The sequence below is a fragment of the Specibacter sp. AOP5-B1-6 genome (assembly GCF_052376555.1).
GTDB lineage: Bacteria > Actinomycetota > Actinomycetes > Actinomycetales > Micrococcaceae > Specibacter.
The window spans coordinates 57672-114313 of the sequence record NZ_JBQSVT010000013.1 but is presented as its reverse complement, the minus strand read 5'-3'; the positions used below and the strand labels follow the sequence as shown (position 1 = coordinate 114313).

Sequence of the window (56642 nt, the reverse complement as noted above, 5' to 3'; positions counted from 1 at the left end):
GGAGGAGGGTGGGCGCTATCCTCCGAGGGGGCGTGCGCCAGCGACGGTGCATTTGAACACCGGTACGTCGTGGCCTTATGGCGTGATGATGCCTGTGCCCAGCAGGATGTAGAGCAGCAGGCCCAGCCCGATGCGGTACCAAACGAAGGGGCGGAAACTGTTGGTGGAGATGAATTTAAGAAACCAGCCAATGATGAGATAACCCACAACAAAGGCGATGACCGTGGCCAACGCAGTTTGGCCGATGCCGAAGGGTCCGTCGGCGCTCTCGTGTCCCGACACAATTTTGTAGAGCTCGTAGAAGCCACTGCCAAATACAGCCGGAATGGCCAGCAGAAATGAATACCTGGCAGCTGATTCGCGGGTGTATCCCATCAGCAGACCGGCGGTGATGGTTCCGCCTGAACGCGAGACGCCAGGTATCAACGCCAGGGCCTGAGCGAACCCGTAGATGATGCCGTGTTTGTAGCTGAGGTCTTTGAGTTCCCGCTTTTGCGAAGCCACCGTGTCTGCCACGGCAAGGATGAGCCCGAAGACAACCAGCGTTGTCGCCACGAGCCAGAGGTTGCGCAGTGTGGATTCAATGTGGCTTTGAAACACCACACCCAGCAGCGCGATGGGCACACTGCCCATGATGACCAGCCAGCCCATGCGCACATCCGGGTCGGTTCGCGGCACCCTCCCCCGCAACGAACCCCACCACGCCTTGATGATGCGGACGATGTCGCGCCAGAAGAAGACCAGAACGGCCGTCTCGGTGCCAAGCTGGCTGACGGCAGTAAAAGCCGCGCCAGGGTCAGCCCCCGAGGGCAGGAACTTGCCGACGACAAAAAGATGGGCGCTTGAAGAAATCGGGAGGAATTCTGTCAGGCCCTGGATTAGGCCTAGGAAGGCTGCTTCAAACCAGTTCACGCATTTCAGCCTAAAGCATGTGCGGGCGCATCGGGTTCAACGGCGCCGTGGGTGCGCATTATCCGCCCAAAGTTCACCGTAAGCTAGCACTATGGAACAACGATTCATGGGCACCAGCGGGTTGCGCGTCTCGGCGCTGACTTTGGGCACAATGACCTGGGGCAATGAAACCGACGCTGAGACTGCCGGCGGGCAGCTGCGTGACTTTGTGGATGCGGGCGGCACCACCGTCGACACGGCAGTGAGCCATGTCGAGGGGCGCAGCGAGGCCATTCTTGGCGAACTGCTCGGTGACGTGGTTCCGCGCAGTGATGTTGTCCTCGTGTCCAAGGCAGGTGTCAGCCATCGCAATGGAAGGCGCATGGTCGACACCTCACGCCGCGCCATGCTCGCAGGCCTGGACGCTTCCCTTGCCAGGCTGGGCACCGACCATCTCGATTTGTGGCTGGCCCACATTTGGGATGACAACGTGCCGTTGGAAGAGACGCTGGGTGCCCTTGAGCATGCCGTCAGCAGCGGGCGTGTCCGCTACGCCGGGGTGTCCAATTACAACGGATGGCAGTTGGCCCGTGCCGCAACCCTGTCGGATGCCCCGCTCGTGGCCAACCAGGTTGAGTACTCCCTGCTTGCACGCACCGCGGAGCAGGAAGTCATCCCCGCTGCCGAACATGTCGGCGCCGGCTTGTTGTGTTGGGCACCGCTGGGCCGGGGCGTCCTCACGGGCAAATACCGCGGCCAGATCCCCGCTGATTCACGTGGCGCCAGCGCCACCATGTGCAGCTATGTGGAGAAATATTTGGAGGGCCGCCCGGCCAGGATCACCGAGGCACTGGTAACGGCTGCAAAGGGGCTTGGGCGCTCTCCCCTGGATGTGGCCCTGAGCTGGTTGCTGGAACACCAAGGCGTGTCGGCGGCCGTTGTCGGACCCCGGACCCGGGAACAGCTTAAGGAAATCCTCAGTTCGTCGCTGGCTCCCCTGCCGGAACAAATTGTGACAGTCCTCAGCGAAGTCTCACGCCACCAGCGGTAGGTGGCAGGGAAAGCGGGGCAGAGCGCACTGAAGGCCCTCCTGGGAGGGCCTTCAGTTTCACAACAGGGGGCAGATCACGCCCGTGTGGGCGAGTCTGACGGAATCAGTCCGTGAGCGGCTCCAAGGCGTCCTCGGAGTCCTCGTTCTCGTGGTCGTTCTCGTCATCATCGTCGTCGAAATCGTCATCGCCGTCTTCCCCGTAGATGACCAGCGGTGTCACCTCGTCAAAGGCGTCAAAGAGTGCTTCCTCGTAGGCTTCAAAGGCATCGATAATGCCCAGAAAGGTGGCCTCAACAATCGGGTCCTCTTCCCCCCGGCGCGCTGAGGCGGCCACCAAATGTTCTTCCAATGCTGTGGTCAAGGCGCTCAGTGCTGCGCGGGGATCAATGCTCATGCGATTGACGGTACCAGTGTGCCCGCGAACTTGAAAGTCCTTTTCCGCGATGGCTTACACCTGGGGCGGCAGGGGGTAGCTTGGTTAGTGAACGCAGTGTTCATGGACCGTGAACGGATGAGCAAGGGCAAAAGCGCGACGGCGGAAAGGACTGTTCATGAGGGAATCGATCAAACCGGCATTCACCGGCCGCGGGGCGCCCCTGCGCCAATACGAGTACCTTGTCATCACGGTCGGATCCGGCGAGCCGGTTCCCATTGCCTACCAGCGACTTCGTGAGCATGCCGAATACGGGAAATGGGAGCTGGAGCGCAGCACCTTGTACCTGGGAGGACAACGGAAGTACCTCATGCGCAGGAAAGTTCTGCGGGTGGAGCGGACCTTGACCGTCTATTAGTCCGCACCTCAGGGCTCAATCGGCCCCAACCAGGCGTTGGCAATGGTCGAGTGGGCTGATTCGTCGTCCGAGGGGTGGAACATCCCCGCCAGCACATCGCGGTACAGCCGGCCAAGCTCATTGCCGGCAAAGTACGTCCCGCCACCGCTGACCCGGATTATCAGGTCCACGACCGTACGCGCCGTTTCGGTGGCACGAACCTTCAAACCCACCAGCTTCGGGAACCACTGGCCGCCATGGTCCGCAAGGTTGTCCACGTCCCGGGCCACCGACTCCAACTGGGGATACAGCCCATCCATCGCCAGGGCGGCGTCGGCAATGCGCCAGCGGATGTCAGGATCATGTGCGTAACTCTTCCCCGACTTCTTTGACCGGCGTTTCTGGACCGTGGCAACGCCGATGTCCAGCGCCCGCTCCCCCAGCCCCGTGTAAACGGCAGCCAGCAGCGTCTCGAAGCAGGCAAAGATGGCAAAAATCAGCGGATCCGCGTTCGGGCCCACCGGAAGCTTCCGGAACACGCGCTCGGCAGGCGCCACCACGCCGTCGAGCACTGTGGTGTTCGACTGGCTGGCGCGCATGCCCAAGGTGTTCCAGTCGTCCTTGATCGCGTAGCCGGGGGTGTCCCGGGTGATGAACGCGTGCACCAGCACCGGCTCCTCCCCCGTCGCATCCTTGCCAAATATGCCCAGCCGGGTCCACGCAGGCGACAGCGACGTGAAGATCTTCGTGCCCGTGAAGGCATATCCGCCGTCGGCCATTGGTGCCGCCACGGTGTTGGAGTCAAAAAGCACGGAGTCGTTGCCCGCCTCCGAATTGCCGAAGGCAAACACCTCCCCCGCCACAGCCTCCTGCAGGACATAGTGCAGGGAGTCATCCCCGCGCCGGGACAGGAGATGGGCGACGCCGGTCCACACCAAATGCATGTTCACCGCCAATGCTGTGGCCGGGGCCGCCGTCGCCAACCTGCGTTGCGCGGCCGCCGCCCGCTCCAAACCAAAGCCGAGTCCGCCGTCGTCCTCGGCAGCAAACATGCGCAGGTAACCCTGGGCCTTCAGCTCGGCCAGGTCTTCGTGAAAGAACTCGTTGCGTTCGTCGTAGCCTTTGGCGCGGTCGCGAAAACGCTCCAGCAGCTCGTCGGGCAGAAGTTCGTTCAGCTCAATGCTCATGGCGGGATTCCTTAGTGCTTACTGGGAGATTGCCGTCGTCTGTGTCCGGACCGGGTCAGTAGGTGCTCAGCAGGCGGTCGAGGACCCGGGCGCCGAATTTGAGCGAGTCGACGGGGACGCGTTCGTCCACGCCGTGGAACATGCCCGTGAAATCCAGTTCGGGCGGCAGCTGCAGCGGTGCGAAGCCGTAGCCGGTGATGCCCAGGCGGCTCAGTGATTTGTTGTCGGTGCCGCCGGAGAGCGTGTAGGGCAGGACGGTGGAGCCCGGGTCCTCGGCATGCAGGGAATCGATCATGGCGTCCACGAGGTTTCCGGCGAAGGGCGTTTCGAGTGAGACGTCGTTGTGGATGGTGGAGATGTCGACACCCTCACCCGCCAGCTCGCGGACGATTTCGAGAACCTGTTCGTGCTGGCCGGGCAGGGTGCGGATGTCGATCATGGCCTCGGCAGTGCCCGGAATAACGTTCGCCTTGTAGCCACTCTTGAGATAAGTCGGGTTGGACGTGTTTTGCAACGTGGCCCCCACGAATCGGGACACCGTGCCGAGCTGGCTGAGCAGCGTGTCGGGGTTCGACTCGTCAAATTCGATGCCTGTCAGTTCGGAGACACCCTCAAGGAAGGCACGTGTGGTGTCGGTGTACTCGATGGGCCATTGGTGCTCGCCAATGCGGGTGACTGCCCGGGCCAGGCGCGTCACTGCATTGTCTGTGTTGATGTGGGAGCCGTGGCCGGCCCTGCCGTGGGCCGTCAGGCGCAGCCAGGCGAGCCCCTTTTCCGCTGTTTGCAACAGGTAGGCACGTTTGCCGTTGATGTCGGTGGAGAAGCCGCCGACTTCGGAGATGGCCTCGGTGGCCCCCTCGAAGAGGTCGGGCCTGTTGTCAACCGACCAGCGCGCACCATAGGTTCCGCCGGCCTCTTCGTCGGCAAAGAAGGCAAACACGATGTCACGCTTGGGTTTGCGGCCTTCCCTGCCCATGGAACGCATCACGGACAGGATCATGGCATCCATGTCCTTCATGTCCACAGCGCCGCGGCCCCAAATCAAGCCGTCCCTTTCCTCGCCCGAGAACGGGTCAACCGTCCAGTCCTGCGCCTGGGCCGGGACAACGTCAAGGTGGCCGTGCACCACCAGTGCCGGCAGTGACGAATCGGTTCCTTCGATGCGGCTGACGACGTTTGCCCGTCCCGGTGAGGATTCGTACAGCTCGGCAGAAAGTCCGGCGTCGGTGATCAAGGCGGCGGTGTGCTCGGCAATGGCCCGTTCGCCGGGGCCTTCATTGTCGGCAAAGTTGCTGGTGTCGAAACGGATGAGGTCGGCGCAGATGCCGGCCACTTCATCCTCAGGCCTGACGGTGTTCACGGAAAAACTCCTTTGTGCGATGGCGTGGAACCAAGCCTACCTTTCGGGTCCGGGCCGCCGCTTGAGCGGTCCGCAAACCGGCCCCGGGGCCTCGATTATTGGTTCTCGCAAAAGTCGTGCTATTGTTTTCATCGCTGCTGCGGGAGACAACGATTCATCCGAAGGGAAGAATCAGGATCCCGTGATCACCTGCGCGGGTGGCGGAATGGCAGACGCGCTAGCTTGAGGTGCTAGTCCTGGAAACGGGGTGAGGGTTCAAGTCCCTTTCCGCGCACTGACAGACTCCCTGGGAACTTTGGTTCCCAGGGAGTCTTTTTGTTTGCCCGCCAGGAATGTCAGAGCCCCCGGCTACAGTCTTAATCACCGCAGGCATGATCCTCGTGTCGTGTCGTGGTGCGTGGTAAGGCAATCCTGCGGGTGATTGCGAAGTGCTTGATTACGCAGTGCGACTTTCAAAGGAGCCGAAAGATGTTGGAGAACGCCAGCGAAGCAACCGACAAGGCAGAAAGAACGCTCAAGCTCATCACCAAGCTGTTGGCCAAGGCCGAGAGCACACCCTTTCCCGCGGAAGCGCAGACCTTTCAGGAGCACGCTGAACGGCTGATGGTTCGCTACGGGATTGAACAGGCCAGCATTGACGCGGAGGCAGGGAAAGCCGGGAGACCGCAGGAGCTCATGGTCGAGGAGCGCTTTGAGCTGAGCGGCCAGTACCGGGTCGGCCAGGCGAGGGGTTTGACGGCAATTGCACTGGCTTTCGATACGGTGCGGGTGCTGCAGGCAAACACCAGCAGCAAGAAGCTGCTCTATTTGATTGGCGCCGAGTCGGACGTCTCCCAGATCCTGCGTCTTTTTGTCTCACTCGGGCTGCAGTTGGAAACCGCCATGCAGTCCTGGTGGCTGGACTATCCGTACAAGCCGTTCCTGTCGGCCCATGAGAAAACCCTCGAGCGCAGACAGTTCCAACTGGGGTTCCTCACCACTGTGGCCCACCGCATCGCTGCCATCCACAAGGATGAAGTGGCCGCGGGCGGGCCGGGAAACGAGCTCGTCCTGGCGAGCCGACTTGACCGTGCCGATGAGCACGTCCAATCTCTCCACCCCACCCTCCGCTCGGCTCGCAGCCAGGCCATGTCCTTTGGTTCCGCCAACGCGCACGCAGCAGGCAGCTTTGCGGGCACGATGGCGACCGTGAACGGGCAGGTCAACGTGGCAGACAGGCAGGCCCTGGGGGCTTCAAGCGGCTAGGCTGGACGATAGGCTGGGGGCTTCACTCCTGCGCGACAACAGAGGCCCATGCCCATGCACGACCACCGTTCAACCACAGCTGTTGCCCTCGTTGCCGGCACTGCCGGCACCCTCGCGGTGGCATTGGCGCTCACCCCGTCATTTGTCCCCCGCCCGGCCCTTTTCCAAGGCTTTCTGGCTGGCCTGAGTTTTGGCGCGGCATATGTGGCGGCGGCCTGGCTTGCCCGGACCGCCATCAGGCAACTGGCACGACGTCGGCCACCCGCCCTCCTCGGCAAGCGCACCTTGCCGCCGTGGGCCTGGTTGGCGGCGGGAACTGCAGGGGTGCTGTATGTGGCACTGTTGGGCGCCGTGGCAGTTCGCTGGCAAAACGATGTGCGCGACAAGGTGGAGATGCCGCCCATTGACGGCCTGGACCTCCTGACGTTCTTCGCCGTCGCCCTTGTCATCGTTGCAGCCGTGTTTGGGGCCCGTCGGGGCCTGCACAAAATGGCAACTCTGGGGCGACAGTGGGCCCGGCGGGCAACGCCGCAACCGACAATTGTCGCGGCGGGCGGCCTCCTCGCGAGCACCCTTGCCGCCCTGCTGGCACTGACACTGCTCGTCACGGCAGCCCTGATTGGCACCGACAGCATCTACTCGGCCCGCAACAACACAACTCCCGATGGCATCAACGAACCTGTTTCCACGTTTCGGTCAGCAGGCCGGGAATCGTCCGTGGAGTGGGAAAAGTTGGGAATGCAGGGACGCGCGTTCGTTGGTGGCGGCCCCACAGCTGCCGCAATTGCGGCGGTGACGCGGCACCCAGCCAAGGAACCTGTGCGTGTCTACGTTGGAGCGGACCAAGATGAATCCATGGAAGCCCGCGCCAAGTTGGCGGTGGCCGAGCTCAAGCGCACGGGCGGCTTTGACCGCAGCATGCTCGTGATTGCGACGCCCACGGGGTCGGGTTGGCTGGAGCGTCAAGCGATGGATTCCGTGGAATACCTGCACGGAGGTGACACGGCAATAGTTTCAATGCAGTATTCCTACCAGCCCAGCTGGGTGTCGTTTCTTTTTCATCAGGATCTTCCCCGTGATTCGAGCCAGGCGCTTTACCGGGCTGTCAGGTCGGAATGGCAAGCGCTGCCGGCGGAGGACAGGCCGGAACTCTATGTGTATGGGTTGAGCCTTGGCGCTTCTGGCATGCAGTCGGCCTTTTCGGGCGTCGAGGAGCTGACGAGCAGCATTGACGGAGCTGTCTTCGCGGGCGCACCCAACAATTCCCAGCCATGGGGCACGCTTCAAGCGATACGCGACGCAGACACACCGCCGTGGCAGCCGGTGTACGACGGAGGCCGAAATGTCCGCTGGTTGTCCAACAACGGAGATTTCGATAAATTCCCGGGAACTTGGGAGCCGTCGCGGGTGGCCTTCCTGCAGCACGGCACCGACGCTGTGACGTGGTTGACGCCGCGGCTGATCTGGCAAAAGCCTGATTGGCTTTCCGGCACTGCAGCCAGTGGCGGCCGTGCCCCGGACGTCAGCGATTCCATGGTGTGGATCCCGCTTGTCACCTATTTGCAGGTGGCCTTTGACATGTTCATGGGCGAGTCCGTTCCTGCCAGCCATGGCCACAATTTCGGTGACGTGGCAGTGGAGGCCTGGAACGGCGTGGCTCCCAGTGGGCTCGAGCAGGACGCGGTCGTAAACATTAAGACGTTGATAGCGGCGTATGCCCACGAAGACTCCATGGCCAACTGAACTGGCCCCGGCAGTCGCCGCCGGCGCGTCGCCCGGCCAACCGCCCGCCTCTCAACGGGCAGTCGCCCGATGAGAGGCGGCTGCAACGGCCGATCCCGGGCGTCTCCGCGAGGCGGACCGCCCGGGATGGCAGCAACTCAGGGGCAGCCTGCCGAAACCGTGCCGTGAAAGTATTGCCTGGCACTGCGCGCATTCCAGGCGGTGAACGCCGAACTCAGCCAGGCGCCGTCGTCGGTCCTGTGGTCCACGACCTCCAGGGACACGTTGGCCGGCAAAAACACCGGCGAATCGAAGGAGATGTCCCAACTGAAGGAGTCCGGCTTCGCCAGCGGGACCGTGGCCAGAACGCGCGCAGCAGCGTACATTCCGTGGGCGATCGAACGACGCAACCCCAGCGCCTTGGCCGTCAGGACGCTCAGGTGGATCGGGTTGAAGTCGCCCGAAACCGATGCGTAGGCGCGTCCCGTGTCCACTCCCAGGCGCCACTGTGCGGTGGGTGTGGGGGGTATAAAGTCGATCCTCCCGGCCGCCGCTGTTGGTTGGTCCAGTCCCGGCAGGAAAACGCCCTTGGCCAGGTAGGTGGAGGTGCCGCGCCACAGCAGCTTGGTGCCGTTGGCATTGTGGATTTCAGCCACCAGCTGCACTTGCGTGCCGCTCCTGTGTCCCGTCAGATCCCGGGCCCAGGCCCGCACGGACAGCTCGTCCGTAAAGAGCACGGGCGCAAAGTGCTCCACCTGGTTGCGCAGGTGGATCATGCCCAACAGCGGAAGCGGAAAATCGTCCTGGACCATGACGCTCATCGCCACCGGAAAGACGAGGGCGTGCAGGTAGCCGGAGGGCAACACATCACGGGCCGGCTGCCCCATGAGGTGGGCGAACTCGGTGACCTTGACCAGATCGGCACGCACGCCGCGAACTTCCACGGCCCGTGAAGGCAGGGCCACGACCGGTTCGGCGCGGATGAGCCGGCTCTTGGCCGCGGTGGCTGCAGCGTTGACATAGAGCTTGGACAGGGACGGCATTTCAGTCAACAACGTCTCGGCTGTCATTGCCCCACCAGGTTCTGTCCGCAGACGCGCAGGATGTTTGCGGTCACACCTGCTGCCGCCGGTTGGGCAAAGTAGGCGATGGCCTCGGCCACGTCGCTTGGTTTGCCGCCCTGCTGGAGGCTGTTCAGGCGCCTGGCAACTTCGCGGGTGGCAAAGGGAATCTTGGCTGTCATGTCGGTTTCAATGAATCCGGGGGCGACGGCGTTCACGGTCCCCCCGTTTTCGGCCAGCAGGGGTGCGGTTGCCCGCACCAGGCCCATGACGCCGGCCTTGGAAGCGGCGTAGTTGGTCTGGCCGCGGTTGCCTGCAATGCCGCTGGTGGACGCGACGCTGATGATGCGGGAATTTTTCGCAAAGTCTTTACTGGCCAGAAAGGCCTCGTTCATGCGCAGCTGTGCGGCGATGTTCACGGCGATGACGGAATCCCAGCGTGCGGCATCCATGTTGGCCAGCAGTTTGTCACGGGTGATGCCCGCGTTATGGACAACAATGTCGAGTCTGCCGAAGCGTCCCAAAGCGTGGTCGAGAATGCGTTGCCCTGCGTCGGTGTTGGTGATGTCCAGCTGCAGTGCGGTGCCATGGATCTCATTGGCGACGGCGGCCAGGTGGTCGCCCGCGGAGGGAACATCCACCGCAATGACTGTGGCGCCGTCCCGGGCAAGGGTGCGGGCGATGGCCGCACCTATCCCCCTGGCCGCGCCCGTCACCACGGCGACGTTTCCCTTCAACGGCTTCTCCCAGCCGGCCTGCTCTTTTGTGCCCTCGGTGGAGGCCGTCAGGAACTGGCCGTCGACGAAGGCCGAACGGCCGGAGAGGAAGAAGCGCAGGGCTGACATGGCACTGGGTGATGCCGGGGCGACGCCGTTGGCGAGCAAAACACCGTTGGCCGTGGCGCCGGCACGGAGTTCCTTGGCCAGCGAACGGATGATGCCGTCGATGCCGTTGCGGGCGGCAGCCACGGCCGGGGCGTCGCCGGTCGCAGCCGGGCGGGAGATGCTGACGACGCGGGCGTTCTTGTTGAGGTCCCGCAGCGCCGAACCCACCGCGAGCATGGGTTCAGACAATTCGCCGGGGTGGCCAAGCTCATCCAGGACCACCACGATGGCACCGAGCTTTTCCTTCGGTGTTGCATGCCTGCGCACGTCCTGGTGCCAGTCAAGCAGGACATTCGCCACGGCGTCGGACCCTGCACCCTTGCCAACCACGAGAATGGGGCCTTCAACGAGTGGGGCGCCGGGGCTGTAGCGGCGCAGGATCGCCGGCTGGGGCAGGCCCAGGCGCTTGGCCAGGTCCTTGCCGAAGCCGCCACTGACGAATTCTGTGTACTTGTCGGCCTTTTCGCGCAGTCCGGCGGCTGTTCTTTGCGTGCTCATGTGGTTACCGTGCTTCCAGGATTGCGACGACGCCTTGGCCGCCGGCGGCGCAGACGGAAATCAAGCCGCGGGCGGGACGGCCGTTGACCTCACCGCGTTCATGCAGCATTTTGGCCAGGGTTGCCACGAGGCGTCCGCCGGTTGCGGCAAAGGGGTGGCCGGCCGCCAGGGATGAGCCGTTGACGTTGAGCTTTGCCCTGTCAACGGATCCGAAGGCGCCTTCGAGCCCGAGCCTCTTGATGCCGAATTCCTCGTCTTCCCAGGCGGCAAGGGTGCTGAGCACCGTTCCAGCGAAGGCTTCGTGGATTTCAAAGTAGTCGATGTCATCAAGCGACAGGCCGTTGCGGGCCAGCAGCCGGGGAACGGCGAAGGCCGGAGCCATCAGCAGTCCGTCTTTGCCATGGACAAAGTCAACCGCGCCTGCTTCGCCGTCCACAACGCTGGCAAGGATGGGCAGCTCGCGTGCGGTGGCCCATTCTTCGGAGGCAAGCAGGACGGCGGAGGCGCCGTCGGTCAGCGGGGTGGAGTTGCCTGCCGTCATCGTTGCGGCATCGCCGAGAGACTTGCCAAAGGCAGGCTTGAGCTTGCCCAGCTTCTCCAGGCTCGAGTCGGCGCGCAGGTTCGAGTCGCGGGTCAGCCCGCGGAACGGGGTGATGAGGTCATCGAAGAAATGCCTGTCGTAGGCGGCGGCCAGGTTCTTGTGGCTGGCCAGGGCCAGTTTGTCTTGGGCTTCACGGCTGATCTTCCACTGGGCGGTGGTCAGTGCCTGGTGCTCCCCCATCGACAGGCCCGTGCGTGGTTCGCCGGTGGAGGGTGCATCGGGTGAGAGGTCCTTGGGCCTGATGCGGCTGAGGATTTTTACCTTCTGGCCGGTTGTCTTGGCACGGTTGAGGTCCAGCAGAATTCCGCGCAGGCCCTCGCTGACGGCAATCGGGGCATCCGAGGCGGAATCGACGCCGCCGGCAATGGCCGAGTCGATCTGGCCCAGCTTGATCTTGTTCGACAGCCCGATGACTGCTTCCATGCCGGTGGCGCAGGCCTGCTGGAGGTCGTACGCGGGAGTTGTGGCGGCCAGGGCCGAACCGAGAACTGCCTCACGGGTGAGGTTGAAGTCCCTGGAATGCTTGAGCACCGCGCCGGCGGCAACTTCGCCAATTTCTTCATCAGCCAAGCCAAAGCGGGCAATCAATCCGTCCAGGGCTGCCGTGAGCATGTCCTGGTTCGAGGAGTGCGCGTAGGCCCCGCCGGAGCGTGCAAAGGGGATGCGGTTTCCGCCAACAATGACAGCCTTGCGCGTCACGGGGAGCGCTGGTGTCTTTGCTGAAGTGGAGCCCGCGGGGCTTGTCGAGGTGCCGGAAGGCACGGCAGTGGTTGGGGTGCCTGGTGTTGTGGGGGTGTTCATGAAGCTCTCTCCTTTGGGAACGCCTTTTGTTACTGATACCCAGCGTACCTGATACGCTGGGTATCGTGAACATCTTGCAGCAGGACCCGGCCCCGCCGGTTTCTTCCCCAGCACCCGACCAAGGCGGCGGTCCCGCCACCTCGGCAGCGTTTGGTGCCGACAGTGGCAGCGAGCCGGTAGTTCCGGCGACTGTTGACGGACGCTCGGCGAGGTGGGAAGCGCACCGTGAGGAACGCCGTCGTACCTTGATCAAGGCAACCAGACGGGCCATCCACCGTTTGGGTCCGGACGCATCCATGGAGGACATTGCCACCAAGGCGGGGACGTCAAAGTCGGTGTTTTACCGCTATTTTGGTGACAAGTCCGGGCTCCGGCAGGCAGTTGGCTCGGTGGTGATCAGGCAGATGCAGGACACCATTGCGGCTGCACGGCAGGGGGCCACCGAGCCGCGTCAAGGCGTGACCGCCATGGTCCAGGCCTACCTGCACATGGCGCAAACCTCCCCGAACGTGTATTTCTTCGTCACCATCCCCACCGACGGTGATCTGAGCCCGTCCGGTGAGCTGAGCGGATTCTTTGACTCCGTGACGGCAATGATCACCGAACCGATGCGGGACCTCATGGGCGATCCGGATTCGCCGCTGTTGGGCTATTGGCCCACGGCTGCCATCGGCCTCGTGCGGACGACCGGCGAATTGTGGCTTCAGACCCCGGATGTTCCCGGCAAACCAGATTCAAACGCCATGGCTGAGCAGATCTCAACGTGGCTATTCGACGGCGTGGGGCAGCTTGTCTCCCCCGTGTCCCCTCCCCGTTCAGCAACCGCAGCAGAAGGAAGATCATGAGCAATGTAATGACCCCAGTTTCTCCCGCAGCAAACCACGACAACGCCGGCGTTGACGTGGCAGAGCTCGGCGAAGTTCTCCTGGGCCGGTGGGCGCAGGTTAGGTTGGCCGCCCGAGAGCTTGCCGGCAAGCCGGAATTGCACAAGGTTGAGGGCCTGACCCACACCGAACACCGCAAACTGGTGTTTAAGCAGCTGGGCATCCTGGTGCAGCAAAACGGTGTTCACCGTGCCTTCCCGAAACGCCTGGGCGGCAGCGATGATCACGGCGGCAATGTTGCCGGCTTTGAGGAACTCGTCATTGCGGACCCGTCGCTGCAGATCAAGGGCGGTGTGCAGTGGGGCTTGTTCGGCTCCGCAGTGCTTCACCTGGGCAATGCAGAGCACCAGGACAAATGGCTGCCAGGCATTATGAACCTGGACATTCCGGGCTGCTTTGCGATGACTGAAATTGGCCACGGCTCCGACGTGGCATCAATCGCCACGACTGCCGCTTACGACGAAGCCACTGAAGAGTTTGTCATCCACACCCCGTTCCGGGCTGCGTGGAAGGAATTCATTGGCAATGCAGCGGTGGACGGTTTGGCTGCCGTCGTGTTTGCCCAGCTGATCACCAAGGGCGTCAACCACGGAGTGCACGCGTTTTACGTCGAACTGCGTGACCCGGCGAGCAAGGAATTCCTGCCCGGCATCCAGGGCCTTGACGACAACATCAAGGGCGGGCTGAACGGCATTGACAATGGCCGCCTTGCCTTCGATCATGTGCGGATCCCGCGCACAAACCTGCTGAACCGCTACGGCGACGTCGCCGTTGACGGCAGCTACAGTTCCTCGATCGCCAGTCCCGGACGGCGCTTCTTTACGATGTTGGGCACTCTTGTCCAGGGCCGCGTATCCCTGAACGGTGCCGCTGTTGCAGCGTCCAAGGTCGCCTTGAAGATTGCCATTCAGTACGCCACCGAACGCCGGCAGTTCAACGCCGCCTCGGACACCGAGGAAGTCGTGCTACTTGACTACCAGCGCCACCAGCGCCGGTTGCTTCCTTTGCTGGCGACCACGTATGCGGCCGCCTTTGCGCACGAGGAATTGCTCGTGAAGTTCGACGACGTGTTCTCCGGCGCCCATGACACCGACGAGGACCGTCAGGACCTGGAAACACTGGCAGCTGCGTTGAAGTCCCTGACGACATGGCACGCCCTGGACACACTGCAGGAATGCCGGGAAGCTTGCGGCGGTGCGGGCTTCATGATCGAGAACCGGTTCACGTCACTGCGCGCCGACCTCGACGTGTACGCCACCTTTGAGGGCGACAACACAGTCCTGCTGCAGCTGGTGGCCAAACGACTGTTGGCGGACTACAGCAAGGACTTCCGCAACCTTGACTTCGGCGTGTTGGCACGGTTCGTTGTGGGCCAGGCCGCCGACCTGACCTTGAACAAGACAGGCTTGCGGCAGGTGGCACAATTCGTCGCTGACTCCGGCTCGGCCCAGAAGTCCGCCAAAGCCCTGAAAGACGAGGCCACACAGCGCCAGCTGCTTGCCGACCGGGTGCAGACCATGGTCGCCGATGTTGCGGGTGCCTTGAAGGAAGCAGCGAAGCTTCCCAAGGAGAAGGGTGCGGAGGTCTTCAATGAGAACCAAAACGCCTTGATTGAAGCAGCACGGGCACATGCCGAGCTGCTGCAGTGGGAGGCTTTCACGGCTGCCTTGGGCCGGGTCAACGACGCCGGAACCAAGCGGGTGCTGACCCGTCTGCGCGATTTGTTGGGGCTTACGTTGATCGAAAAGCACCTCGACTGGTACCTGATGAACGGCCGCATCTCCATGCAGCGTGCCCGCACCCTCGCGCCCTACATCAACCGCACCCTCGCCAAATTGCGTCCCCACGCGGTGGATCTGGTGGACGCGTTCGGTTACGGCCCCGAGCACCTCCGGGCCACGATCTCGACGGGCATTGAGCGTGAGCGCCAGGACGAGGCGCGCGACTACTTCCGTAAACTGCGGGCCAGCTCGGAAGCTCCGATTGATGAAAAGGTGCTGATCCAGAAAGCCAAGGCTTCAGCGAAAAAATAGCACTGTCTTATAGGGACAGAACTTCTTGAAGTTCGACGGCGGCACCCGCGCGGGGTGCCGCCGTCGAACGTTTAAGGGTGGTGGGGACTGCGGACCACTGATTAGCAGCCGACTCCTTGCGGGTTTTGGAAGCAGTTGTCGGCGTAGAGGTTTGTCTCGGCCCGCCAAACCGTCAGGCCCAATGTCGGCGATGCGATATTTCCCTGACCCGGAATGGGAAGGCTGGGACCGCCATTGACCGTGTAGCTGCCATCGAAGTGGGTGGTCAGATTGATGCTCAGTCTGCCTGTCTCCGTATAAATGTGGCTGGTCTGAGTTTGCTCGCCAATTCGTTCCTTGTGCAGCGGCGCGCCGTGGACCGGTGTGGGACCCCAGACCGTGCCGTCGCCGTAGTCCCACGTGTACGCCACGGGTGTGGCGGTGATTGTCACTTGCTGGCCGAGCAGGGTGATGTTGAACGTCTGAGTGGACGCTTCGGCGTAGACGTTGGTTTCCTTGCCCCGGAGGGTGTGTGGACCTGGCTGACTCCCGATGGTTGCTCCGGCGACTGGCGTGCGCTGGAATTCACTGGCGATCTGTGCTGCAATTTCTGCCAAGAGAGCACGGGGCTTTTCACCGTAGACACACTCGGGGCCGGAATAGTAGTACCAAACCGCTGGCGATTTTCCCCTCTCGGATCGATACCAGTAGACCGCAGTGCCGGGGTTCCCGTCTGCGTCGCCATCGCCGGCGGAACAGGCTGGCATAACGGCGGCGCATGCCGGGAAAATCGTGCTATCTCCATCGGTGCAGGCTAATCGCGCTTCGTAGTCGAAGTGATCCCCCGTTCCGGTGGCCGGCGACTGTCCATATCGATTGTCGGTTCCCGGTATGGGCACCCATTTCGATGTGTCTATTCCGGTGCTGTTCCAATTGCCTTCGGTTTCACCCGAGTCTGAGGCAAAGGTCGGGCCGGGTATTACGACTATGGCGATGCAGAGCAAGAGTGTCAGTTTCCACGAGCCAGACGATTTTCTGTTCACGATGCTAGCTTCCGGCCAAGTGTTCGACTGTTACGGCTACCCACCGGTCGTCGGCGCGTACGCCAACGAGAATGTCACCTTCGGCTACCGTCACACCAAGATCCTTCGAGAGTGTCTTGTCGGCGTTAAAATACTGCACCTGTTCTTGTCGGGCCATGGTGATTGCCTGATATGTACCATCAGGACTTGACACGAAAGATGTATCCGGTGTGCCGATGACCATCTTGCCGCCCATGATCCATTTCCCATCGGCATGGCCCGCTAAAACCATGTTCTGTATCGCCTCACAGGTTCGGCAACCAGGTTGACTTATGGCCATCATCGGTTCAGGATCGCCCGTTTCGAAAGCGTAGCCCAGGGTTTCGTACCAGTATTCAGCGAACGCGATGAGCCCTTCCTTGCTGAATTCTTTGGCCGCTTCCGGCAGCACGGGAACGGGGACATTTTGAGCGGGCCCCTCAGCTGATGCTGGTTCGTAGACTGCTTCGGGAACAGTTGGCGGAGCTGCCTCCGTCGTCGGCGCCCTGGTTTCTGGGTTCGCCGTCGAACTGATGCTTGGCCCTGCGGTGTTGGGACCGGTTGGTGCTGGGGTGCAACCGGTGAGTGCAAGCAATGCGGCAGTGACAGCGGTTAGGAGGCCGCCGGCGACTTTCGTGCGGCTCTGCTGACCCGCCCGGGTCTTCGACTGATTCGTTGTGGTGTGGCTGTCCTTCATCGCCGGCCCCTACTCGTGGTGCTGAGTGGGCAGCGTACCTCGACGCTGAGGCAGCTGCTCTTTGGCTTGCTCCCAAGGTACACGCGATGCAGCAGACGTGCCAGAACTTATCCACAGCCCGGCCCGATCCCCACTCAAATCGGCACCGCGGGAACGCGGCATGGCCAGTCGGCGACGTTGCATCGCCGAGGTTGGAAGCAGGGGTTTGGTCGTTGGGTGGGCAACGACCCGGAGACGGGTGAGGGCCCCATCCGCGAATGGGGCCCTCATCTTCAAGTCGCAATGCGACCACTCGAAACCACAAGCCGCTCCATGGAGACGGCCAACAAAATTATTGTTGCGGAAGTACGCTTTTATATACATCCAATGTTTGTTCAACAATTGATTCCCACGAAAAATGATCCGCGGCGCGCTGGCGTCCCTTTTCACCCATTGCCCTTGCGCGGGCCGGATCGTTCACCACTTCAATCATTGCCGCGGCAAAATCAGCGACGAACTTCTCCGGATCCAATGGCGTGCCTGTTCCGTCGCCGACCTGCTCCAGCGGCACCAGCAGCCCGGTTTCGCCATGGGCAACAACCTCCGGGATGCCGCCCGTCGCGCTTGCAACAACCGCTGCACCACATGCCATGGCCTCCAGGTTCACAATTCCCAGCGGCTCATAGATGGACGGGCAGGCAAACACGGTGGCATGGCTGAGCACTTGAATGAGCTCCGCCCGGGGCAACATGCGCTCAATGACGATCACGCCGTCGCGCTCCGCCTTCAAGCCTTCAATGAGTGCGTTGACTTCGGCGCCCAGGGCGGGCGTGTCGGCTGCACCAGCACACAACACCAATTGAACTTCCGGCGGCAGCGCGGCGGCCGCCTTCAAAAGGTATGGGACACCCTTTTGCCGAGTCACCCTGCCCACCCAAACCACGCTGGGACGGTCGGGATCAATGCCAAGGGAGCGGACGACGTCGTCCTTCTCATCCCGCTGCCAACCGGCAACATCGATGCCGTTGTGTATGACCTTGACCTTTGCGGGGTCCACATCCGGGTAGCTGCGCAGGATGTCCTGGCGCATGCCGTCCGAGACGGCGATGATGGCGGCAGCAGCCTCGTATGCCGTCTTTTCCACCCACGAGGAAACCGCGTATCCGCCACCCAGCTGCTCCGCCTTCCAGGGCCGCAGGGGCTCGAGGCTGTGCGCGCTGAGTACGTGCGGAATGCCGTGCAAAAGGGACGCGATGTGGCCAGCCATGTTTGCATACCAGGTATGGGAATGCACCAGGCTTGAACCGGCGATGGCCGGCACTATCTGCAAATCCACGCCCAATGTTTGCACTGCGGCATTGGCGTCAGCCAGTTCCGGAAGATTTTCATAGGAGGTCACGGCGGCACCGTGAAAATCATTGTCGCGCGTTTTTCCAAATGCATGGACACGCAAATCAACCTTTGCAGCGAGAACCCGGCTGAGCTCGGCAACATGCACGCCGGCGCCTCCATAAATCTCGGGCGGAAATTCCTTTGTCACAATATCTATACGCACACTCTCAAGGTAGTCTGTCGGGACACAATTGTTCTAGTGTGAAGTTGTTGTGACACTTACATGGCACAACGCAATGCACCATTCAAGCTGTCGGAGGTTGCATCATGTCAGTCAAGAAAGTTCTTGCGATCGTATTGGCAGGCGGTGAGGGCAAGCGATTGATGCCCTTGACAGCGGACCGCGCGAAACCAGCTGTGCCTTTTGCGGGTTTCAGGTTGGTTGATTTTGCCTTGTCGAACCTGGCGAATTCAGGTTTTCTGAAAATGGTGGTGCTGACTCAATACAAGTCGCACAGTTTGGACCGCCACATTTCTGAAACGTGGCGCATGTCCACCCAACTGGGCAACTATGTTGCCTCGGTGCCGGCCCAACAGCGGCGCGGCAAGAGCTGGTTCCTGGGCAGCGCCAACGCCATCTACCAGTCAATGAACCTCATTGTCGACGCCGAGCCTGACATCGTTGTGGTGGTGGGCGCCGACCACGTCTATCGCATGGACTTTGAACAAATGGTGCAGAGCCACATCAACTCCGGGGCCCGGGCAACCGTGGCTGCCGTACGCCAGCCGCTGGCCATGGCTGACCAGTTTGGCGTCATCGAGGTCGACGGCGGTGAAGTCCCCGGAGCGATCGGGGCACACAAGATTTCCGCCTTCGTGGAAAAACCCGAGTCCACTCCGGGCCTGCCCGACGCCCCCGGGCATTTTCTGGCATCCATGGGCAACTATGTTTTTGACACCGAGGCACTCGTCGAAGCGCTCGAGCAGGACGCCGTCAAGGAAGACACGAAGAACGACATGGGCGGGGACATCATCCCCTACTTCGTGGATCGCGATGAAGCCTACGTCTATGACTTCTCCACCAACGACATTCCGGATGCCACCGACAGGGACCGCAACTACTGGCGCGACGTGGGAACCATCGACTCCTACTACGACGCACACATGGACTTGATCTCCCCCGTGCCCATCTTCAACTTGTACAACAGGGCCTGGCCAATCTTCACCCGCAATACGACGTCGCCGCCGGCAAAGTTTGTCCGCGGCGAACACAACTCGGTGGGCACAGCCTTGGATTCGATCGTCGCCCCCGGAGTTGTGGTCTCCGGAGGCGTGGTGGAGAACTCGGTGTTGTCCAACGACGTGTACGTCGGAACAGGGGCCCGCGTGCAGGATTCCGTCTTGATGGACAAGGTCACGATCGGCGCAGGTGCCGTGGTGCGGCGGGCGATTATTGACAAAAACGTGAAGGTACCGGCCGGAGCCACCATTGGGCTGGATCCTGACCTGGACAGGGCACGCGGCTTTGCCATCACGGAATCAGGCCTCACGGTGCTGAGCAAGGGACAGCTCGTCCCGGCGCCCGATGCGGCAGAAAAGGCCCTGTCCCTCGCTGCGGCGGCTGAGCTTCCCGAGGCCCTGACCCTGGCGGTTGGGCGCGTGCAACTGGCCAAGGAAACCATGGATCAGGTCGTGGAAAACCAGATCTCGGCCATTGGGTCGGCGGCCTCCGGCGGAGAGGCTAAAATTGTGGGGTGACTGCCCCTGACTTGACCCCCGAAGAAATCCAAAACTGCCTCAAAGTTTTGGACAGCATCCATGTCTATGACGAAGAGCATCCCGACTATGTCCTGGTCCGCCGGGCCACGGGAAAGATGTTCAAGGCGGTCAAACGCCACCGCCGCAACGTCAAGCGCGACGCCGTCAATGACGCCGACAAGGCAGTCATCGCGAAAACCGCCACGGCAGCCCCGGACCGAATAGACGATGAGACGCGGGGCAACAAGCTCAAGCCGTCAACCACTGGCGACACGGCGGGAACGCTTCTGCGTTCCCGCCCCTGCTACATCTGCAAGCAGCACTACACCCAGGTGGACGCTTTTTACCACCAGCTGTGCCCCGAGTGCGCCGCGTTCAACCACTCCAAGCGTGACGCCCGCACCGACCTCAGCGGCAAGCGCGCCCTGCTGACCGGCGGCCGCGCAAAAATCGGCATGTACATTGCCCTCCGGCTCCTGCGCGACGGCGCCCACACCACCATCACCACCCGCTTCCCCAAGGATGCTGCCCGCCGCTTTGCCGCCATGGAAGACAGCGGCGACTGGCTGCACCGGCTGCGGGTTGTCGGCATCGACCTGCGCGATCCCACCCAAGTTGTCGCCCTGGCAGACTCGCTCAACGAAGCCGGCCCTCTGGACATCATCATCAACAATGCCGCCCAAACTGTGCGCCGCACGGGAAATGCGTACGCGCCGTTGGTGGACGCCGAACTTGAAGAGCTGCCCACCGACGCCCCGATGCCGGAGCTCGTCACCTTCGGACATGCCCACGACAAGCACCCGCTCGCCCTGGCCACCCAGATGATGGAACAACCAAAGCTCGCCGGCGATGAAATTGCCGCCCTGGCGCTTTCCATGGGGTCGGCATCGCTGGAACGCATGGAGGCGGGCACGGCCATCGACGCGGGCGGGCTGGTCCCCGACAAGGCCACGATCAACAGTTGGACCCAGGTTGTTGACCAGGTCGACCCGCTGGAAATGTTGGAAGTCCAGCTGTGCAATGTCACGGCACCGTTCCTCTTGGTTTCACGGCTCCGTCCGGCCATGCAGGCATCGGAGGCACACCGGAAGTACATTGTGAACGTCTCGGCCATGGAGGGTCAGTTCTCCCGCGCCTACAAGGGGCCCGGCCACCCGCACACCAACATGGCCAAGGCGGCGCTGAACATGTTGACCCGGACCAGTGCCAAGGAGATGCTCGACGCCGACGGCATCCTCATGACGGCCGTGGACACCGGGTGGATCACCGACGAACGCCCGCATTACACCAAGGTGCGCCTTGCCGAGGAAGGGTTTCATGCGCCGCTGGACCTGGTCGACGGCGCCGCTCGTGTCTACGACCCGATCGTGATGGGTGAGTCCGGCGAAGACCAGTACGGTGTGTTCCTCAAGGACTACAAGCCCAGCCCGTGGTGAACCCTGCCGGGACAGGCGGCTGGCAGGCCACTGCACGCGCCATTGCTCCCGGGTTGGCAGCTGCCCTGGCCGCGGTCGCCGTTTCCCTCCTGCTCCACAGCGTGCTGCCGATGCTGCCGGCCATGACCATCGCCGTCGTGCTGGGCATTGCAGCCGTGAACCTGCCCGGCACCTCCCGGCTGTGCCAGGGGCCTTGGCGCGCCGGGCTGAACTTCGCGGGCAAGCACTTCATGCGGGCCGGGATTGTTTTTCTCGGACTCAAGCTCAGCCTCGGTGACATCATGGACCTTGGCTGGGTCAGTGTTGGACTGGTGGTGGGCGTCGTGCTGCTTAGTTTTGCAGGCACCCTGGCGCTGGGGAAATTGTTCAAGCTCGACGGCGACACTCCCCTGTTGATTGCCACCGGCTTCTCCATTTGCGGGGCTTCGGCCATCGGGGCCATGGCAGCAGTCAGGGGAACCAAGCACGTGGACACGGTGCTGCCGGTGGCGCTGGTGACGTTGTGCGGCACCCTTGCGATCGGCGTTCTGCCGCTTATGATGAACCCGCTGGGACTTTCGCCGCTGCAATTTGGGCAGTGGGTTGGCGCCGGCGTCCACGACGTGGGACAGGTCGTGGCAACCGCCCAGACAGCCGGTGCGGTTGCCCTGAGTGCTGCAGTCGTGGTGAAGCTGACACGTGTGGTCTTGTTGGCACCGATCGTGGGCGTGGCCGGCGCGATCGAACGAAAACGGCATGCCCGGGCTTTGGAACTGCGACGAACCAACAGCGCCGAACCGGTGGTGGCGCCACGGTTTCCTCCTGTCATTCCGCTGTTTGTGATCGGTTTCCTGCTCATGACGGCGCTGCGCACCACCGGGTGGCTGCCGGAATTCGCCATCGAAGGCGGAGCCCTGGCCCAGGACGTCGCCCTCGGTGCTGCACTCTTTGGCCTTGGTTCCAGTGTCAGGGTCCGCGAACTGCTGGACACCGGTGCCCGGGCAACCGTCATGGCGTTGTGTTCCTGGGCCTTGATCGGCACCTTGGCGTTTGGGGCAGTGCACCTGATGGCGGCCTGACGAAGGTCCGTGATTGAATGAAATGGTGTCCAATCATAATCTTTTGCGCAGTGAAGCTGCAGCCCGAAAATCACTCCTGACCGTCCACTCATATGACGTCGACCTCGACCTGGGCAGGGCCGAGGACTTGAGCGTCGCGGGGTTCCCCACCCGCAGCACGATTGTTTTTTCGGCCGACCTTTCGCGGGCCGACTCGTCATCGGCCGACTCGCCATCAGCGGCCTCGTCTTCAGCGGCCTCGTCTTCAAGCGATGCAGCGGGCAGCGCCGCCCCAGTCGCCACGTTCCTTGACTTCATCGGCTTGAGTGTGGAATCCGTTCTCCTCAACGGCGTGGAGCTCAACCTTGCCGATGTCGTGGACGGTGCCCGGATCCACCTGCCATCCCTTGCCGCGGAAAACGAAGTCGTTGTTGCCGCCACCGCAGCCTACTCCAGCAGCGGTGAGGGCCTGCACCGCTTCGTGGACCCGGCCGACGGCAGGACGTACACGTACACCCAGTACGAACCATCCGACGCGCGCCGGGTTTTTGCGAACTTCGAACAGCCGGACCTCAAGGCTCCGTTCACCTTCCACGTCACCGCACCCGCCGACTGGGAAGTGGCCTCCAACCAGGCTGTGGCCAACCAATCCCAGCAATCCCAGCAATCCCAGCAAGCCGGTGCGGCCGGGGCCGACCGCCAGACCGCCCGCTGGGATTTCGCTGCCACCCTGCCCATCTCCACCTACATCACCACCGTGTTGGCCGGCCCGTATTTCAAGGTCGAGGACCACTTTTCAATGGATTTTGGCCCCGACAGCTCACATAACGGGCAGCGTCTGGACATCCCACTGGCCGCCTACTGCCGCGCCTCACTCGCGCCGCACTTTGATGCCGAGGAAATCTTCAAGGTCACCAAGGCCGGCCTGAAGTACTTTAACGAACTGTTTGACCACCCCTATCCGTTTGGCAAGTACGAGCAGGCTTTCGTGCCGGAATACAATCTCGGCGCCATGGAGAACCCGGGCCTCGTCACGTTTACGGAAGCGTACATCCACGCCTCCCGCGCCACCGACACTGCCTACCAGCAACGCGCCAACACCATCATGCACGAGATGGCGCACATGTGGTTTGGCGACCTCGTGACCATGACCTGGTGGGACGATCTCTGGCTGAAGGAGTCCTTCGCGGACTACATGGGCCACCTGGCCGTCGCCGAAGCCACCCCTTGGGGCGCCAAGTCGTGGACCATGTTCGCCAGCCGCCGCAAGGCCTGGGCCTACACGCAGGACCAGCTGCCCACCACGCACCCGATCGTTGCGGACATCGTCGACCTCGAGGCCGCCAAGGCCAACTTCGACGGCATCACCTACGCCAAGGGTGCCTCGGTTCTCAAACAGCTCGTCGCCTACGTCGGCCAGGACGCGTTCATTGCCGGTTCGCGCCAGTATTTCAAGGACCATGAATACGCCAACACCACCCTCAACGACCTGCTGACGCCTCTCAGCGCCGCCTCCGGCCGCGACCTTGGCGACTGGGCAGAGAAGTGGCTGCAGACCTCCGGCATGTCCACCCTGACACCCGATCTCGAGACCGCCAACGGAAAAATCACGTCCCTGTCCATCCGCCAGGATGCCGTTGATCCCGTGACCGGCCGTGAAGCACTGCGTCCCCACCGCCTGGCCGTCGGCTTTTTCACGTACGACGGCGGCGCCCTGGTCCGCACCGGCTCGATCACCCTGGACGTGGTTGGCCAGGTGACGGAGGTGCCCGGGGCGGCCGGCCTGCCTGCCCCGAACCTGGTGATCATCAATGACGATGACCAGAGCTACGCCAAAGTCCGGCTGGACCCTTCCTCCATGGCCACGGCACTGGCCGGAGTGGGCAGCATTGCCAATCCCATGGCCCGCAGCCTGGTGTGGTCTTCACTCTGGAATGCCACCCGCGATGCGCTGCTGCCTGCTGCGGCATACCTTCGCGCCGTCGTGCAGCATGCCGGCGGGGAAGCTGACATCAGTTTGTTGCAGACGTTGGCGGACAATGCCCTGTCCGCACTGGACTTCTACTGCGCCCCGGCCGACCGCCCGTCGGTCCGGGAAATGCTGATTGCGGGCGTGTCGGCCCACCTGGTGCAAGCGGCTCCTGCCAGCGACGAACAACTGGTGTGGGCCCGTGCCCTGGCCGAACTTGGCCGTGGCAGTGACTCCGTCGTGGCCCGGAGCCGGGCCATGCTGGCGGGCGTGGATGTCCCTGATGGCTTGAGTGTGGACGGCAGCCTGCGCTGGCTGCTGTGGCAGCAGCTGGCCGCCCGTGGGGCTGCAACAGTTGCGGAGCTTGATGCCGAGCTGGCGGCCGACACCACGGCTGAACACCGTGCCAGCCACTGCACAGCCGTGGCTGCCCTGCCGGATGCGGGAATGAAGCAGCAGCGCTGGAATGAGGCCGTCGAGGAAAAGACGCTCACGAACCAGTTGCTGAGTGCCACCATCGCAGGATTCAATGTTGCGGGCAGCGAACTGCTGGATCCGTACATCGAGCCTTATTTCGAGGCAATCGAGCGGGTCTGGAACGGGCGAAGCCTGGAAATTGCCGGCCGCATCGTCCGCGGCTTGTTCCCCGCCCGCCAGGCACTGGCCCCGAACATGGTTCCGGAGCAGCATCCGGTGGTGCTCCGGACGGATGCCTGGCTGGCCAGGAACCCGGACGCCGCCAGGGGACTGCGGCGCATTGTGCTCGAACAACGCGACCAGCTGATGCGCTCGCTCAAGGCCCAAGCCGTGCGGGCATAAGCCCTGGCGTAAGGGGCAGGACACAGATGAAGGGCACAGGAGGCGACGTCGAGCCTGCTGTGCCCTTCCCTGTCCCCGGTTGCATCAGCCCGTTGCGTCAGCCCGTTGTGTTAGCTGGCCGGTTGCCGCGTGCCCGCAGCAACCACCGTGAGAACGCAGCGACCATGACGGCGGCTACCGCCAGCCACGCCGCAACTGCCACCCACGTGGCCCAGTCCCCCACGAAGGCCACCAGCGCCATGTCGTTTTCCGTGCCAAACCTGAACGTGGCGACGGCAAACATGCCCAGGGGAAACACGATTGACCACAATGCCGTGCTGTAATCCACCGGCTCACGCCGCACCACGTGGTGCCAGAAGCCGAAGGCGACCAAAAGCGGAACCCACCACAGGCCAAACGCCCACAGCAGGTAGCTGATGCCGCCCACGGTGGCACCGGCCAGCTGGACGACGGGAACATCGGCCGGCAGGTGCAGGATCATCGAACCTGCCAGGACCGTGATGGCGGTGGCTCCCATGAAAATCCAATTGGTGGGCACGATGCCGCCGAGATTCTCACCGCCGGTCAGCAGCCGCAACATCACCAGCGTTGTCAGCGTCAGATACAGCATGATGCCGATGCCCCAGAAAGCCACCGCTGCATCACTGAGCAGCCGCACAGTGTTGCCGCCGGAAGCAAGCGAGGCGGCGGCCATGGAAATCGACTGGGTGGAGACGACCCACAGGAACCAGGTCCCATCCACCGGCAGCAGGCGGGGCCGCAAGCTTTCCCCCATTTCCGTCCGCAGCATCATCGACAGCGGCACACCGTAAGCAAGAAAGAGCCACAGCGGAATGCTGATGGCGGCCAGGATCCACGTCACGGCTGGCGCGACGGGGTGGAAACCAATTCCAACAACATTGATGGCAGCCACCATTGTCAGGTAGCCAAATCCCTTGTGCGGATCGCGGAAATCAGCGGCCGCGTCCGTGGTGTGCACGACGAGCCTGCCCAGGAGTCCCACCAGCAGCACGAGCAAGGCGGCCGTGGCGATCCACTGCAGAATCCAGGCGGCCAGGGTCCAGCCGGCATCGATAAGTGCGGCCGAGACAATTCCCGTGGCCATGACAAAGGCGAAGGCGGCCGGCGGCTGGTTGGGCCAGCGCAACGTGGGTGCTGCAGCTCCCCGCGGAAGCGTGGTCATGGGATTCTGTGCAACCATTCCGGGGTGTCGAACTTGTCTTCCACCCTGCGGGCGGCCTCGGCCAACTCTTCGCCCGTGAGGGCGGCCGTGCGTGCCCCATAACGGTTGGCGAAGGTTTCACTCATGCGCCCGAGGATGTCCTGGCGGCTGAGCCCACTCTGGCGTCGCAGCGGATCGACGCGCTTTTTGGCTGAGCGGGTGCCCTTGTCTGAAAGTTTTTCCTTGCCGATGCGCAGCACCTGGACCATCTTGTCGGCGTCAATGTCGTAGCTCATCGTGACGTGGTGAAGCATGCCCCCGTTGCTGAGCCTCTTCTGGGCGGCGCCGCCAATCTTGCCCTGGCTGGTGGCAATGTCATTGAGGGGAATATAGAAGGCCTCGATGCCCATGGATTCAAGCGCGGCTAAAACCCAGGCGTCCAGGAATTTGTACGAATCCTCGAACGTCAGGCCGTCAACGAGGGTTTGCGGCAGATACAGCGAATACGTGATGCAGTTTCCGGCCTCCATGAACATGGCACCACCGCCGCTGATCCGCCGGACCACCTTGATGCCAAACTTTTCCACACCGTCCGGATCAAGTTCGTTGCGCACCGACTGGAAACTGCCAATCACCACTGACGGTTCTTCCCAGTCCCAGAACCGCAGGGTCGGGTTGCGCCGGCCAGCGCCAACCTCCTCGGTCAAAACTTCGTCCAGGGCAACGTTGATGGCCGTGGGCAGGATGGTGGGGGCAATGATGTCCCAGTCGTGGTCAACCCAGCTCGTGGCCTTCGTCAGGGCCCGCCGGACAGCGATGGAGACCGCCTGTGCCGAGAAACCAAACAGCACGGCATCCGGGGGCAGGGCCGCGGTGACGGCGTCGGCCAGTTCCGTGGCCGGCAGGGCGGCGGACAGCCCGTTCAGTGCCGCGTTGATGTCGTCAAGGGCTTCGTCAGGCTCAAGAAAAAAGTCGCCGCTGACCCGGACGCCGTCGAGCCGTCCGTCACTGACTGAGCAGTCGACGACAACCAGTTTGCCGCCGTGCACCTTGTATTCACCATGAAGTTCAGAAGCCATGCCTCCATCTTCCCCGTCCCCGGTGCCCGCGCGCAAAACCAGCTCCGGGATCCATGTGGCAGCTGATGGACGAAAACCAGCAAAAACAGCCCAGATGGCGAGCTATAGGGATCGGTCCATCAACTGCCACACAGATTAGGAGGCTCAAGCGTTGGGAAACAATCGCGGGGGAACAGAAAGGGCCCGCACCAAACGGCGCGGGCCCTTTCCAAGGAAAAACTGGTGGAAAGAAGTGTTACTTCTTGCCGAAGCCTGCGAAGCGGGCGTTGAAGCGCTCGACGCGGCCGGCGCTGTCCATGATGCGCTGCTTGCCCGTGTAGAACGGGTGTGACTCGGAGGAGATTTCCACGTCGATGACGGGGTAGGTGTTGCCATCTTCCCACTCGATGGTCTTCTGCGACGTCGCGGTGGAGCGCGTCAGGAACTTGGTGCCGGAAGCCAGGTCGTTGAAAACGATCGCTTCGTACTTCGGGTGGGTGTTCTGCTTCACTGTAAACCTCAGAGTGTTATCGTCTGGTTTTTGCCAGACTGATGAATGGTACGGACACAAGGTCCAGCTGGAAACTTTACCGTCTCGCGCCCATTTCACCAAGCCGGGACGCGCAGCGGTGTGAACCGTCGTGAATGTCCCCCAGATTCAGCCTGATCAGGCCATGGCGGCCAGTGCCGCAAGGGCTTGGTCGGCGTGCAGGTTCATGTTTGTTTCGCTGGAGACGGCGAATCGCAGGATTCCTGCGGCGTCCACGATGAACGTTGCCCGCTTGGTGGGCAGGGATTTGGCCAGCAGGCGACGCCGAACACCGAACAAATCCGCCACCTCGCCTTTCCGGTCGCTCAGGAGGGGGTAGTTGAAGTTGTTTTTGGTGGCAAAATCGAGCTGCTTGGCTTCCGAATCCGTGCTGATGCCCACGATGGACGCCCCCGCAGCGGCAAACTCCGCCTGCAGGTCCCGGAAGTGGCACGCTTCCTTGGTGCAGCCGCCGCTGCCGGCCAGGGGATAAAAGAAGATCACCAGCGGCCCGTTGGCGGTCAGCTCCGAAAGGCTGCGCACCTGTCCGTGCTGGTCGGGCAAGGAAAAATCGGCTACCTTCTCGTCTACGTTCATGCTTCCAGCCTACCCGCGGCACCGTCCGGCGTGGTGGCAAAAAAGGCGACGGCACTGGCGGCAGCGACATTGAGCGAGTCAACGCCCGCAAACATGGGAATCATGACGGTGTGCCCGGCCCCGGCCAAGGTCTCGGCGCTGAGACCATTGCCCTCGCTGCCAAGGATCAAGGCCAGCTTCGCGTCCTTGCGGGCGGCAAGTTCCAGGATGGTGAGCGAGTCGGGCTCAAGGGCCAGCGCCGCCGTCGTAAATCCTGCCTCATGGAGCAGGTCCAGGCCTGCGGGCCACAGCGGCAGGCGCGCCCACGGGACCTGGAATACTGCGCCCATGCTCACCCGGATGCTGCGGCGGTACAGCGGATCCCCGCAGCTGGGGCTGATCAGGACAGCATCGATGCCCAAGGCAGCGGCGGATCGGAAGATGGCGCCAATGTTGGTGTGGTCGCTGATGTTCTCCAGCACGGCGACGCGGCGCGCACCGGCCAGCAGTGACGGGACATGCAGTGCTGCGGGGCGGTGCATGGCGGCCATGGCACCGCGGTGGAGGTTGATGCCGGTGATCTCCTCCAGCATGGCGCCGGTGCCCACAAAAGCGGGGACATCGGGGTGGGCTTCGAGTACATCCTGCACCTCCGGCAGCCTCTTTTCGGCCAGGAAGAAGGAGCGGGGCTCGTGTCCGGCGGCCAGGGCGCGCCGGACCACCTTGGGGCTTTCGGCGATGTACAGGCCCTCGGCGGGTTCCTTGACCTTGCGCAGTTGGACGTCTGTCAGGGAGACATAGTCGCTGACGCGCGGGTCGGCGGCGTCCTCGAGGTGGACGATCATGGGACCACCAGTTTCTGGACCATGAAGAACAACGCCACCAGGCCGAGGATGACGATGACAGTGCGCAAAACGACCGGCGGCAGCCTGCGCCCGATTTTCGCGCCGACAAAGCCGCCAATGAGGGAGCTGACTGCGATCAGCCCAACCACGGCCCAGATGATCTTTTCGGGTGCGAACATCAGGTACGAAATGGCCGCGATGACGTTCACGCTCAGGGACAGGAGGTTCTTTACGGCATTGGCGTTCTGCAGGGTGCCGCTCATGAAGATGCCGAGAATTGCCACCAGCAGCACGCCCTGGGCCGCCACAAAGTATCCGCCATACACGCCGGCAAGAAACACCAGAACCACCATGAGCGCATCGTGGGAACGGCCTGTCGGCGCACTGTCGCGGCGGGTCTTGACCGCTGCCTGCAGGCGGGGCTGAAAAATCACCAGCGCCAGGGCAAACACGATCAGCACGGGGGCAACGACGTGGAATACTTCTTCGGGCAAATGCAGCAGCAGGTAAGCGCCGGCGATTCCGCCCAGCAATGAGGCCGGGATGAGCCGTGCCAGGTTCCGGCCCATGCCCCGCAGTTCGCGCCGGTAGCCCCAGGTCCCGGACACTCCCCCGGCAATCAAGCCCATGGCATTGCTGACAACCGCCATGACGGGGGCGATGCCGAGTGCAATCAAGATGGGGAAAGTGACAAGCGTCCCGGAGCCCACCACCGTGTTGATGGTGCCGGCCCACAAACCGCCCAGCAGGATGAAGAATGACTCAAGCGCGTTCACAAGTGTGGCAGGTCCTCTGCGGTTTGGCTGGTGTGCTGGACGATTGCCACGGTCCGTGGCTGCCGGTCAGGGAAGTACGACGGCGGTTAGTTGCGTGCCGTGGCCGTGTAACGGCCGCCGTTGCTTGAGACAGCGAGCGGCAGACCAAAGGTGGCGCTGAGTTTGTCTTCCGTCAGGACATCCGCGATGGGCCCCTGGGCAACGACCGCTCCTTCACGCAGCAGCAGTGCATGGGTGAAGCCCGGCGGGATTTCCTCAAGGTGGTGCGTGACCAGAACCGTGCTGGGAGCCATCGGGTCGGCGGCAAGTTCGCTCAGCCGCCGGACCAGGCCCTCGCGTCCGGCCAGATCCAGGCCGGCGCCCGGTTCGTCCAGCAGCAGGAGTTCGGGGTCGCTCATGAGGGCGCGGGCGATCTGTACGCGCTTGCGCTCTCCGTCGCTCAAGGACGCGAAGGGGCGGTTGAAGAATGTGGAGACACCCCACTCCTCCAACAGGCCAAAGGCGCGCCGTTCGTCGTCGCGCTCGTAAGCTTCGCGCCAGCGGCCCGTGACGCCATATGACGCTGTCACCACCACGTTCAAGACTTTTTCATGCTCGGGGATCTGGTGGGCCAGGCTGGCGGAGGCCACACCAATGCGCGGGCGCAGTTCAAAGACGTCAACGGCGCCCAGCACCTCGTCCAGGATTCCGGCAACGCCGCGGGTGGGGTGCATGCGGGCACCGGCAATTTGCAGCAGGGTGCTTTTTCCTGCACCGTTTGGTCCAAGAACCACCCAGCGTTCGCCCTCGGCGACGCGCCAATCGACGTTGTCCAACAATGTTTTAGTGCCGCGGACAACGCTGACACCGGCCAAACCCAAGACTTCACTCATAAGAACTGAGCTTATGACACGAGGGGCGGCCAGCGCTAACCAGCACGCCGTGCGCCCACGCCATCAGTCTCGGAGCGTGGGCGGGCAAACAGGGATTCCAAATCTGGATCCTGGGTCACAGCGGCTAGAATCGTCAGCATGCCCTCCACCTTCACAGCAGTCAGCTATGGCCAAACGCTCTCCCCTGCAGTCATGGAGAAAGTCAGGACAGTCCTGACCGACCATGGCTACACCATTGCCTCGGAACGCGGCGAGCACCACCCCGGCTTTGAAGCGGTCGTGCTGGAACTGGGCTCGCTTGCCCCCTCGGGAACAACCGACGCCCAGGCCGCAGCGCGGTTGGCCCGCTTGCGCAAGGCACTGACGGAGGCCGGGGCAGGCGAGGTGAGCACCGCCGTCGTGCCTGACTCGCTGCGCCATGCGGCACGGAAGTTCATCATCATGGACGTGGACTCCACACTGATCCAGCAGGAAGTCATCGAGCTCTTGGCCGCCCATGCCGGCGCCGAAGCCGAGGTGGCCAAGGTCACGGCGGCCGCCATGCGCGGGGAACTGGACTTTGCCGAGAGCCTGCACCATCGGGTCGCAACCCTGGCGGGACTTCCCGAGAGTGTGCTGGCGGAAGTTGGTGCGAAGGTCAAGCTGTCGGTGGGGGCCGAACGCTTCGTGGCACAGGCCAAGGCAGCCGGGCACGTGGTTGCCGCCGTATCCGGCGGCTTCTCGCAGATCCTCGCTCCGCTGGCTGAACGCCTGGGGCTCGACTTCGCGCTGGCCAACGACCTCGAGATCATCGACGGCCACCTGACAGGCAAGGTCTCCGGGGCGGTGGTCGACCGGGCGTCCAAGGCCGTCCAGCTGCAGACCTGGAGTGCTGAATCCGGGATTCGCCAGGGCGCCACCATGGCGATAGGCGACGGCGCCAACGACCTCGACATGATGGCAGCCGCCGCACTTGGTGTGGCATTCAACGCCAAGCCGGCCGTGCGTGAAGCCGCCGATGCGCAGATCAACCTGCCGAACCTTGACGTCGCCCTGGCCCTGGCCAACATCCAGGACGCCTAGCCGCAGTTAACGACAGACGCCCCCCGCAGCAACTGCGGGGGGCGTCTGTCGTTAAAACAGGGGCTACTTGAAGGAGTCTGCGCCGCCAACGTATTCGGTGTGGCCGGTGGGCACGTCGGCGGTCGCCATCTTGGCGATTTCAGCGGCAAATTCAGACACCGAGTACAGGCGCCCGGCCTCGGCGCGGCGCGCCTCGATGGCACCGGGGTTGGCTCGGTCCAGCAGCGTGGCAGTGACGGTGCCTTCGATCATGTCGGCGGAAACCACAACCAGTGACACATCCTCTGCGGCCAGGTTCGGGATCAGCGCGCGCAAGGCGTCTTCACCGGCCCGCTTGCTCTTGGCAACCGGCTCATACTCGGGCATGGTGGGCACTGTCTCAATGAAGTGCGCCTGGTGGCTTGTGACAAATACCACGCGTGCACCTGCGGGCAGAACGGGCAAGGCGGCGTTGAGCAGGTTCACTTGTGCGTCGCGGTTGAGCAGCAGGGCATAGTTTTCGGCCATGCCGCTTTCCATGCCGCCCGAGGCGTTCAGCACGACGAGGTCCAAGGAACCGAAGTTCTCCAGTGCCGCACTGACCAGCGCCTGCACACCTTCCTGCGTGGTGAGGTCGGCGCCCACGGCGACGGCGCGGCCGCCGGCTTCCACGATCTGGGCCACAACCTTGTTGGCCCGCGGCGCCTTCTGGCGGTAATTGACCACCACGGCCGCGCCCTCGGCGGCCAGGTATTTGGCCACGTCGGCGCCTACGCCGCGTGAAGACCCGGTGACAATGGCTGTCTTTCCGTCAAGCTTTCCCATAAAAAATAATCCTTAAGTCTTTGCTGATCAAACCACGGGCCGGGCCGGTGGGCCCGCCGTGGGTGTTTGAAACGAATCTTATCCGCGGAGGATGCTACTGCCGAGTAGGCTGCTGCACAGACGCAGCAAACTGTGACACGCCAGCGGTGCTTTAGTGGCCCATGCCCAGGCCGCCGTCGACGGGGATGACTGCGCCGGAGATGTATGAGGCCTCATCGCTGGAAACCCAGCGGACCACGTTGGCCACTTCTTCAGCCGAGGCAAAGCGCGCAGCCGGAATGCTGGCAAGGTACTGCTTTTGCGTATCCTCGGGCAGCGCGGCCGTCATGTCGGTGCTGATGAACCCGGGCGCCACAACGTTGGCCGTGATGCCGCGCGACCCAAGTTCGCGGGTCAGGGAACGGGCAATGCCGACCAGGCCGGCCTTGGATGCTGCGTAGTTGATCTGGCCGGGCGAGCCATACAGGCCCACAACCGATGAGATGAGCACCACACGGCCCTTGCGCTTGCGGATCATGCCCTTTGAGGCTCGCTTGATGACGCGGAAGGCCCCCGACAGGTTGGTGTCAACGACCGAGGTGAAGTCCTCCTCGCTCATGCGCAGCAGCAACGTGTCCTTGGTAATGCCGGCGTTGGCGATCAAGACCTCCACCGGTCCGTGGGCAGCCTCTACCTCGGTGAATGCAGCATCAATGGAGGCCGTGTCCGTGACGTCAGCCTGGACCCCAAGAATTCCCTCGGGCAGTTCCGAGGGGCTCCTGTAGGTAACGGCAACCTTGTCGCCGTTGGCCAAAAAAGCCCTGGCAATGGCAAGGCCAATGCCACGGTTCCCGCCCGTGACCAAAACACTGCGACCCTGGCGCTCTTCGCCTGCCGGTGCACTCATGTATTCCTCCATAGAAAATCAGACATCAGAAAATCGGACCTCAGAAAATTGACATCAAAATAACGGTTTCGAGCAGCAGATTGACCAGCCAGCCGGCACGGCCCCCGAAAAATAATCCGGGGCGTTTCCCCGGCGTTCCTCCCGGACCGCCGGCTGCGCTGCGAAATTCACTGCGGTTAACGAATCCTACGGTGAAAGGCCCGCCTCCACACAGTTGGCTTTTGGTTGTGCACCCCCGCAGTGACAGAATGGAGGTGTCCCTTGGAGTGTGATGAAAGACCAATCAGCTACGCCGAAATCCGGTGCAGGCCGGCGCAGCAAGTACCGTCACGGCGCGCCTGCCGGCAACGTCCAGGCCATAACCAATGCGGCTGTCTCGCACAGCGAAGAAATGCACAGCCGCATGGTCAAGTACGCCGTCACCATGGGCATTCGCATGGTTTGCCTGGCCGCCATCTTTGTCTTTGACGGCTGGTTCAAGCTGATCCCCGTGATCGGTGCGGTGGTCCTGCCCTGGGTGGCAGTGGTCATCGCCAACGGCGGTGCTGACATCGTCCACCAAGAAACCGTGGAACTTCTCGATGAAGCCCCGATGTATGCCGTTGCGGGCGGGGAACCCGGCCCTGGCGGCTCGGCTGAAGCCGACGACGTACTCCCCGGTGAGATTGTTCCGGACGAGACGGCCCAGGACCAGACGGCTCCGGACCAGACGGCCGGGGACGAGCCAGCGGGCCCCGCCGGGGACGCCCCTGACGACGGCGACAGCGCTGGCACCACCGCCGCTGCGAGCCACAGTGCCACGCACGACGCGAGAGAAAACGACGCGAGAGCAGCGGGCACGGGCGCAAGCAATGCGGCTGCAGCCAGCCAAGAACCGTCGCAGGAGGACAAGCACCATGAACATCTTTGATTTGCTGCCGGGCGAGGGACAGCCTGGTCCGGAGCAACCCGAAACACCGATCTGTTCACGCAGGGGCTGCCGTGAAAACGCCACCATGCAACTGCTGTGGAACAATCCCAAGATTCACACAGCTGAACGACGTAAGATCTGGTTGGCCTGTTTCGAACATGCGCCGTGGCTTGAAGATTATCTGCAAAGCCGTTCCCTGTGGAAGGAAACTCTGCCCTTGAGCCCTAAGGATTCCGCCTAGTTCATGAAGACCTACAAATTTCTGTTCTCCAGCAAATGGGCGGGCTATTTTGCCATGGCCCTGGTGTTTGCCATCGCGTGTGTGGCGTTGGGCAATTGGCAGATGAACCGCCGAAACGCCGTGGTTGAAAACATCAATAAGATTCAGGCAAACTATTCCGGCACAATCGTTGACTATGCCGATGCTGCGAACAATTTTGACGCCCTGGATCCGGCGCGGGAATGGACCCAGGTCCGCCTGAAGGGCACCTACCAGACCGCCGATCAACGCATTGTGCGCAACCGCCCCCTCAACGGCGCCCCGGGCTATGAAGTGCTGGTCCCGCTGACGCTCGAAGACGGCGACACCGTCATCATTGACCGTGGCTGGCTGCCAATCGGCAACAACGAGGCGGGCCACCCCGACGTCATTCCGCAGCCAGAGGCCGGCGTCGTAACAGTAGTGGCCCGGCTCAAACCGCCCGAGCCCAAGCTCGACCGCGGGGCACCCGCCGGGCAGCTTGCCACCATTGAACTCAATGATTACGCCGCACAAGTGGACTACCCCATCAAAAAGGGTGCCTACGCGCAGCTGGCCACCGAGGCCCCCGCAGCCGCCACCAACCCGGTGCCCTTCCCGGCACCGTCCATCGACGAGGGCTCCCACCTGAGCTATGCGTTGCAGTGGATTGCCTTCGGCGTCCTGGCGTTTGTTGGTTTTGGCTACGCAGCCAGATTGCAGCGCCGCAACGACGAGTTCGACGCGCTTGAAGCCGCCGAATCAGGTGTCCCGGTCGAGGAACTTTACGGGCGCGGCTCCGCATTCCACCCCCGCAAGCACACCAAGGTTCGCAAGCCCGGGGCCCGGCCCACGGCTGAAGAGGCCGAGGATGCCCTGCTCGATTCGCAAGGCTTCTAGCCGCCTGGAAGCGGGCTGCCTGGCGGCGCCCGGACCTCCACCCGCCACTGTGAGTCTTGTCATAGAATGAAAAGGTGACTGCTGAGATGAATCCCGGGATGACGACCGAAAATCACGCCACCGCCGCTGGGACGGACCCCACTGTTGGGAAGGTCCGGGCGGCCATGCTCGACGCCGGACTGCCCGACACCGTCATCGTGGTCCCCGACTCGGTCGCCACCGCCGCAACCGCCGCGGCCGTCCTTGGCTGTGAGGTGGGCGCCATCGCCAACAGCTTGATCTTTGACTGTGGCGGGGCACCTCTGCTCATCCTCTCCAGCGGCGCCGGGAAGGTGGACGTTCGGAAAGTCGCACGCGAGCACGGCCTCCCCAAGATCAGGCGGGCCGACCCGGACTTTGTCCTGACACATGCCGGCCAGCCGGTCGGCGGTGTTGCCCCGCTGGGCCACCCCTCCCCCATCCGTGCTTTTCTCGACACAGACCTGGCCCAGTACCCGCTCCTCTGGGCCGGGGCGGGCAGCCACCAGGCAATGCTGTCCATCAGTTACCAACAGCTCCTGGCCACCACCGGCGCAACGGAAACCGCCGTCCGCTGACGGGCTCCCGCCCCGTTTTTGAGCCTGCAAACCTGGCCCGGCGCAGGCCCGGACACTTAAAGTGCACCCTCTTAAGGTAAGACCTTAAAGTACGACGGCGGGAGGTCACCTCTTGAAAAAAGGTGACCTCCCGCCGTCGTTCCCCACCAGGTTCCACTGCTCTCAGCAGGCCCACTGGGGACGCGGGCCCGGGATCAGGCGAGGGTGATGAGGTCCAGGTAGCCCGGGTTCCAGAGGTCCTCGTCGCCGTCGGGCAGCAGCACCACGCGCTCGGGGTCCAGGGCGGCAACGGCACCCTCATCGTGGCTGACCAGAACCACGGCACCCGTGTAGTTCTTCAGGGCTCCCAGGATCTCCGCACGGCTGGCCGGGTCAAGGTTGTTGGTGGGCTCATCGAGCAGCAGCACGTTGGCGCTGGAGGCGACGATGGTGGCCAGGGCCAGACGCGTCTTCTCGCCACCGGACAGAACGCCGGCGGGCTTGTCAACGTCGTCTCCGGAGAACAGGAACGAACCGAGGATGCCGCGAACCTCGGCGTCGTTCATGTCACCGGCAGAGGCGCGCATGTTTTCCAGGACGGTGCGCGTCACATCAAGGGTGTCGTGCTCCTGGGCGTAATAGCCAACCTTCAGGCCGTGACCGGGAATGATCTTGCCGGTGTCAGGCTGGGACACGCCCGCCAGCATGCGCAGCAGGGTTGTCTTGCCGGCACCGTTGAGGCCAAGGATGACAACCTTGGATCCGCGGTCGATCGCGAGGCTGACGTCCACGAAAATCTCCAGGGATCCGTAGGACTTGGACAGCCCCTCCGCCATGAGCGGGGTCTTGCCACACGGCGAAGGCTCCGGGAAGCGCAGCGCTGCCACCTTGTCCTGGGCCCGGACCTCTTCCAGTCCGGCAAGCAGCCGTTCGGCACGCTTGGCCATGTTCTGCGCGGCGACGGCCTTGGTGGCCTTGGCGCGCATCTTGTTGGCCTGTTCCATCAGAACGCCGGCCTTCTTTTCAGCGTTGGCGCGTTCCCGGCGTCGGGCACGTTCATCGGTTTCCCGCTGGGCAAGGTACTTCTTGTAACCGAGGTTGTATTGGTCAATAGTGGCCCGGTTGGCATCCAGGTGGTAGACCTTGTTGACTGTCGCATCCAGAAGCTCGACGTCGTGGCTGATCACGATCAAGCCGCCATTGTGGCTCTTGAGGAAGTCCCGCAGCCAGGCCACAGAATCAGCGTCAAGGTGGTTGGTGGGCTCATCCAGGAGCATGGTCTGCGCACCGGAAAACAAAATCCGGGCGAGCTCCACGCGGCGTCGCTGACCACCGGAAAGAGTTTTCAACGGCTGGTTCAGGATGCGTTCGGGCAAGGCCAGGTTGGAGGAAATGGCGGCTGCCTCGGCTTCGGCTGAATAACCGCCGGCGGCCTGGAACTCAGCATCCAGGCGGTCGTAGCGGCGCATCGCCTTGTCGCGGATGGTGTCGTCTTCGCTGGCCATGTCGCTCTCGGCCTTGCGCAACTTGGTGATGACCTTGTCCATGTCGCGCGCCGCAAGAATGCGGTCCTTGGCCAGCTGCTCCATGTCAGGGGTGCGCGGATCCTGCGGCAGGTAGCCAATCTCACCGGTGCGGGTGACTTTGCCGCCCGCGGGCAGGCCTTCCCCGGCCAATACACGGGTCAGGGTGGTTTTTCCGGCGCCGTTGCGGCCCACCAGGCCGATCTTGTCACCGGAGTCGATGCGGAATGACACTTCGTCCATGAGCAGGCGCGCTCCTGCACGTAACTCAAGGTCTTGGACCGATATCAACGTAGTAACCTTTCACGTAAGTGGGTAGATGCCGCGAAACGAATCTCTCCAGTTCAGGACGAGACGAGCGTTGAACAACCTAGTCAGTCTAACGAGGTTCCGGGGTGGCAAACTCCGTCCTTGGCAAAACTTTACCGAAAGCAGCAATAATGAGTTCTTCACGACCGGTGGATGAGACGTTGACTACATCAAATCCAGTCCCCGGACACACGCCCAAGCAGCGTGGGCTATACTCCCGGCGGAAACGCTGGGGTGCCATGGACCTGTCCCTGATTGCTGTTTTCGCCGCACTCATGGCCGCCTCCATCGCTGTGCCGGGCATCAATGTCGGTCCCCTGGGCGTGGCCATCACCTTGCAGACACTCGTGGTGGCCCTGTGCGGGCTGGTGCTGGGCTTCGGCCGCGGCACCGCAGCCGTGGGCCTGTACATCCTGCTGGGCTTGATCGGCCTGCCCATCTTCAGCGGTTTCCGGGCCGGCCCCGCCGTGCTGGCCAGCCCGTCGGCCGGCTACATAGTGGGCTTCATCTTCGGCGTCGCCGTGATCGGCCTGCTGGCCACGTTCGCTGTCCGCAGCCGGTGGCGTGCAGCCGCATTGTTCGGTGCGGCCCTGGCCGGGACCGTGGTGACCCACGCCAGCGGCATTGTGGGGTTTGTCATCTATGGCATGGGCCTGCCCGCCGCGATGGTGGCCGACATCATCTACCTCCCCGGAGACATCATCAAAAATGTCCTCGCCGTGGCGATTGCGCTCAGCCTCCACCGTGCCTTCCCCGATTTGCTGGTGCGCCGCCGCAAGTGAGCTCCGCAGACAACATCCCCGATCCCCACCTCTCCCTTTCCCAAGGTGCAGCTTCCGCAGATGCACCTTCCCAAGGCCCTGCCAACCAAGTCCCTGCCGGCAACCGGATTGTCCTGGACCAGGCCGGCGTCACGATAGCCGCGGCCGATCCCCGCACGCAGGAGGCCAAGCGCATCCTGGCCCCGTTGTCGCTGGCCCTGACCGAGCAACGGATCGCCGTCATCGGCGCCAACGGCTCGGGCAAATCCACCTTCCTGCGGCTGCTCAACGGCCTGGTCCTGCCGTCCGCGGGCACAGTCCGCGTGAACGGGCGCAGCACCAACAACGAGTCTTCGGCCGTGCGCCGCTCCGTGGGCTTTGTGTTTACCGACCCCTTGTCACAGTTGGTCATGCCCACCCCGCTGGAGGACGTCGAGCTGTCGCTGCGCCGTCGGAAGTTGGACAAGAAGGCGCGCAAGGCCGCGGCCCTGTCGATCCTGGCCGATTACGGTTTGGCACATCTGGCACAAAGCAGCATTTATGAACTCTCGGGCGGGGAACGCCAGCTGACAGCCTTGGCCACTGTGCTGGCGGTGGCGCCCGCCATCCTGGTGCTCGACGAACCGTCCACCCTCCTTGACCTGCGCAACACCCGGCTGCTGATGCAACGCCTGGACACGCTCCCCCAACAAATCATCATGTCGACCCATGACCTCGGCCTTGCGGCCACCTTTGACAGGATTTTGGTCTTTGACCAAGGCGAGTTGAGGTACGACGGCGATCCCCACCGTGCGATCGCACGGTACCGGGAGTTGTCGGCCTAGTGCGCGGCCATGCTTTCCTGGTGGCGGGGTATGTGCCGGGCAACTCGTTCGTCCACCGGCTGCCGCTGGCGCTCAAGGCGCTGCTGCTGTTGGGTGCCGCCGTGGTGTGCCTGGCCTCACCGCTTGTCTCGATCCGCGTAGGAGTGGTGGCCACGACGGCCACGCTCGCGGGGGTGTGCGGGGTCCACTTTGCGGCTGGTTTGTCCTGGCGGCGTCTGTGGCGGGCTGTGCGCCTGATGCTGGTGTTCCTCGTGCTCATTGCGGCCTACCAGTGGTGGCAGTTTGGCCCCTTCGTGGCCTGGCAGGTCATCGCAGCGATTCTGGCCACCGTGTTGGCGTCCAATATTCTCACGGCCACAACTCCCGTCGATGAGCTCTTGGACGGCTTGGCGGCGCTGGTCCGTCCCCTGCAGCGGTTTGGTGCCGATCCGGAACGCTTCTCCCTGACGGTGGCGTTGATGCTGCGCAGCATTCCGTTCGTCATAGGGGCCTTTTCAGATGTCCGTGATGCTGCGCGTGCCCGCGGCCTTGAGCGTAACCTGCTGGCCCGTTCCCTGCCGGTCGTGATCACGACGGTTGCCTATGCACGAGCCACCGGGGAAGCGCTGGCCGCCCGGGGCCTGGGCGATGCCGAACCCGGCACCGACTATCAGGATGGGCGGTAGCGCCTCGTGTGCCCTTGGCGGACAACCAGCGTCTCCGGCGGATGCGGGCCCATCGGCATGATGCAGAAGACCCAAGTTCTTCGCGTGCATGTCGAGGTTTGAAATGGCGACGCCGAGGGTTGTGATGACGGCAAGCTGCCGCATATCATCTGCCTCACCGTGAGTTCTCAGCACATCAGCGATGCGCTTTAGATTCACGATGTCACCATACATCTGGTACTTCTGGCGCCCGGCGGCTCCGAGGACCTGGTTGAAGTCTTCTTGGTGAACCCTCCCACCGGGAACTGCGAGATCGCGGTCGAACCGTTGGATGACGAGCGCGTCGGTTCTGCCAAAGGGGCCGCTGACCATGCAACGACAATGACGACCGCCCGGCCCCGTACTCGTAATGGGCGGATTCGAGTGTTTTCCAGACTGGACGTCCCCGTGCAGGGGGCACACCTGGTTTCTGTCCCTCAGGCGGGAACACCCACCACCGTTGAGATTGCCGAACTCTTCCCCGGACGATACGCAGGAGTCGACGCGTCGTCAGCTACAGTTCGACTGTTTGAAAGTGAGCCGTAATGCCCATCCCGCCCGCCATGCTGATCATCGCGAGGGCATCGGTGCCTGATCCTGTTCTGCCGGACGGAGTACTTCCGGCGGCCTGGGCCTGGGCAAGCAGCCTCGTCACCAACACGGCCCCGGACGCACCGTACGGGTGGCCCAAGGCCAGCGCCCCGCCGTCGCGGTTGAAAAGACCCGGATCAAGGTCCAGGAGATCTGCGGTGGCCAGCACCTGGGCGGCAAATGCTTCGTTGAATTCAATCAGTCCGCCGCGCAGGCGATCTGTGGAAAGTCCGGTCCGCTGCATCAGCGCCCGGGTGGAGTGGGCTGCGCCAACACCCAAAAGCTTGGGGTCGTTGCCTGCCACGGCACTGTCCTGGAAGGCCAGGCCCTGCGACAGGTGCCCCGCGGCGGCCATGGTCCTGGCCCGGACCAGGGTGGTCACCACCACGATGGCGGCGCCGTCGCTGTACGGGCAGGAGTTTCCCGCCGTGACGGATCCGCCGGGGAAGAACGCGGCCGGAAAACGGGCCATGAGCGCAGGGGTGAGGTTTCCGCGCGGGCCCTGGTCGGCAGCCAAACCGGCGAAAGGAAGGAGCTCCCCGGTGAATCGGTCCCGGGCTGCAGCGCCGACAGCCCTCGCATGGCTCTGCAGCGCGTAGGCGTCCTGCCTCTGCCGGGAGATGCCGTAGTGCGCGGCCACGTTTTCCGCCGCCTGCCCGGCGTCGGGGTCACCGAATGCCGCGGGGGCAAACTGGGCCCGTTCGAAAAACTCCAACGTGCCATCCCGTCCCCGGTGGGCCCGCGCCGGGGCGGTGCTGATGCTCTCCACTCCCCCGGCCAGGTAGAGTTCACCGGCTCCCGCCTGGATGAGGCGGCAGGCAAGCACCACGGCCTCCAGACCCGAGCCGCACTGTCGGTCAACGGTCAGGCCTGGCACGGAGGCGGGAAGCCCCGCCGTAAGTGCCGCCAGCCGTGCCACATTGCCGCCCCCGCCTGTTGCGTTGCCGAGCACAACATCGGAGATCTCCGCTGGCTGGATGCCGGCCTCTGCTACGACGTTGGCGATGACCGCCGCGACGAGTTCGTGGGCGCGGTGGTTCCGATAGGGGCCGTTGGCTTTTGCCGTGGGCAGGCGCCTGGCGAGGACGACGACGGGTGTGGTGTCAGGGTTCCCGGAAGTTGGGTTCCGGGATGGTGGGTTAGTGGATGCGCCGGGCACGGGGGTCTCCTGCATTGATCCATTGGGCCAGCATGCTGCGGCTGATCTTGCCGCTGCCGGTGAGTGGCAGGGACGCCAGCTCAAAGTAGTGGCTGGGCCGTTGCGCCGGCGGCAGCCGGGTGGCAGCGCGGCGTATCTCGGGCAGCCGGTCGTCCGGCGCGTGGATCCCGGCGACTACCCGCTGTCCCCGCACTGCATCGGCGATGCCGGCAACGACAATGGTGGCGTCCCCGCAGCCGGGCGCTTCCGAGAGCAACTGCTCAACATGGTGGGGATAAACGTTGCTGCCGGAGGTGATGATCATGTCACTGGCCCGGCCGGCCAGATGCAAGTTGTCTTGGTCGTCCAGCCAGCCCCGGTCATGGACCGTGTGCCACGGGGCTGCAGCGGCCGGGACGGTGTTCGGCTGGGCTGTACCGGGCAAGGCTGTGACGGGCAGGGAGGAGAAGGCCAGGCCGTCGTCGCCCCAGGCATAGCCGCTGCAGACATAGGGGCTTTGAACGTGCACATCCCCTTGCTGCCCCGGCGCCACGGGATCGCCATCCGGCTGCCGGATGGCGATGTGTACGCCAGGGAAGGCGCCCCCCACCCCCTGGCCCGGTGTGTTGTCCGCAGCGGCGGCCGGCTCCAGGGTGGAGGCAGCTACGAAGCCCAACTCGGCTGCCCCGTAGTACTGCTGAATCCGTGCATGGGGTGCCCACGCGCGGGCCAATGCCAAGGTGCCGGCAGACAACGTTGAACCGGCACAAACAATCGAGCGGATCTGCTCGCCGGACTGTCCCGTCTGCAACCCCCGGGAGGCAATGAGCTCCAAAATGGTGGGCACCAGCACCAGCCTGTTGACCGGGTTCGCACCTAGGGCCCGCAGTGTGGCATCGGCGCTGAACCGGGGCAGGCTCACGTGGGTGCCGCCGGCAAACCAGGACTCGCCCATGGCGTACAAGTTCATGCTTGCCGCCATGGGCCCCGGTGCCAGCGTGACGGCCTCCTGGGAGAGGTTAAAGTATTCGGTGCTCCGCAGGAACGAGTCACGCCAAGAAGCGGTCTCGCGAACGAACGCCTTGGGCAGCCCGCTGGTCCCCGACGAGAGGCCCAAGAGAAACGGTGCCGCCCCTGCCTTGGCATGCAGTGCACGCTTCCCCGGCCGCTGTGCCGCTTGCCACTGTGCCGCTGCGTCCGCGAGCTCTTGGCGCACGGTATGCGGCCACCCAGCATCCACGACCATGGCTGTCCTCCGATGCAGCAGGGCAGCACAAAATTCGACGGCCAGCGCCGTGCTGTCCGGAACATCAATCACGGACACACCGGGACCCGCCGTGCCCGCGCTTTCAGCGGCAACGAGCAGCTGGGCATAGCTGAGCCGCTGATCGCCCACCACGATGGCAGGACGGCCACCAGCTGCGGTGGCCCAATACTTGAGTTTGTCGATGAATGGCATTGGCTTCATCGTAGATGAAATTGACGGCTCACCCGTATGGCCGCAGGCAGTTCAGCCACCAGAGCCGGCGTTGCCGCTACTCTAATGTCATGACTTTTAATGAAGGGGCCCGACTGGATCCGTCGCAGGCCGAAGACCGGAGGGGCCGTGGCGGAATGGGCCGTGGCGGCAAAGTTGGTTTGGGGCTGGGCGGAGGCATCGTGGTGCTTATTGGCGCACTGCTGGGCATCAACCCGGACATGCTGACGGCAATATTGGGTGAGGGCGGGGACCAGCCGGCGATTGAACAGTCGGGGTCCGCCCTGGAACGCTGCCAGACAGGGCAGGACGCGAACGACAACCTCGACTGCCGGATTCTCGGCACGGCCAACTCCCTGAACAGTTTCTGGCCCGGCTACCTGGACCAATACGGTGTGAAGTATTCCGTCCCCAAGACGGTGATCTTCTCTGGCGGCGTCGACACAGCGTGCGGCGCGGCCACCTCAGCCGTCGGGCCGTTCTACTGCCCGGGCGACAACAAGGCATATTTTGACCCTGACTTCTTTAGCCAGCTTGAGACCCAGTACGGTTCCTCGGGCGGGCCGCTGGCGCAGGAGTATGTGGTGGCCCACGAATTTGGCCACCACATCCAAAACCTCACCGGCACCATCGGCAAGGCCCAGCAGGATCCCCAAGGCGCCCAGTCGGCCGCCGTCCGCACGGAGCTGCAGGCCGACTGCTATGCGGGCATTTGGATGCGTTATGCCTCAACCAAGTCTGCTGCGGAAGGCAGCGAGCCGTTCCTGAAGCCGCTGGTGCAAAGCGATCTCAATGATGCCTTGTCAGCGGCATCATCCGTGGGTGATGACAGGATCCAGCAGGCTGCCACCGGCCGGACCAACCCGGAGTCGTGGAGCCACGGCTCAAGCGAGCAGCGGCAAAAATGGCTCTACACGGGCTACGAAAACGCTGATCTTGCCGCCTGCGACACGTTCGCCGTGCCCCAGGTGTAGCCAAGCAGCGCCAGCCGGCATCCCGCCGTCGCCCATTAACCACCGTTAACCACATCCAGCCCGCAGTTATGGTCGCGAAACACCGTGAAATCACGTGTTTTGCAACCACAACGGCGGGCCAGTTGTTTAAAGCCAGATGCTGCGGACTAGATGTTGAAGCCGAGGGCCCGCATCTGGTCGCGTCCGTCGTCCGTGATTTTTTCCGGACCCCACGGCGGCATCCACACCCAGTTGATGCGCCATTCGTCAACAATCGGGCCAAGGGAGTTCTCCACTTGTTCCTCGATGACGTCTTGCAGGGGGCAGGCCGCGGTGGTCAGCGTCATGTCCAACAGCAAGGCGCCGTCGTCGCCGTAGCGCAGGCCGTACAGCAGACCCAGATCGACGATGTTGACGCCAAGCTCGGGGTCAATGACGTCCTTGAGGGCTTCCTCAACGTCTTCGAGGTCAGTTGCGCCAGCAACAATGGCTGCGCTTGTTTCGCTGATGTCAGTCATGATTCCTTCTTAGCGGTGGTTGAGTTGTGCAGCTGTTAGGCCGTTGCCGACTCTGCAACCAGGTAACGGTCGTAGCCTTCGTCTTCCAAGCGGTCAGCCAGTTCCGGGCCGCCCTGTTCGGCGATGGCGCCGTCGACAAACACGTGGACAAACTGCGGCTTGATGTAGCGCAGGATGCGTGTGTAGTGGGTGATGAGCACAGTGCCGAGGCCGCCGGCTTCGATGGCGCGGTTCACGCCTTCGGCAACAACCTTCAACGCGTCAACGTCAAGGCCCGAGTCGGTCTCGTCCAGGACGGCGAACTTGGGCTTGAGCAGTTCGAGCTGGAGGATCTCGTGGCGCTTCTTTTCGCCGCCGGAGAAGCCTTCGTTGACGTTGCGCTCTGCGAACTCGGGCTCGATGCGCAGCTGCGCCATGGCAGCCTTGACGTCCTTGGTCCAGGTGCGCAGCTTCGGGGCTTCGCCGTCAACGGCCGTCTTGGCTGTGCGCAGGAAGTTGGTCATGGTGACGCCGGGGATTTCCACCGGGTACTGCATGGCCAGGAACAGTCCTGCGCGGGCACGCTGGTCAACGGTCATGGCCAGGACGTCTTCGCCGTCGAGGGTGATGGAGCCGCTGTCGACCGTGTAGCGAGGGTGGCCGGCAATGGTGGCTGCCAGGGTTGACTTGCCTGAGCCGTTGGGGCCCATGATGGCGTGGGTTTCGCCGGTGTTGACTGTCAGGCTGACGCCCTTGAGAATCGGCTTGGCGCCCTGCTCGGTCACAATGCTGACGTGCAGGTCCTTGATTTCCAGAGTAGACATACTCTATTTTCTCCTAAAAAGTGTGTTTGCGGTGCTTGCAGGGGACGCTGTTACTGCGTGCTGACACCGTTGAGAATGTTGGTGACGTCCACATAGACGTCGCTGCCTTGAACGCTCAGGGCAAAGACGGGCACGGGCTCGAACGCCGGCAATGTCAGCGGTTGGCCTGTTTTCAGGTCAAAGGAGCTGCCATGGGCCCAGCATTCGAGTGTGCCGTCCTCCACGTCGCCTTCGCTCAAGGAGATCTCTGCGTGTGAGCAGGTGTCCCCGATTGCGTGCAGTTCCCCGTAGGAGTCCCGCACGACGGCGATGGGGTAATCGTCAACCTCGACCAGCAAGGCTGACTTCACCTGGACGTCGCTGTCTTGGCAGACAATGACGCCGGCGGGCGTGGAGGATTCGCTCATTGCGGTGTCGCTGCCAATTCGCGTTCCACGGAGTCGCGCAAACGCTCTTCGAGGGCGGGAACCTTGATGCTCTGGATGACTTCGTTCAAGAAGCCGCGGACCACCAGGCGGCGGGCAACGCTTTCCTCAATGCCGCGGGCCTGAAGGTAGAACAGCTGCTCATCGTCAAAGCGGCCGGTGGCACTTGCGTGTCCGGCGCCTTCGATCAGGCCTGTCTCAATTTCCAGGTTGGGCACTGAATCGGCGCGGGCGCCCTGGGTCAGGATCAAGTTGCGGTTCAGCTCGTACGTGTCGGTGCCTTCGGCCTCGGCACGGATCAGCACATCGCCAATCCAGACCGCGTGTGCACCCTCGCCCTGCAGCGCACCCTTGTAGGTGACGCGTGACTTGCAGTGCTTGGTGGAGTGGTCAACGAACAAGCGCTGTTCCAGGTGCTGGCCGGCATCTGCAAAGAACAAGCCGTTCATTTCAACGTCTCCGCCGGTGCTGGTGTAGCGGGCAGACGGTGTGGTGCGCAGCAGGTCGCCGCCGAGGTTGATGACCACGTGCTTGACCTTCGCGTCGCGGCCCACCGTGATGTGCTGGGCGCTGGCGTGCACTGCGTCGTCGTTCCAGTCCTGGATGCTGACGACGGTGAGGTTGGCGCCGTCCTCGACCACAACTTCAACGTTCTCGCTCAACACGGCGGTGCCGCGGTGGTCAAGAACGACAACACCGGTTGCAAACTTTTTGGCCTGCACCACAATGTGGGCTGCGGCCGGGGTGTCGCCCTGGCCTGTCAGCGTCAAGGTGGTGACGTTCTCGGCCGTGCCGGCGAACTCGGCAGGCAGGGTGACGATCGTTGCCTCCTTGAAGTTTTCCCATGCGGCGGCAGCCACACGGTCCTCCGGGATGCCTGCCGTGCCAATGCGTGCGTCGTCGCGGCCCACTGTTTCAACCGTCACGCCGTCGGGCTTGGAAACCTCGACGACGGGTGCTGCACCATTGAGCTCCTGGCCCTTGATGCCCACCCTGTCGAGGCCGCGCAGGCGCTTGAGCGGTGTGAAGCGCCAGTCCTCTTCGCGGCCGGTGATGGCCGGGAAGTCGGCAAGCTTGTAGGAGGTCAGACGGCCGGCGCGTGAGCTGTCCGGGACGCCGGCGCCGCCACCATGGCTGTCGCCGCCGTGGCTGTGGGCCTTGGCGGCGCTGCCGCCCAGGGGACCCGACTCGGGGTTGATCTCGGAGAGGCTTTCGCCTTCCTCGGTCATGCCCTTGATGAAGTCCTGCGACCAGACCTTTGAATCTGTTTCTTGTTCTTGCGTGAGCTCGGTCATTTAGCCGACGGCCCCTTCCATCTGCAGTTCAATCAGGCGGTTCAGTTCAAGTGCGTATTCCATGGGCAGTTCCTTGGCGATCGGCTCGATGAAGCCGCGCACAATCATGGCCATGGCCTCGTCCTCGGGCATGCCGCGGGACTGCAGGTAGAACAACTGCTCTTCACTGACCTTGGAGACCGTGGCCTCGTGGCCCATGGAAACGTCGTCTTCACGAACGTCAACATAGGGGTAGGTGTCGGACCGCGAAATGGTGTCAACCAGCAGCGCGTCGCAACGGACGGTGTTGGCCGAATGGTTTGCACCCTCACGGATCTGCACGAGGCCGCGGTACGCCGAGCGTCCGCCACCGCGGGCAACCGACTTGGAGATGATGGAGGACTGCGTGTTTGGCGCAATGTGCACCATCTTGGAGCCGGTGTCCTGGTGCTGGCCTGCGCCGGCAAATGCCACCGACAGGGTCTCACCCTTGGCGTGCTCGCCGACAAGGTACACGGCCGGGTACTTCATGGTGACCTTGGAGCCGATGTTGCCGTCGACCCACTCCATGGTGGCGCCTTCGTGGGCAATGGCGCGCTTTGTCACCAGGTTGTACACGTTGTTGGACCAGTTCTGGATGGTGGTGTAGCGAACGCGGGCGTTCTTCTTCACGACAATTTCGACGACGGCGGAGTGCAGCGAGTCCGAGGTGTAGATCGGTGCCGTGCAACCCTCGATGTAGTGCACGTAGCTGCCTTCATCGGCGATGATCAGCGTGCGCTCAAACTGGCCCATGTTCTCGGTGTTGATGCGGAAGTAGGCCTGCAGCGGAATCTCCACGTGGACGCCCGGGGGGACGTACACGAAGGAACCGCCGGACCAGACAGCCGTGTTCAAAGAGGCGAACTTGTTGTCGCCGATCGGGATCATGGTGGCGAAGTATTCCTGGAAGAGCTCAGGGTATTCGCGCAGGCCGGTGTCGGTGTCGGTGAAGATGACGCCCTGGGCTTCCAGGTCCTCGCGGATCTGGTGGTAGACCACTTCGGATTCGTACTGGGCCGTGACGCCGCCGACGAGGCGGTTGCGCTCGGCTTCCGGGATGCCAAGCTTCTCGTAGGTGTTGCGGATGTCTTCCGGCAGCTCTTCCCACGTGGTTGCCTGCTTCTCCGTGGACCGCACGAAGTACTTGATGTTGTCGAAGTCAATGCCCGACAGGTCCGCACCCCAGGTGGGCATGGGCTTGCGGTCGAAGTACTTCAGGCCCTTCAGGCGCATGTCCAGCATCCACTGGGGCTCGCCCTTCTTGGCCGAGATGTCGCGGACAACCTCTTCGTTCACGCCGCGGCGGGCGTTGTCGCTGGACTCGTTTTTGTCCGACCAGCCGAAGGCGTAGTTTCCCAAGCCTTCAAGCTCGGGGTTTGCTTCGAGGATGTGGTGGAGCGTGGTGTCTTCGACAGCAGTCTCTGCGCCTACATCCTGCGCTATTTGATCCGTCATCACGGCCTTTCTTGCTGATGGTTGGAAATGTGGTTCGCCGGGCGTTGGGTGCCCGTCGGAACGATTGATGCCGGCGCACCGGGGGCTCGCACTATCTTCGTTGGCGAAACCCTTGTTGGTGCCGTGCCGGTAAGTGGTGCCGTGCCGGTAAGTGTTGTGTCGGTTGGTGCCGTGCCCGGTGGTGTTGTGCCGGTGGGCACGGTGCCGAGTTTTCGCACGACGGCGCGTCCGGTGGGCACGTGCGTGGTGCACACATGTCCGCCACTGGCCATGGTCGACAGCCTGCGCACGTCGACGCCGATGAGCCGGGCAAACACCTGGGTTTCGGCGTCGCAAAATTCCGGAAAGGAACTGGCCAGTTCCTGGATGGGGCAGTGGCCCTGGCACAATTGTTCGGCTGCCATGGCGGTGCCCGGGTTCAGTGAATTCGAGCTGGCCACAAAACGATCCTTGTTCAAGGCGGCGGCGAGTGCCTTGGACCTGGCGGCAACATCAGTCCCGGCGGCGTCAACCACCGGCTGGTACTTGGCCTCCATTTTGGCAAACCGGCGCTTGGCGAATTCGACAACGCCGACAGCGCCATGGGTGCCGGCAAGTTCCCCCAGCGCCAATTTCGCGATTTCCAGGTAGTCGTCACCGATTTCGGTTTGTCCGCGCCGGGAAACCACGTACCTGCGGGCAGGGCGTCCGGCACCGCTTTTGGCGTTGCTGATGAGCTTGACCTCGATGAGGCCTTCGCGGGTCAAGGTGTCCAAGTGCCTGCGGACGGCTGCGGGCGTCAGCCCCAGCAGGGTGCCCAGCTGCGCTGCACTGACAGGTCCATGTTCCAGGACGGCGGTCAAGACGCGGTCACGGGTACGTTCGTCAGGTTCAACGGCGGGGTTGGCCGCCGGCTCAACATGCTGACTCATTAACACCTCCACGCACTTGAAAAAAACCTACAACAATAGACAACACAAGTATGCCGTAATTGACTAACCCGTGCCACTAAGGTGAGCCTACCCACGCCCCGGCACCGGTGCGGCCAAGCACTCAAGTCCGTCGCGTACAATGGCCGCGTGACAAAGACACTTTCCCCTGCCCTGGAAATCTCCGGGCTCATCAAGGACGTGGGGCCCCTGCCGGCACTGGATGGCCGGATGAAACGCATCGTTTCCAACATTAGCCTGAAGGCACATTTTGGTGCAGTCACCGCGCTGCTCGGTGCCAACGGAGCAGGCAAAACGACCACCATCGAGTGCGCGCAGGGCCTGCAAACCAGGACCGGGGGCAGCATTTCGCTGCTGGGCCACGACCCGCAGAACGCTGACGCCGGGCTGCGTTCCCGGGTTGGCGTCATGCTGCAGGACGGCGGGCTGCCGCCTGCCGCCCGCCCCGTCGCACTTTTGCGCCATGTTGCGAGCCTCTACGCCAACCCGCTCGGCGTTGACGCGCTGGTCGAGCGGCTCGGCATCGGTGAGTTCTCCGACACAAACATCCGTCGTCTTTCGGGCGGCCAGAAGCAGCGTGTGGCGTTGGCCGCAAGCCTCCTGGGCAATCCGGAGGTGCTGTTTCTCGACGAACCCAGCGCCGGCCTCGACCCCCAGTCGAGGCTCATGGTGTTTGAACTGATCCGGGAACTCCGGGACAGCGGCAAGGCCATCGTTTTGACCACCCATCTCCTTGATGACGCCCAGCGGCTGGCGGACTACGTCTACATCGTGGACAAGGGCGAGTCGGTCGCCCAGGGCACCGTTCCGGAATTACTGGAGCAGTCAACGGCGGCGCTCAACCGGCGCGTCATGACGTTTGAGGCCGCGCCCAGGCTGGACCTGTCGCCCCTGGCCCGCACAGGCCTTTCCTGCACCGAGACCCGTCCCGGCAGCTACGCGCTGTCCGGCAAGCTTGAACCGGCGGACCTGGGCCGCTTCGGCGGCTGGTGCGCAGAGCACGCAATCATGCCTACCTCCGTCCACTTGGCCTCCCAATCGCTTGAGGATGTTTTCCTGGCGATATCCCGCGGCGAACAAGCCGCGAACACCGAAGCCACAACAAAACCGGAAGCCTTGGGGATTTCATGAGCACGCTCTTTCACGACGCCCCGGCGGGCCGGGCCGCGACGCTGGCACGCAGAATCATCAACCAAGGCAAGTATGAGGCCGGCACGATGCTGCGCAACGGCGAGCAGCTGGTGCTCATGGTTGTCATGCCCCTGCTGGGGCTGCTGGCCCTGGTGGTCACACCCCTGCTTGACGGCATGGGCCATCCCAGGGTCGCAATCGCGACGCCGGGCATCCTGGCCTTGTGTGCGTTGTCAACGGCCTTTACCGGTCAGGGCATTGCCACCGGCTTCGACCGCCGCTACGGCGTGCTGCGGTTTCTCTCCACCACGCCGCTGGGCAAAGGCGGCTTGATTGCCGGCAAGGTCATTGCCGTGTTGGTGGCGTTGGCCCTGCAGGTCGTGCTGATCTCCACCGTGGCTGCTTTCATGGGCTGGCGGCCGCCGCTGGCCGGTGTGCTGCTGGGCATCCCCCTGCTGGTCTTGGGCGCTGCGGCGTTCACCGCGCTTGGGCTGCTCATTGCAGGGACGGTGCGTCCGGAGGCAACCCTGGCCATCACCAACCTTGGCTGGATCTTGTTTGCCGCCGTCGGCGGGATTGTGCTGCCCGCCGGGAAGTTCTCCCACACCCTGGACGGGATCGTGGAGTGGCTCCCCTCCGGCGCGCTGGGGAACCTCATGCGCGCCGCCCTGATCGAAAGCCGCCTGGACCTGTGGGGGCTCATTATTTTACTGGCGTGGGCAGTGGTTGCGGCCGTTGCAGCCGTCAAGTGGTTCAAATGGAATTGAAAGGCGTCACCGAAGTGAGTCAAAACAGCACGCGACTGCAAACCACGTTGCGAAACTTTGCCGGGAAACTGCCCACCGGCATCACCCCCGCGATCAAGCGCCTTGCGGTGGGCTCCCTCATCGGCCAGGGCGTGCTCATCGTATCCGGCGGCGTCGTGCGTGTCACGGGCTCAGGCCTTGGCTGCCCCACCTGGCCCAAGTGCACTGCGGAATCACTCACCAACACCGCCGAGATGGGCATCCACGGCTTCATCGAATTCGCCAACCGCACGCTCACGTTCGCCCTGGCCGCCGTCGGACTTGCCCTGCTGGTGCTGCTGTGGAACCTGCGCAAGGAACGCAAGGACCTGTTCTGGCTCGCCTTTGGCCTGCTTGCCGTCATTCCCGCGCAGGCGGTCATTGGCGGCATCACGGTGCTGACGGGCCTCAACCCGTTCGTGGTGAGCCTGCACTTCCTGGTTTCGGCCGCGCTGGTCGTTGTGTCCATGCTGCTCGTCAACCGGGTTTACGGCAGGACGGGCACGACGGCGCCCACCAACCTTGCGCGCCCCGCCCGCCCGGTCCGGCAGCTCAGTGTTGTCGCCGCAGCCGCGAGCTACCTGGCGGTTGTGCTCGGCACGCTGGTGACCGGGTCCGGACCGCACTCGGGTGATTCCACGTCGCCGCGCATGGGCCTCGACGGCTATCTGGTGACGCGCATCCACGTGGTGCCCGTCTATGTACTGGTTGTTGCGTCCCTGCTGCTTGTCATCCTTGTGTGGCGCAACGGCAAGGGCGACATAATGCGCCACGCCGCGATCCTGCTCTTTGTTTCGGTGCTTGCCCAAGGCTTCATCGGCTACTGGCAGTATTTCACCGGGATTCCGATTCTGCTGGTCATCGCCCACATGGCCGGCGCCTCGCTGATGCTGTCCGTGGGCACCAACATCGTTGATGTGGCACTGCGCCGGGGCTCGGAGTCCGTTCGGGCCAAGTAGCCCCCACCAGCAGTCATGCCCGGTGTGTCCGCCTGAAAAGGTCGATGCACCGGGCTTTGCTGTCGGTGACGGGTTGCCGGTTGCGGGTTGCGGGTTGGTGGTTGTGGGTTAAGGGTTGAGACCGCCAGGTGGTGGCAGGGACCGGGCCCGGACACCGTCCCGCGGTGTGCTGCGTCAGCGCGGCCGTCCATTCTGCAGCAGTTGTTGCCGCGCGCACTTCATGGCACCATTCCGGCGGACCCGCGACACGCAGCGGGCACAAGAAAAGCGGCCGGCGACCTCTCCGGGGAGAGGCGGCCGACCGCCGTCGTGCATCAAGAAATGGTCAGCCCATCAGGGCCGAACCAACGAACGGATCCACGGCCAGGGACAGGAAGACCAACGTCAGGTAGGTGATGGAGGCGTGAAAAACCTTCATGGCGTTCTTCTTGGTGACGAGGTCCTTTTTGGAGTTGTTGTACAAGGTGTGGGCCTCGTACAGGAACCAGGCACCTGCGGCGGCGGTGACCACGGTGTACACAATGCCTGCGCCGCCCAGCGGAACCATCAGCAGTGAACACACAACCATGGCCCATGTGTACAGGACCACCTGCACGGCAACGGTGCGTGAACCCGCAACCGCACCCAGCATGGGCACGTTGACGGCGTTGTAGTCGTCGCTGTAACGCATTGACAGCGGCCAGTAGTGCGGCGGCGTCCACAGGAAAATGATCATGAACAAGATCACGGCAGGCCACTGCACGGTGTTGGTGACGGCGGCCCAGGCGATCAACACCGGCATGCAGCCGGCGGCACCGCCCCAGACGATGTTTTGCGAGGTCCGGCGCTTGAGAATGAGCGAGTAGACCACCACGTACAGGAAAATCGCGCCAATGCCGAGCATGCCCGTCAATGGATTGATGCTCCACAGCAGGGCCACGGCCAGGACAGTGAGGATCCAGGAGAAGACGAGCGCCTCGCGCGGCGTGATGACACCGGTGACAAGGGGCCGCTTGGAGGTGCGGTTCATGACCTTGTCGATGTCGCGGTCAATGTAGCAGTTGAAGGCGCCGGACGCACCGGCGGCCAACGCGCCGCCCACCATCGTGGCGACCATGAGCCAGAGGCTGGGAACACCTGAATTCCCGGCGAAACCATGCGCGTAAAACATGGTGGGCAAGGTGGTGACCAGCAGCAGTTCCACGACCCGCGGTTTTGTCAGGGCCAAATAACCCTTGGCTTTTTCCGAAAAGCCAATGGAAACTTTTGGCGAAGTTTCAACAGCCGGGGTATGAGTTGCACTCACGTGTAATGTCACCATGTTTTCATTGTTGATTCGGCGCAGGTTATTCATGCTGCGCTGTCGGCCCGGTCCGGTGCAGGATTGCTGTTGCGGCATTGCCAACGCACCGGGCAGACCTGCTGCCATCATACCCGTTTCTGCCCGCACAGCACTAAATCCGCTTAAGTCAAGGCGCGGTGTTTGTGTTCTCAACAAATGAAAACCAATCACGCTTGTGGCGCCAACTCGTGTAACTTTAGAAGCACCTGGCCTGGTGGGTTCAAGCAGTTCCCCGAACCCGCAGGACTAAGCTTGATTCAGAGCTTGACTCAGCTGGAGCAGCACCCTGGGGCAGGGCCCGGGATCCAGCAGTCGCCGCTGGATTGTTGAGTTTCGCGCATGTTTACCCTGCACTTGCAGTATTTATGCCCATAACGAGAGGGACCCGTCAGTGTCACATCTGGAATTGCCAACGTTCACCTGGACCGCCAACGATCAGCGAGCAGTGGACACCGCCCGCATTTTGGCCGCAGACGCCGTTGAAAAGGTGGGCAACGGCCACCCCGGAACAGCCATGTCACTGGCCCCGGCCGCGTACCTGCTGTTCCAGAAGGTCATGCGCATCGATCCCAAGAACCCGGACTGGATGGGCCGCGACCGCTTCATCCTCTCCCCCGGCCACACCTCGCTGACACTCTATGTGCAGCTGTTCCTGTCCGGCTTCGGCCTGGAACTGTCGGACCTTGAAGCACTGCGCACCTGGGGTTCGCTGACCCCCGGCCACCCCGAGTACAAGCACACCGCAGGCGTTGAAATCACCACCGGCCCGCTGGGACAGGGCCTGGCCTCCGCCGTGGGGTTCGCCTACTCACAGCGCCGCATGCGCGGGCTGATGGACCCCGACGCCGCCCCGGGCACCAGCCCGTTCGACCACACCGTCTGGGTCATTGCCTCCGACGGCGACATGCAGGAAGGCGTGACCAGCGAGGCTTCGAGCCTGGCCGGGCACCAGGAGCTGGGCAACATGGTTGTCATCTACGACTCCAACCACATCTCCATTGAAGACGACACCAACATCGCCTACTCCGAGGATGTCCTCAAGCGCTACGAGGCCTATGGCTGGCACGTCCAGCGCGTCGACTGGACCAAGACCGGTGAATACGTTGAAGACGTTGCCGAACTGCACGCAGCCCTGGCCGCGGCCAAGGCTGAGACGGGCAAACCGTCCATCATCTCCCTGCGGACCATCATTGGTTTCCCGGCACCGAAGAAGCAGAACACCGGCGCCATCCACGGCTCGGCACTGGGTGCCCCCGAAGTTGCCGCGCTGAAGGAATTCCTTGGCTTTGACCCGGAGAAGCACTTCGACGTGGAGCCGGACGTCCTGGACCACGCCCGCCAGGTTGGGGCCCGCGGCGCTGCCGCCCGTGAAGAGTGGACTGCAGGCTTCGATGCCTGGAAGGCCGCCAATCCGGAGAACGCCGCACTCCTTGAGCGCATCGAGAAGAAGGAACTTCCGGCCGGCTGGGAAGAAAACCTGCCCGTCTTTGAAGGCGGCAAGGACGTTTCCACCCGTGCAGCTTCCGGCAAGGTCCTGAACGCCATTGGTGGGGTGCTCCCCGAACTGTGGGGCGGTTCCTGCGACCTCGCCGGTTCAAACAACACCACCATCGAGGGCTCCGGCTCATTCGTGCCGGCATCGAAGCAGACGGACACCTGGTCGGGCGGACCCTACGGCCGGGTGCTGCACTTCGGCATCCGCGAACACGCCGCCGCTGCCATCGTCAACGGCATCCACCTGGGCGGGCCCACACGCGCCTTCTCGGGAACGTTCCTGATCTTCAGCGACTACCAGCGCCCCGCCATCCGCCTCTCGGCGCTCATGGGCGTGCCGTCCATCTATGTGTGGACGCACGACTCCATCGGCCTTGGCGAGGACGGCCCGACGCACCAGCCGGTTGAACAGCTTTCCACCCTGCGGGCCATTCCGGGACTGGACGTTGTCCGACCCGGCGATCCCAACGAGGTTGCCGCGGCCTGGAAGAAGATCCTGGAGACCAAGGAAAACCCGGCCGGCATTGTGCTGACCCGCCAGAACATTCCGACGTACGCCCGCGGCACCGGCGCAGCCACCGCCAGCGAGTTTGCCTCGGCCGAGCTGGTTGCCAAGGGCGGCTACGTCCTGGCCGAGGCCGTGTCCGACGGCGCCGTCGTCACCCCCGCCGTGATCCTGATCGCCACGGGCTCCGAGGTCCAGCTGGCGGTCGAGGCCCGCGAGGCACTGGCAGCCGAAGGCGTCGCAGCCCGCGTCGTCTCCATGCCCTGTGTCGAGTGGTTCAACGCCCAGCCCGCCGAGTACCGCGAGCAGGTCCTGCCCGCCGCCATCAAGGCCCGAGTCTCCGTGGAAGCGGGCCTGGCCCTGGGCTGGCGTGAGTTTGTCGGCGACGCCGGCCGTTCCATCTCGCTCGAGCACTTTGGCGCCTCTGCCGACTACAAGGTCTTGTTCAACGAATTCGGCATCACCTCCGAAGCCGTGACCGCCGCTGCCAAGGA

At 63.3% G+C, this 56642-nt stretch carries 52 protein-coding genes, 1 tRNA gene and 1 pseudogene (1 of these 54 only partly in view); 24 read left to right on the top strand and 30 right to left on the bottom strand.

Features of this window, described 5'->3' with window-relative positions; all coding sequences use genetic code 11:
• Positions 1-75 precede the first annotated feature (75 nt).
• The gene (locus tag ACT3TS_RS09025; protein ID WP_444531171.1) at positions 76-912 is read right to left on the bottom strand and encodes an undecaprenyl-diphosphate phosphatase; all 837 of its coding nucleotides are present in this window, start codon (positions 910-912) and stop codon (positions 76-78) included.
• A 91-nt stretch (positions 913-1003) separates the two neighbouring features.
• Here ACT3TS_RS09025 and ACT3TS_RS09020 point away from each other — a divergent pair, with 91 nt between their 5' ends.
• The gene (locus ACT3TS_RS09020) at positions 1004-1942 is read left to right on the top strand and encodes an aldo/keto reductase (RefSeq protein WP_444531170.1); all 939 of its coding nucleotides are present in this window, start codon (positions 1004-1006) and stop codon (positions 1940-1942) included.
• Between the two features lie 103 nt (positions 1943-2045).
• Here the strand turns inward: ACT3TS_RS09020 and ACT3TS_RS09015 are convergent, their stop codons facing one another.
• Positions 2046-2336 (bottom strand): hypothetical protein, encoded by a 291-nt coding sequence (locus ACT3TS_RS09015; RefSeq protein WP_444531169.1) that lies wholly within the window; start codon positions 2334-2336, stop codon positions 2046-2048.
• 157 nt (positions 2337-2493) lie between these two features.
• Here ACT3TS_RS09015 and ACT3TS_RS09010 point away from each other — a divergent pair, with 157 nt between their 5' ends.
• Positions 2494-2733 carry a DUF5703 family protein gene (locus tag ACT3TS_RS09010; RefSeq protein ID WP_444531168.1) on the top strand — a complete coding sequence of 80 codons (240 nt, stop codon included), beginning with the start codon at positions 2494-2496 and terminating at the stop codon, positions 2731-2733.
• 8 nt (positions 2734-2741) lie between these two features.
• On the opposite strand, the gene ACT3TS_RS09005 is transcribed toward ACT3TS_RS09010, so the two are convergent.
• Positions 2742-3899, bottom strand: a complete 1158-nt coding sequence (locus ACT3TS_RS09005) for an acyl-CoA dehydrogenase family protein (protein ID WP_444531167.1) — start codon at positions 3897-3899, stop codon at positions 2742-2744.
• Between the two features lie 55 nt (positions 3900-3954).
• Positions 3955-5259 (bottom strand): M20/M25/M40 family metallo-hydrolase, encoded by a 1305-nt coding sequence (locus tag ACT3TS_RS09000; protein ID WP_444531166.1) that lies wholly within the window; start codon positions 5257-5259, stop codon positions 3955-3957.
• A gap of 191 nt (positions 5260-5450) precedes the next feature.
• Here ACT3TS_RS09000 and ACT3TS_RS08995 point away from each other — a divergent pair.
• The 3 genes from ACT3TS_RS08995 to ACT3TS_RS08985 all read left to right on the top strand — a co-directional run bounded on the left by ACT3TS_RS08995 (position 5451) and on the right by ACT3TS_RS08985 (position 8247).
• Positions 5451-5533, top strand: a tRNA-Leu gene (locus ACT3TS_RS08995).
• 194 nt (positions 5534-5727) lie between these two features.
• Positions 5728-6504, top strand: a complete 777-nt coding sequence (locus tag ACT3TS_RS08990; protein ID WP_444531165.1) for a DUF2786 domain-containing protein — start codon at positions 5728-5730, stop codon at positions 6502-6504.
• A 48-nt stretch (positions 6505-6552) separates the two neighbouring features.
• The gene (locus tag ACT3TS_RS08985; RefSeq protein ID WP_444531164.1) at positions 6553-8247 is read left to right on the top strand and encodes an alpha/beta-hydrolase family protein; all 1695 of its coding nucleotides are present in this window, start codon (positions 6553-6555) and stop codon (positions 8245-8247) included.
• Between the two features lie 137 nt (positions 8248-8384).
• On the opposite strand, the gene ACT3TS_RS08980 is transcribed toward ACT3TS_RS08985, so the two are convergent.
• The 3 genes from ACT3TS_RS08980 to ACT3TS_RS08970 are packed head-to-tail and all read right to left on the bottom strand — an operon-like array spanning position 8385 to position 12071.
• A complete protein-coding gene (locus ACT3TS_RS08980) occupies positions 8385-9296 on the bottom strand; it encodes a MaoC/PaaZ C-terminal domain-containing protein (RefSeq protein WP_444531163.1) in 912 nt (303 codons plus the stop codon).
• Positions 9293-10669: a 3-oxoacyl-ACP reductase gene (locus ACT3TS_RS08975; RefSeq protein WP_444531162.1), complete on the bottom strand. Its 1377-nt coding sequence runs from the start codon at positions 10667-10669 to the stop codon at positions 9293-9295. Before ACT3TS_RS08975 ends, ACT3TS_RS08980 begins: the two co-directional genes overlap by 4 nt.
• Positions 10670-10673: 4 nt before the next feature.
• Positions 10674-12071 (bottom strand): acetyl-CoA C-acetyltransferase, encoded by a 1398-nt coding sequence (locus ACT3TS_RS08970; RefSeq protein ID WP_444531161.1) that lies wholly within the window; start codon positions 12069-12071, stop codon positions 10674-10676.
• A gap of 65 nt (positions 12072-12136) precedes the next feature.
• Here ACT3TS_RS08970 and ACT3TS_RS08965 point away from each other — a divergent pair, with 65 nt between their 5' ends.
• On the top strand, positions 12137-12916 hold the full coding sequence (locus ACT3TS_RS08965) for a TetR/AcrR family transcriptional regulator (protein ID WP_444531160.1): 780 nt from the start codon (positions 12137-12139) through the stop codon (positions 12914-12916).
• The gene (locus ACT3TS_RS08960; protein ID WP_444531159.1) at positions 12913-14988 is read left to right on the top strand and encodes an acyl-CoA dehydrogenase family protein; all 2076 of its coding nucleotides are present in this window, start codon (positions 12913-12915) and stop codon (positions 14986-14988) included. Before ACT3TS_RS08965 ends, ACT3TS_RS08960 begins: the two co-directional genes overlap by 4 nt.
• A gap of 101 nt (positions 14989-15089) precedes the next feature.
• Here ACT3TS_RS08960 and ACT3TS_RS08955 read toward each other — a convergent pair whose 3' ends face one another.
• The 3 genes from ACT3TS_RS08955 to glgA form a co-directional block, all read right to left on the bottom strand.
• A complete protein-coding gene (locus ACT3TS_RS08955) occupies positions 15090-16010 on the bottom strand; it encodes a PKD domain-containing protein (protein ID WP_444531158.1) in 921 nt (306 codons plus the stop codon).
• A gap of 4 nt (positions 16011-16014) precedes the next feature.
• Complete coding sequence (locus tag ACT3TS_RS08950) at positions 16015-16725, bottom strand: DUF6318 family protein (protein ID WP_444531157.1); 711 nt, start codon at positions 16723-16725, stop codon at positions 16015-16017.
• A 331-nt stretch (positions 16726-17056) separates the two neighbouring features.
• Positions 17057-18259, bottom strand: a complete 1203-nt coding sequence (glgA, locus tag ACT3TS_RS08945; protein ID WP_444531156.1) for a glycogen synthase — start codon at positions 18257-18259, stop codon at positions 17057-17059.
• 104 nt (positions 18260-18363) lie between these two features.
• Between glgA and glgC the strand changes: the two genes are divergently transcribed.
• From glgC to pepN, 4 genes are read left to right on the top strand one after another with little or no spacing between them, the layout of a single operon-like run.
• Positions 18364-19794, top strand: coding sequence for a glucose-1-phosphate adenylyltransferase (gene glgC / locus ACT3TS_RS08940; RefSeq protein WP_444531155.1), 1431 nt, complete (start codon positions 18364-18366; stop codon positions 19792-19794).
• A complete protein-coding gene (locus ACT3TS_RS08935) occupies positions 19791-21230 on the top strand; it encodes an SDR family NAD(P)-dependent oxidoreductase (protein ID WP_444531154.1) in 1440 nt (479 codons plus the stop codon). Before glgC ends, ACT3TS_RS08935 begins: the two co-directional genes overlap by 4 nt.
• On the top strand, positions 21224-22288 hold the full coding sequence (locus ACT3TS_RS08930) for a YeiH family protein (RefSeq protein WP_444531153.1): 1065 nt from the start codon (positions 21224-21226) through the stop codon (positions 22286-22288). Before ACT3TS_RS08935 ends, ACT3TS_RS08930 begins: the two co-directional genes overlap by 7 nt.
• Before the next feature lie 25 nt (positions 22289-22313).
• Positions 22314-25055, top strand: coding sequence for an aminopeptidase N (gene pepN / locus ACT3TS_RS08925; RefSeq protein WP_444531152.1), 2742 nt, complete (start codon positions 22314-22316; stop codon positions 25053-25055).
• A gap of 97 nt (positions 25056-25152) precedes the next feature.
• On the opposite strand, the gene ACT3TS_RS08920 is transcribed toward pepN, so the two are convergent.
• From ACT3TS_RS08920 to ACT3TS_RS08890, 7 genes are all read right to left on the bottom strand, one after another.
• Positions 25153-26238, bottom strand: a complete 1086-nt coding sequence (locus tag ACT3TS_RS08920; RefSeq protein WP_444531151.1) for a tellurite resistance/C4-dicarboxylate transporter family protein — start codon at positions 26236-26238, stop codon at positions 25153-25155.
• Complete coding sequence (locus ACT3TS_RS08915) at positions 26235-27296, bottom strand: lipoate--protein ligase family protein (protein ID WP_444531150.1); 1062 nt, start codon at positions 27294-27296, stop codon at positions 26235-26237. Before ACT3TS_RS08915 ends, ACT3TS_RS08920 begins: the two co-directional genes overlap by 4 nt.
• A gap of 235 nt (positions 27297-27531) precedes the next feature.
• Complete coding sequence (locus tag ACT3TS_RS08910) at positions 27532-27786, bottom strand: type B 50S ribosomal protein L31 (RefSeq protein WP_444531149.1); 255 nt, start codon at positions 27784-27786, stop codon at positions 27532-27534.
• A 156-nt stretch (positions 27787-27942) separates the two neighbouring features.
• On the bottom strand, positions 27943-28401 hold the full coding sequence (locus tag ACT3TS_RS08905) for a peroxiredoxin (RefSeq protein WP_444531148.1): 459 nt from the start codon (positions 28399-28401) through the stop codon (positions 27943-27945).
• Positions 28398-29225, bottom strand: a complete 828-nt coding sequence (locus ACT3TS_RS08900; RefSeq protein WP_444531147.1) for a TrmH family RNA methyltransferase — start codon at positions 29223-29225, stop codon at positions 28398-28400. Before ACT3TS_RS08900 ends, ACT3TS_RS08905 begins: the two co-directional genes overlap by 4 nt.
• The gene (locus ACT3TS_RS08895) at positions 29222-30001 is read right to left on the bottom strand and encodes a sulfite exporter TauE/SafE family protein (protein WP_444531146.1); all 780 of its coding nucleotides are present in this window, start codon (positions 29999-30001) and stop codon (positions 29222-29224) included. Before ACT3TS_RS08895 ends, ACT3TS_RS08900 begins: the two co-directional genes overlap by 4 nt.
• 86 nt (positions 30002-30087) lie before the next feature.
• On the bottom strand, positions 30088-30873 hold the full coding sequence (locus tag ACT3TS_RS08890; protein ID WP_444531145.1) for an ABC transporter ATP-binding protein: 786 nt from the start codon (positions 30871-30873) through the stop codon (positions 30088-30090).
• A 138-nt stretch (positions 30874-31011) separates the two neighbouring features.
• On the opposite strand from ACT3TS_RS08890, the gene serB reads away from it, so the two are divergent.
• Positions 31012-31935: a phosphoserine phosphatase SerB gene (serB, locus tag ACT3TS_RS08885; protein WP_444531144.1), complete on the top strand. Its 924-nt coding sequence runs from the start codon at positions 31012-31014 to the stop codon at positions 31933-31935.
• A 63-nt stretch (positions 31936-31998) separates the two neighbouring features.
• Here the strand turns inward: serB and ACT3TS_RS08880 are convergent, their stop codons facing one another.
• On the bottom strand, positions 31999-32739 hold the full coding sequence (locus ACT3TS_RS08880; RefSeq protein WP_444531143.1) for an SDR family oxidoreductase: 741 nt from the start codon (positions 32737-32739) through the stop codon (positions 31999-32001).
• A 151-nt stretch (positions 32740-32890) separates the two neighbouring features.
• Positions 32891-33625, bottom strand: a complete 735-nt coding sequence (locus ACT3TS_RS08875; protein WP_444531142.1) for a beta-ketoacyl-ACP reductase — start codon at positions 33623-33625, stop codon at positions 32891-32893.
• Positions 33626-33896: 271 nt separating this feature from the next.
• Between ACT3TS_RS08875 and ACT3TS_RS08870 the strand changes: the two genes are divergently transcribed.
• The 4 genes from ACT3TS_RS08870 to ACT3TS_RS08855 all read left to right on the top strand — a co-directional run bounded on the left by ACT3TS_RS08870 (position 33897) and on the right by ACT3TS_RS08855 (position 36269).
• Entirely contained in the window at positions 33897-34535 is a 639-nt protein-coding gene (locus ACT3TS_RS08870; RefSeq protein WP_444531141.1) for a DUF3099 domain-containing protein, read from the top strand.
• Entirely contained in the window at positions 34522-34776 is a 255-nt protein-coding gene (locus ACT3TS_RS08865; protein WP_444531140.1) for a hypothetical protein, read from the top strand. Before ACT3TS_RS08870 ends, ACT3TS_RS08865 begins: the two co-directional genes overlap by 14 nt.
• A gap of 3 nt (positions 34777-34779) precedes the next feature.
• Positions 34780-35673: an SURF1 family cytochrome oxidase biogenesis protein gene (locus ACT3TS_RS08860; RefSeq protein ID WP_444531139.1), complete on the top strand. Its 894-nt coding sequence runs from the start codon at positions 34780-34782 to the stop codon at positions 35671-35673.
• Between the two features lie 74 nt (positions 35674-35747).
• Complete coding sequence (locus ACT3TS_RS08855; RefSeq protein ID WP_444531138.1) at positions 35748-36269, top strand: YbaK/EbsC family protein; 522 nt, start codon at positions 35748-35750, stop codon at positions 36267-36269.
• Positions 36270-36463: 194 nt separating this feature from the next.
• Here ACT3TS_RS08855 and ACT3TS_RS08850 read toward each other — a convergent pair whose 3' ends face one another.
• A complete protein-coding gene (locus tag ACT3TS_RS08850; protein ID WP_444531137.1) occupies positions 36464-38062 on the bottom strand; it encodes an ABC-F family ATP-binding cassette domain-containing protein in 1599 nt (532 codons plus the stop codon).
• A gap of 149 nt (positions 38063-38211) precedes the next feature.
• Between ACT3TS_RS08850 and ACT3TS_RS08845 the strand changes: the two genes are divergently transcribed.
• From ACT3TS_RS08845 to ACT3TS_RS08835, 3 genes are all read left to right on the top strand, one after another.
• Positions 38212-38862 carry a biotin transporter BioY gene (locus ACT3TS_RS08845; protein WP_444531136.1) on the top strand — a complete coding sequence of 217 codons (651 nt, stop codon included), beginning with the start codon at positions 38212-38214 and terminating at the stop codon, positions 38860-38862.
• A gap of 107 nt (positions 38863-38969) precedes the next feature.
• Positions 38970-39665, top strand: a complete 696-nt coding sequence (locus ACT3TS_RS08840; protein ID WP_444531177.1) for an energy-coupling factor ABC transporter ATP-binding protein — start codon at positions 38970-38972, stop codon at positions 39663-39665.
• Entirely contained in the window at positions 39665-40330 is a 666-nt protein-coding gene (locus tag ACT3TS_RS08835; RefSeq protein WP_444531135.1) for an energy-coupling factor transporter transmembrane component T family protein, read from the top strand. The genes ACT3TS_RS08840 and ACT3TS_RS08835 overlap by 1 nt, the downstream gene beginning before the upstream one ends.
• Before the next feature lie 66 nt (positions 40331-40396).
• On the opposite strand, the pseudogene ACT3TS_RS08830 reads toward ACT3TS_RS08835, so the two are convergent.
• From ACT3TS_RS08830 to ACT3TS_RS08820, 3 genes and pseudogenes are all read right to left on the bottom strand, one after another.
• Positions 40397-40681 (bottom strand): annotated as a pseudogene (locus ACT3TS_RS08830) (HipA domain-containing protein); the annotation flags it as partial.
• A 181-nt stretch (positions 40682-40862) separates the two neighbouring features.
• A complete protein-coding gene (locus ACT3TS_RS08825; protein ID WP_444531134.1) occupies positions 40863-42113 on the bottom strand; it encodes a thiolase family protein in 1251 nt (416 codons plus the stop codon).
• The gene (locus ACT3TS_RS08820) at positions 42079-43536 is read right to left on the bottom strand and encodes a class I adenylate-forming enzyme family protein (RefSeq protein WP_444531133.1); all 1458 of its coding nucleotides are present in this window, start codon (positions 43534-43536) and stop codon (positions 42079-42081) included. Before ACT3TS_RS08820 ends, ACT3TS_RS08825 begins: the two co-directional genes overlap by 35 nt.
• An 89-nt stretch (positions 43537-43625) precedes the next feature.
• On the opposite strand from ACT3TS_RS08820, the gene ypfJ reads away from it, so the two are divergent.
• A complete protein-coding gene (gene ypfJ, locus ACT3TS_RS08815; protein WP_444531132.1) occupies positions 43626-44528 on the top strand; it encodes a KPN_02809 family neutral zinc metallopeptidase in 903 nt (300 codons plus the stop codon).
• 146 nt (positions 44529-44674) lie between these two features.
• Here the strand turns inward: ypfJ and ACT3TS_RS08810 are convergent, their stop codons facing one another.
• From ACT3TS_RS08810 to ACT3TS_RS08785, 6 genes are read right to left on the bottom strand one after another with little or no spacing between them, the layout of a single operon-like run.
• The gene (locus ACT3TS_RS08810; RefSeq protein ID WP_444531131.1) at positions 44675-45025 is read right to left on the bottom strand and encodes a metal-sulfur cluster assembly factor; all 351 of its coding nucleotides are present in this window, start codon (positions 45023-45025) and stop codon (positions 44675-44677) included.
• A 35-nt stretch (positions 45026-45060) separates the two neighbouring features.
• Positions 45061-45828, bottom strand: a complete 768-nt coding sequence (gene sufC / locus ACT3TS_RS08805; protein ID WP_444531130.1) for a Fe-S cluster assembly ATPase SufC — start codon at positions 45826-45828, stop codon at positions 45061-45063.
• 50 nt (positions 45829-45878) lie between these two features.
• On the bottom strand, positions 45879-46235 hold the full coding sequence (locus ACT3TS_RS08800; protein WP_444531129.1) for a non-heme iron oxygenase ferredoxin subunit: 357 nt from the start codon (positions 46233-46235) through the stop codon (positions 45879-45881).
• Positions 46232-47548 carry a Fe-S cluster assembly protein SufD gene (sufD, locus tag ACT3TS_RS08795; protein WP_444531128.1) on the bottom strand — a complete coding sequence of 439 codons (1317 nt, stop codon included), beginning with the start codon at positions 47546-47548 and terminating at the stop codon, positions 46232-46234. Before sufD ends, ACT3TS_RS08800 begins: the two co-directional genes overlap by 4 nt.
• Positions 47549-49024, bottom strand: a complete 1476-nt coding sequence (sufB, locus tag ACT3TS_RS08790) for a Fe-S cluster assembly protein SufB (RefSeq protein WP_444531127.1) — start codon at positions 49022-49024, stop codon at positions 47549-47551. It abuts the gene before it with no gap.
• Complete coding sequence (locus tag ACT3TS_RS08785; protein ID WP_444531126.1) at positions 49024-49935, bottom strand: helix-turn-helix domain-containing protein; 912 nt, start codon at positions 49933-49935, stop codon at positions 49024-49026. Before ACT3TS_RS08785 ends, sufB begins: the two co-directional genes overlap by 1 nt.
• A gap of 147 nt (positions 49936-50082) precedes the next feature.
• On the opposite strand from ACT3TS_RS08785, the gene ACT3TS_RS08780 reads away from it, so the two are divergent.
• Genes ACT3TS_RS08780 through ACT3TS_RS08770 form a run of 3 tightly spaced genes read left to right on the top strand, consistent with a single transcriptional unit; the run spans position 50083 to position 52828 of the window.
• Entirely contained in the window at positions 50083-51084 is a 1002-nt protein-coding gene (locus ACT3TS_RS08780; protein ID WP_444531125.1) for an ABC transporter ATP-binding protein, read from the top strand.
• Positions 51081-51851, top strand: coding sequence for an ABC transporter permease (locus tag ACT3TS_RS08775; protein ID WP_444531124.1), 771 nt, complete (start codon positions 51081-51083; stop codon positions 51849-51851). Before ACT3TS_RS08780 ends, ACT3TS_RS08775 begins: the two co-directional genes overlap by 4 nt.
• A gap of 14 nt (positions 51852-51865) precedes the next feature.
• Entirely contained in the window at positions 51866-52828 is a 963-nt protein-coding gene (locus ACT3TS_RS08770) for a COX15/CtaA family protein (RefSeq protein ID WP_444531123.1), read from the top strand.
• Positions 52829-53153: 325 nt separating this feature from the next.
• Here the strand turns inward: ACT3TS_RS08770 and ACT3TS_RS08765 are convergent, their stop codons facing one another.
• Complete coding sequence (locus ACT3TS_RS08765; protein WP_444531176.1) at positions 53154-54125, bottom strand: heme o synthase; 972 nt, start codon at positions 54123-54125, stop codon at positions 53154-53156.
• A 424-nt stretch (positions 54126-54549) separates the two neighbouring features.
• On the opposite strand from ACT3TS_RS08765, the gene tkt reads away from it, so the two are divergent.
• A protein-coding gene (tkt, locus tag ACT3TS_RS08760; protein ID WP_444531175.1) for a transketolase crosses the window boundary here: on the top strand, positions 54550-56642 show its 5' portion. Its footprint extends 25 nt past the window's final position; only the first 2093 of its 2118 coding nucleotides appear in the window; it begins with the start codon at positions 54550-54552; the stop codon falls past the right edge of the window.

Bases quoted from the DNA above. Each gene is read 5' to 3' on its own strand.
- glgC (WP_444531155.1), top strand. From the start codon at position 18,364: ATGTCAGTCAAGAAAGTTCTTGCGATCGTATTGGCAGGCGGTGAGGGC.
- ACT3TS_RS08970 (WP_444531161.1), bottom strand. From the start codon at position 12,071: ATGAACACCCCCACAACACCAGGCACCCCAACCACTGCCGTGCCTTCC.
- ypfJ (WP_444531132.1), top strand. From the start codon at position 43,626: ATGACTTTTAATGAAGGGGCCCGACTGGATCCGTCGCAGGCCGAAGAC.
- ACT3TS_RS08870 (WP_444531141.1), top strand. From the start codon at position 33,897: ATGAAAGACCAATCAGCTACGCCGAAATCCGGTGCAGGCCGGCGCAGC.
- ACT3TS_RS08865 (WP_444531140.1), top strand. From the start codon at position 34,522: ATGAACATCTTTGATTTGCTGCCGGGCGAGGGACAGCCTGGTCCGGAG.
- ACT3TS_RS08975 (WP_444531162.1), bottom strand. From the start codon at position 10,669: ATGAGCACGCAAAGAACAGCCGCCGGACTGCGCGAAAAGGCCGACAAG.
- sufD (WP_444531128.1), bottom strand. From the start codon at position 47,548: ATGACCGAGCTCACGCAAGAACAAGAAACAGATTCAAAGGTCTGGTCG.
- ACT3TS_RS08880 (WP_444531143.1), bottom strand. From the start codon at position 32,739: ATGGGAAAGCTTGACGGAAAGACAGCCATTGTCACCGGGTCTTCACGC.
- ACT3TS_RS08800 (WP_444531129.1), bottom strand. From the start codon at position 46,235: ATGAGCGAATCCTCCACGCCCGCCGGCGTCATTGTCTGCCAAGACAGC.
- sufB (WP_444531127.1), bottom strand. From the start codon at position 49,024: ATGACGGATCAAATAGCGCAGGATGTAGGCGCAGAGACTGCTGTCGAA.
- ACT3TS_RS08980 (WP_444531163.1), bottom strand. From the start codon at position 9,296: ATGACAGCCGAGACGTTGTTGACTGAAATGCCGTCCCTGTCCAAGCTC.
- ACT3TS_RS09015 (WP_444531169.1), bottom strand. From the start codon at position 2,336: ATGAGCATTGATCCCCGCGCAGCACTGAGCGCCTTGACCACAGCATTG.
- ACT3TS_RS08845 (WP_444531136.1), top strand. From the start codon at position 38,212: ATGAGTTCTTCACGACCGGTGGATGAGACGTTGACTACATCAAATCCA.
- ACT3TS_RS08960 (WP_444531159.1), top strand. From the start codon at position 12,913: ATGAGCAATGTAATGACCCCAGTTTCTCCCGCAGCAAACCACGACAAC.
- ACT3TS_RS08915 (WP_444531150.1), bottom strand. From the start codon at position 27,296: ATGGCTTCTGAACTTCATGGTGAATACAAGGTGCACGGCGGCAAACTG.
- ACT3TS_RS08810 (WP_444531131.1), bottom strand. From the start codon at position 45,025: ATGACTGACATCAGCGAAACAAGCGCAGCCATTGTTGCTGGCGCAACT.
- ACT3TS_RS08920 (WP_444531151.1), bottom strand. From the start codon at position 26,238: ATGACCACGCTTCCGCGGGGAGCTGCAGCACCCACGTTGCGCTGGCCC.
- ACT3TS_RS08950 (WP_444531157.1), bottom strand. From the start codon at position 16,725: ATGAAGGACAGCCACACCACAACGAATCAGTCGAAGACCCGGGCGGGT.
- ACT3TS_RS08890 (WP_444531145.1), bottom strand. From the start codon at position 30,873: ATGAGTGAAGTCTTGGGTTTGGCCGGTGTCAGCGTTGTCCGCGGCACT.
- ACT3TS_RS08860 (WP_444531139.1), top strand. From the start codon at position 34,780: ATGAAGACCTACAAATTTCTGTTCTCCAGCAAATGGGCGGGCTATTTT.
- ACT3TS_RS09005 (WP_444531167.1), bottom strand. From the start codon at position 3,899: ATGAGCATTGAGCTGAACGAACTTCTGCCCGACGAGCTGCTGGAGCGT.
- ACT3TS_RS08785 (WP_444531126.1), bottom strand. From the start codon at position 49,935: ATGAGTCAGCATGTTGAGCCGGCGGCCAACCCCGCCGTTGAACCTGAC.
- ACT3TS_RS08875 (WP_444531142.1), bottom strand. From the start codon at position 33,625: ATGAGTGCACCGGCAGGCGAAGAGCGCCAGGGTCGCAGTGTTTTGGTC.
- ACT3TS_RS08985 (WP_444531164.1), top strand. From the start codon at position 6,553: ATGCCCATGCACGACCACCGTTCAACCACAGCTGTTGCCCTCGTTGCC.
- serB (WP_444531144.1), top strand. From the start codon at position 31,012: ATGCCCTCCACCTTCACAGCAGTCAGCTATGGCCAAACGCTCTCCCCT.
- ACT3TS_RS09010 (WP_444531168.1), top strand. From the start codon at position 2,494: ATGAGGGAATCGATCAAACCGGCATTCACCGGCCGCGGGGCGCCCCTG.
- ACT3TS_RS08900 (WP_444531147.1), bottom strand. From the start codon at position 29,225: ATGATCGTCCACCTCGAGGACGCCGCCGACCCGCGCGTCAGCGACTAT.
- ACT3TS_RS08820 (WP_444531133.1), bottom strand. From the start codon at position 43,536: ATGCCATTCATCGACAAACTCAAGTATTGGGCCACCGCAGCTGGTGGC.
- ACT3TS_RS08990 (WP_444531165.1), top strand. From the start codon at position 5,728: ATGTTGGAGAACGCCAGCGAAGCAACCGACAAGGCAGAAAGAACGCTC.
- ACT3TS_RS08825 (WP_444531134.1), bottom strand. From the start codon at position 42,113: ATGCAGGAGACCCCCGTGCCCGGCGCATCCACTAACCCACCATCCCGG.
- ACT3TS_RS08775 (WP_444531124.1), top strand. From the start codon at position 51,081: ATGAGCACGCTCTTTCACGACGCCCCGGCGGGCCGGGCCGCGACGCTG.
- sufC (WP_444531130.1), bottom strand. From the start codon at position 45,828: ATGTCTACTCTGGAAATCAAGGACCTGCACGTCAGCATTGTGACCGAG.
- ACT3TS_RS08905 (WP_444531148.1), bottom strand. From the start codon at position 28,401: ATGAACGTAGACGAGAAGGTAGCCGATTTTTCCTTGCCCGACCAGCAC.
- ACT3TS_RS09020 (WP_444531170.1), top strand. From the start codon at position 1,004: ATGGAACAACGATTCATGGGCACCAGCGGGTTGCGCGTCTCGGCGCTG.